This window comes from Pseudomonas sp. CAN1, from assembly GCF_030462585.1.
In the GTDB taxonomy this organism is placed as follows: domain Bacteria; phylum Pseudomonadota; class Gammaproteobacteria; order Pseudomonadales; family Pseudomonadaceae; genus Pseudomonas.
On the sequence record NZ_JASMRU010000025.1, the window covers coordinates 1 to 56,774 of the forward strand.

Consider the following 56,774-nt stretch of genomic DNA (forward strand, 5'->3'; position numbering starts at 1 on the left):
TAGAAGGCCGCCGTCATAAGCCCGGCGTAGGCCAGCAGGTAGCGCCGCCGCCCCGTCTCCAGCCAGTACAGCAGCGCCAGGGTCGCCGCCAGCAGCCAGCAGCCTAGCAGCGAGTACATGCGCACTTCCTGGCTGTAGCGCACCGCCGTGGGCAGCAGCGCCAGCAGCAACACGGCGATGAACGCGGCCCGCCGCGAAGCGAGGCGCCAGATCAGCCAGCCGCCGAGAAATACCGCGAGGGTGCCGAAGGTTGCACTGAACAGCCGCAGCGACAGCACCCCCTCGCCCAGTACCTGCACCCACAGATGCAGGAGGAAGAAGTACAGCGGCGGGTGCACGTCATGGGCGGCATGCTGCCAGAGTTGCGCAGGCGAATAGCGGGCGAGGAACAGGCTGGAAGTCTCGTCGCCCCACAGCGCCGAATCCGCCAGGCCGTAAAGACGCAGGCACAGGGCGAGGGCCAGCAGCGGCAGGAACCACCATTGGCGCAACAGGGCAGACAGGCTCGGCGATTCGCGGGACAGCATCAAACCCTCGCAGGACAGATTTTCGTGGCGCTGAGTGTAAGCCAAGCAGGGCCGCGATCAGCGACGGATCAGCAGCTCCCGCGCGCGGGCCTGATCTTCGGGCGCCAGTTCCGCCAGCAGTTCCACTTCCCCGGCGATCAGCGCCCCCACCGGCACGCCATCGCGGTAGAGCACACGGTTGCCGCTCAGCGCTGGCACCTTGCGCCCCGGCAGCAGCGTGCCAGCCAGGTTCAGCGGATCGACTGCCGAGACCACCAGCCATTCGCCGCTGGCCTCGCGGCGGCGCACTTCGCGCAGCAGGCCGACGGCTTCGGGCAGGGCGAACTGCTCGCCGGCCAGCCCAGCGACGAAGCGCCCGCCACGGATTTCCCCACGCGCTTCCAGGCGGTGGTAGACCCGCAACAGGTCGCGCCAGGGCGGCAGCCAGTCGGCCTCGCGGTCGAGCAGGCGCCAGCAGACCACGCCATAGCGGCGCAGCAGGGTCATGGCGACATGTTCGAGCACTTCCGCCGGCAACCGCGCGCCCGGCTCCTGCCCGGAACGGCGCAGCAACGCCCAGCGCCCGGCGTCGGCCATGCCGAGCAGCGGCGTGCGCGAACGGCGCTGCGGGTGCCGTTTCGCCGCCGGCATCAGCAGGGCGCGCAGGCCGGCGAAGCTGTCGGCATTCACTCGCCCGGCCGCCACCAGCTCGCCCAGCACGGTTTCCAGCTCGGTGCGCAGCAGGTGGCTATCGCTGGCCAGTTCCTCGAAGAACGATGCGCCGTGCTCCTTGAGCACCTCCAGCACCTTGCTCGCCTTGGCGCTCAGCTCGGCCTCCGCCTGCCCGGTGCTCAATGCGCTCCATTGCGCCATCTGCGCGCGTGGCAGCAGCACGATGGGCGTGCTCTTCAGCGGGCCGCCACGGCCTTTCGCCGCAACTCGGCCCGGCAAGCGCGCCCAGACGATGCGCCCGGCGCGACACAGGTCGTCCAGCCAGTTGATCCCGTAGTCGGCCACGCGGCTGGGCAGGATGTCGCTTTCCCAGGCACTGGCGGCGGCCTGGAAGCCCTCCAGCTGGCTGAGCACGCCGGCCAGCGACTCCGCACCACGCACTCGCGTCCCCGCAGAAACGCGCTGCCAGTCGAACAGGAAGCGCATGAAATCCGCCCGCGCCACCGGCTCGATCTCCCGGCGCAGGCGCTTGACGGTGTAGCGATGGATACGCGCCAGCAGGTGGCGCTCGCACCACTCCTCCTCGCTGGCACCCGGCATGAAGCGACCGCGCAGCACGTAGCCCTCGCGCTCCAGGCTGGCCAGGCCGAAGCCGGTATCGCCGGTGGAAATGCCCAGGTCCTGCGCCAGCTCACGCAGCAGGCGCGGGCCGAAACCGGTCAGGCGCGCGCGCACCAGTTCGACCTGCGCTTCGTCCACCGCGCAGGGCTCGCGCAGCGCCGCAGGCAGATCGAGCGAAGGCGCCATCAGCACCTGCGGGTGCAGCGCCAGCCATTGGCTGAGCCGCTCCGCCGCCACCCAGACAGTGCCAGACAGCAACTCCAGGCGCGTCGCCCTGCCCGCCTTGGCCAGCGACTTGAGCAGGAAGGGCCAGCCGTCATTGGCCTGCGCCTCGCTGTCGCGGATGCCGCCCAGACCGGTCAGCGCCTCGTGCATCTCGTCGGCGTCACGGGCTTCCGGCCAGGCTTCGGCGCGCACCGCGTCGATGGCTTCGGCATCCAGCGCGCCGAGGTCGTCGGCGCTTTCCGGGTCGGTCCAGCGGCGACTCTGCACGGCCTGGGTGCGACGCTCTTCTAGCGGCGCGTCGTCGAGGAAGGAATACGGGCTGGCGGACAACACCTCAGCCGCCAGCGGCGAAGGCGCCGGCAGGTCGCGCGCCAGCAGGCTCACCGTGCCACTCTCCATGCGCCGCAGCAGGTCGAGCCAGCCTTCGCAGTCCATGGCCTCGTGCAGGCAGTCGTCGAGGGTCTGCGCCACCAGCGGGTGATCGGGAATCTCGCGCTCGCCGACGATGTTCTCCAGGCACGCCACCTGGTCGGGGAACACCGAGGCCAGCAGGTCCTCACTGCGCATGCGCTGCAGTTGCGGCGCGACCTTGCGTCCGCCGCTGTAGCGCGGCAAGGCCAGCGCGGTGGTGGCGTTCCAGCGCCAGCGCACGCCGAACAGCGGCGCGTCGAGCAGCGCCTGGATCAGCACGTGCTCGGCGCTGTTGGAGTGCAGGTAGCGCCACACCTCGTCCAGCGGGAAGCTGTGGCTGGTGGACAGCGAAAGGATGATCGCGTCCTCGGTGGCGGCGGCCTGTAGCTCGAAGTTGAAGGTGCGGCAGAAGCGCTTGCGCAGCGCCAGGCCCCAGGCGCGGTTGATCCGGCTGCCGTAGGGCGAATGGATGACCAGCTGCATGCCGCCGGATTCGTCGAAGAAGCGTTCGAGGATCAGCGTCTGCTGCGTCGGCAGCGCGCCGAGAGCATGCCGTGCGCGGGCCAGGTATTCCACCAGTTGCCGCGCCGCCGCATCGTTCAGGCCGAGCAGCCCCTGCAGCCAGTCGATGGCCCGCGCCAGCGGTTCGGCGTCTTGCTCACCCTGGGTGAGCAGTTCGTCCAACTGGCCACGCAGGCGCGCCACGCTGATGGACAGCTCGTCGCTGCGCCCCGGCGCCTCGCCGAGCCAGAAGGGAATGTTCGGCGGCTGGCCCTGGGCGTCCTCGACGCGCACGCGGCCCGGCTCCACGCGCAGGATGCGGTAGGAGATATTGCCCAGCTGGAACACGTCGCCGGCCAGGCTCTCCACGGCGAAGTCCTCGTTCACCGTGCCCACGGTGAGACTCTGCGGCTCCAGCAGGACGGTGTAGTCGCCGGTGTCGGGGATGGTGCCGCCGGAGGTCACGGCGGTGAGCTTGGCGCCCCGTCGGCCACGCAGGCGCTGGTGCACAGCATCGCGGTGCAGGTAAGCGCCGCGCTGGCCGTTGCGGCTGGTGTAGCCGTCGGCGAGGGGACGCAGCATGGCGTCAAAGTGCTCACGGCTCAGCTCGGCGTAGGGCTGCGCGGCGGTGAACAGCTCGAACAGCGCATCCTCGCGCCACTCCTGGCAGGCCACTTCGGCGACTATCTGCTGCGCCAGCACGTCCAGCGGTGCGTGGGGGATGGTCAGCGCGTCCAGCTCGTTCTGCCGCACGCTGTCGAGCAGCGCCACGCATTCGATCAGGTCGTCCCGCGAGGTCGGGAACAGCCGCCCCTTGGGCGTGCCGCCGACGCTGTGGCCGGAGCGGCCAACACGTTGCAGGAAGGCGGCGATGGAGCGCGGCGAACCGATCTGGCAGACCAGTTCGACATCGCCGATATCGATACCCAGCTCCAGCGAGGCGGTGGCCACCAGCACCTTGAGCTGCCCGGCCTTGAGCCGCCGTTCGGCGCCCAGGCGCAGTTCCTTGGACAGGCTGCCGTGGTGCGCTGCCACCCAGCCGGCACCGATGCGCTCGGCCAGGTGCCGGGTGACCCGCTCGGACAGCCGCCGGGTGTTGACGAACACCAGCGTGGTGCGGTGTTCGCCGGCCAGTTCGGCGAGGCGGTCGTAGACCTTGTCCCAGACCTCGTGGGACATCACCGCCTCCAGCGGCGCCGCCGGTACTTCCAGGTTCAGATCGCGCTCGCGGCTGTAGCCGATGTCGACAATGCGGCAGACCTGATGGCGGCCGACGAGGAAAGCCGCCACCGCCTCGATGGGCTTCTGCGTGGCGGAAAGGCCGATGCGCACCAGCGGCGCTTCGCACAACGCCTGCAGGCGCTCCAGCGACAACGCCAGGTGACTACCGCGTTTGCTCGCGGCGAGGGCGTGGATTTCATCGACTATCACGCTGCGCGCGCCGGCCAGCATGGCGCGGCCGGAATCGGATCCGAGCAGCACGTAGAGCGATTCCGGCGTGGTGACGAGGATGTGCGGCACCTGCCGGCGCATGGCCTCGCGCTCGCTGGAGGTAGTGTCGCCGGTACGCACCGCAGTGCGGATATCCACCTCCGGCAGACCGCTCTCCAGCAGCGCCGCGCGGATGCCGGCCAGCGGCTCTTCGAGGTTGATGCGGATGTCGTTGGACAGCGCCTTGAGCGGCGAGATGTAGACCACCGTGGTGCGGTCCGGCAGCGTGCCGCCGTTCGCCAGCCCCTCGCGGACCAGGGCATCGATGGCCGAGAGGAAGGCCGTGAGCGTCTTGCCTGAACCGGTGGGCGCCGCCACCAGGGTCGATTCGCCGGCCTGGATCGCCGGCCAGGCCTGAACCTGCGCCTGCGTCGGTGCCGCGAAGTGCGCACGGAACCAGCCGGCCACCGCCGGATGGAAGGCGGACAGCACATCGGCTCGCTTGGCGCGGGAGGAGGTTCGGGAGGCAGTCATACCGACCAATATGGTGGTGCGCGAAGGCCGTCACAAGGACCGCTGATCGTGCCTCGCCGCAGGCCGCGCGAGCCGTTACTCTTGCGCCGATACTCTTGCGCCGAGCCAACCGGCGCCGTTCCCGAAGGAAGCCCATGAGCGACAGAGACCGCGACTACTACTGGCAGCAGGTCAGGCAGCAGAACCAGCAACAGCCGCCGGCAAAACCGCCCCGGCGCCGCTGGCAGATGCTGGTGAAGCCGCTGCTGTGGTTCCTCATTCCCTTGCTGCTGCTCGCTGCCGGCACCACGTTGTGGCGCAACCCGGCAAGCCACGCCTGGGTGCAGGAGCGCTGGGTGGTGCTGCAGGTTCGCCTGGGCCTCTCCCCTGCGGGGGTGCAATCGGCGCCCGTGGCCTCGCCCTACAGCGACAGCCCGCGCAAGCTTTCCGAGTGCATCAAGCCAGGCAACGTGATCGATGACGAGGTGCGGGCCTGCACCAAGGGGTACAGGCCGCGAACCTGGTGAGCGTGGTTAGAACTTGGCGAAGTTCAGTGCATCGACGACCACTGAACCACCGATGCCGGTCAGCGACAGCAGCAGCGCGCGCACCAGCGGCTCTTCCGAATAGCGAGAAAAGGCCCCGGTGTTCAGCGCCACTATGCGTTCGCGGATCAGCTTGAACTTCTCGTAGTGCGCCCCCTGGGACGGCTCCTCCAGCAGGTAGGCATCCAGCCGGCCAAGCGCAATGCCACGCGCCTTCTCTGCCGCGCGCCGTAGCCAGAGCGCGGAGATGAACAGGATCGCGGCTGTCAGCAGGATGATGAAGATCGTGCTGGGCGGCGTTGGCCAGGCGTCGAACAGGCTGCTGCGCGATGCGATCATGATCAGCAGCACCACCGTCGGCGCGTAGATCAGTCGGTTCACCGCCGAACTGCGCTGGGCGATCAGGACCATGTCCACCCAGTCATCGATGCAGATATGCCGATCGATGCCGAATATCTTCTGGTGGCGCGCACTCAACTCGGCCGGCCAGATTGCCTGGATGGGCACCAGGCGATTGATGAAGCGCACCAGCAGAAAATTCGCATCGACCACCCAGAACACCAGGAGGTAGAAGGCGAAATACGAGGCAACGATGATGCGCATGGCAAAATCCTCCGAGGAATGCCCCCGGATCGGCAGGATGTTCATTGGCCAGAAGGCATAGAGGACGCTGGTGCAGGTGACGAAGACCCAGGTCGCCAGCGCCGCTCGCAGCAGGCGGGCACCGAAGGACCCGCACAGGCAATGCTCGTCCCACAAGCGGGTTATCCAGATGGTCTTGTGCCCATCCTGCCCGTGGTCGGCCTGCATTTCCCTGTCGGACAACACCACCGGTGCCAGCGGCACGAATATCCGGAACAGGAAGAATCCGAACGAGCCCAGGCGCGTGCGCAGCAGCTCGCCACGCCCTCCACACCATTCAACGCGAAGCTGATGCCAGAGGCCGTAGCGATAAGGCGGCAGGCAGAAGTCCCGCTGGATTTCCCGCGCATTGATTCGCAGCCGCCGCCACCCCCAGGCCAATGCACTGAGCGATATGACGATCGCCAGGCACCGCAAGGCCACCGATGGCCAGACGCTGATTCCCTCGAAAAGAAACATTGGCTCGCCGGCGCCGTTGTCGGTCAGGCACCTGCGCATCTGGTAGCCCAGCAGCAGCGCCAGCACCAGGATCACGAAGGGGGGAAGAATGTAGTAGACCGGCGAATCCAGCAGCTCCGCCGTTTCGATCCCGGTGCTCTTGTCGTGCTGCCGACGCCGTTCGATATCGAGCAGGCGCGAAGCCAGCACGCCCAGCATGATCAACAGGAAGGTCATCCACAGGAAGGCCACTTCCCAGTGCCATTTGGCGGGCACCAGGCACAAGGCGGCCGCCACGTACAAACCGAATGGCACGCGACAGACCCAGGCTGGTGCGACCTTTTCCGCCGCCTGGCGCTCCGTCCACCAGAACCCCACGACCAGCGAAAGCCCCAGCAGCAGGCCGGCCAGCCACGGCGCACGCATGTAGTCGAGGATGCCATCCAGCACCGCACGCCCGGCGTCGGTCATTTCCGGGTAGACCGGTGGCGGCTGATCCTGCAGTTGGGGAAGACCGAGGATGTCGGGAGTGCTGCGGATCGCATCGGGATCCTCATGTTTGAGTTTGTCCGGCACCTCGCACGACAGGCTCCCGGCAACCGCCGGCCCGCGCCCCAACGGGATGAACCCGCTGATGCCGACCTCGTAGATGCCCGGTGAGAGCAAGCTCGATCCGGCGTCGAAGGCGGCCTTCTTGACGCCGAACTCACGCCCGGAAAGTGCAGTCAGCACGGCAACGAAGGTGGCGCTCTGGGCGCTATCGCGAAAAGGAGGAACGTCCTGCTGCAGCGCGCGGGTCAGGGTCAAACCGTAGGGGGCCGCCAGCACCAGGTTGCGGGTGATCTGCGCCTGCCCACGCTGGAGCATGCGGGCATCGAGATTGGTGGAGAAATACACCTTGTCCGGCAGGCGGCCCTTGAGTGCCTGGAGGGCAAGCAACTTGTCGTAGGCGTCGGTGCCCAGCACGCCGATGGCCTCGATGCCCGGCTCGCCGGCACGGCGATAGGCCTGGTCCTGGCTGGCAATGTGGTCGGCCAGACGGCGCAGATAATCCAGCTGGGAATTGCCATCGGGAGTTTCCAGCGGCGAAAGATCCAGCGGATCACCGCTCTTCTTGCTGTTGTCGGTCTTCTTGTCGTCGCTCTTCGCCTGATCGGAAAGCCGCCCGTCCAAGCCACGCAGGTAGCTGAAGCTGAGCACCCAATCATCGACCTTCTGCCGGGCCAGTGGAGCATTGTCGACCTTTTCCACGACAGCGGCCTTGAAAGTCTCGGTCAGCGCACGAGCGTAGAAGCTGTCCCATTCGCTGATCAGTGCGACGCGGCCGGTCAGCGGTGCGGAAGCATCGTCGCAGTTGTTCCCGACGGTCCTGGGCATGTCCTTCTCGCACGCCACCGCACGGACAACATCGACATTGCGCCGCGCCAGTTCGTCGAGCAGCAGCGCAGTGAGCACGCCGTCGTCACTGGTCGTGCGGACGATATTGCTCCTCTGCCCATCACGGTCTTGCGGGTTCGCCAACCGCCGCGACTCCACGGTAACCAGGGGCGAGTAGACCTCAACAGCCGCGTTGGGCGCCTCCTGGTACATCCGACTCAGCGTCGTACTGGTCGAGGGACCGATGACCTTCAGCGGCCCTTCGACCAGTTGCCCCGCCGCCTGGCCTGAAAGGTGGCTGCGCAACCCATCCAGAGCCTGCAGCGGTCTCTTGCCCAGCGCTTCCTCCTTGAGCCAGATCACCAGGGTGGGGATACGCGGATACGCCAACTGCTTACCAGCATCCGCATCGGCCAGCGGATCGGGCAGGAACAGCTCATAAGGCATTTCCTGAGGCTGCTCGCCAGCCACGACTTCGCGTTTGAGGCAATTGATGTGCTGGGAGTCGACCGGTTTCATCCGAGTACTCTGGAATCCCGCCAGCACTGCATAGCGAATGCGCCGACGCTGTTCCACCTCATCGGCATAAGGCCCGCCAGGCACCAGGACGACCATCAGCCCCACGACGCCAGGGACGCGAGGCCTGGCCTCGCCTACCGGCTGCGCTGACGCCAGCAAGAGGCTGCCGCTTTGCAGCAGCTTGAGTATTTCCGGGCTGCCTTCGTCCGAAGCATCTTCCACGCCATCACTGTGCATCGGAGCGAGCGTTTCGGAGCAGAGCTTTTCACCGCTACCCGACTCCTTGAGCTTCTTGCGGTAGCGCTCCAGGGCATCGAAGGGGTCCTGCCAGAGGCGTGCCTCGATGCGCTGCTCGGCCTGGAACTTCTCGCCCACCGGACGAGGTTCGAAGAAGGGCGCGCGATTGAGCGCGAATGCCGATACCACCAGGCTCAGGATGACTGCCGAGCCGGGTATCCAGAGGGCGAGATTGCTCCCTGAGTCCTTGTTGTCCATGGTCCCTCCCGAGGCGTCGGGTCGACCGTTAACAGTGCCTCAAGGCTCGCGGAGGGAGCGGCGCTACGCCTGCCGGAACCGGGTCCATTTCTCTGGGCGCCAACGAACTTCCGCGCAGGCTGGAGGTTACTTCCTTGCTTGCCGGCCCGAACGCGAGCGAAGAACCCGCGGCTGGCCGACCGACCGTCTGCAACGAGCTGTGCGTGACCGCCTACGCACGTCCCCCGGGGACTGCAGCCCTGTTCGGTCGCTGGAACCTCCAGCAGTCAACATAGACCAGCGTCAGAAAACTGTACAAAATTTGCTCAGCACCCGCGATTCGCCAAAGGCTTGGCAATTGCACCTTGCCGCGCCTGTAGGAGCGAGCTTGCTCGCGAACCGCACCCTGCCGTCCTTTCCGCCAAACACTGAGCAGGATGGCGTGGAGCGCAGCGATACCCATGCTGACGGCGCACGGGAATTGATGGGTATCGCTTCGCTCCACACCATCCTACGTTCGTGCTCCGCCTTGATCGGGAGCGGATCGTAGGGCGGATAACCCGGAACGGGTTATCCGCCGATACCACGCCGGCCTGGACGGCGCGGTGTAACTTCCCGTAGGAGCGGACCTTGTCCGCGAAATCCATCGCGGCGGAACGGGCAGTCGTCGGGATACTCCGCCGGAGATCGCCTGCCGGCGGTTCGCGGAGAAGCTCCGCTCCTACAGATCACCATCGGCACCGAGCGATTCGCGAGCAAGCTCGCTCCTACGAACAGCCTCAGGACTCCTCGCCCTGCCCCAGCCCATGCATCCGCAGCTTGTTGGCGATGGTGGTATGCGACACCCCCAGGCGCTTGCCCAGCTGCCGGCTGCTCGGGTGCTCCCGATACAGCCTTTCCAATACCGCCTTTTCGAAGCGCCCAACGATGGCGTCCAGGCCGCCGTCGAGGGAGAAGTCGCCCAGCGGATGCGGCGCACCGTAGTCCGGCAGGCGGATGTGTTCGGGGCGGATGGTGCCGCCTTCGCACAGCGAGACCGCCTGGAACAGCGCGTTCTCCAGCTGGCGCACGTTGCCCGGCCAGTGGTAGCGGCCGAGACGGTCCAGGGCCTGCGGCGAGAGTTTGGGCAGGGCGCAGCCGATCTGTCGGCTGGCCTGGTCGAGGAAGTGCTCTACCAGCGGTTCCAGGCCATCCAGGCACTCGCGCAACGGCGGGATGTGCAGCGACAGCACGTTGAGGCGGTGGTAGAGGTCCTGGCGGAACTCGCCCTTGGTGCACAGCTCGGACAGGTCCAGCTGGGTGGCGCAGATCACCCGCACGTCCAGATACACCTCCTCGTCGCTGCCGACGCGGCGGAAGCAGCCGTCCTGCAGGAAGCGCAGCAGCTTGGCCTGCAAGCGCGGGCTCATCTCGCCGACGCCATCGAGGAACAGTGTCCCGCCGGCGGTCAGCTCCAGCAGACCGAGCTTGCCTTCCGGGCGCGCGCCTTCGAAGGCGCCGGGACCGTAGCCGAACAGCTCGGTCTCGGCCATGGATTCGGGCAGGCCGGCGCAGTTCAGCGCCATGAACGGCGACTGCCCGCGCGGGCTGGCGAGGTGGCAGGCGCGGGCCAGCAGTTCCTTGCCGGTACCGGTCTCGCCTTCGATCAGTAGCGGCGCATCCAGCGGCGCCATGCGGCGTGCCTCGCGGACTACGGCGGCCATCACCCGCGAGCTCTGGAAGATACTGTCGAAGCCGCGCAGCTCCAGGCGGCGCACATTGTAGATGCGCTCGCCGACACGGTCGGCGCGGTGCAGGGTGAGCACGGCGCCGGCCAGCGCTTCGCTTTCGTCATGCTCGGATTGCAGCGGCGCGATATCGGCGAGGAACACGTCGCCCTTCACCTTCACCCGCAGGCCATTGATGCGCGCCTTGTTGGCCCGTACCAGCTCCGGCAGGTCGAGGTCTTCGGCGTAGCGCGACAGCGGGATGCCGGGGACTTCGTCAACGCGCACGCCCAGCAGCTGCGCGGCAGCGCGGTTGCCGGCGACTATCTGCCCGGCCATGTCGATGGACAGCACGGGGAACTCCAGCGCCGCCAGCAGCGCGTTCAGCTCCAGGTGGCGGCGCTCGCTGGGCATCAGGCCGACGCGCTTGACGCCGAATACGCCGGGCACCGCTTCGAGCTTGGGCTTGAGCGACTGGAACTGCAGGTTGATGAGGTTCGGGCAGAGCAGGTAGATGGCGTTGCCCTGCTCGCCACCGACTTCACCGCGGTTGACGTTGATGCCGTAGTCGACCAGCAGGTTGAGGATGTCGCGCAGGATGCCGACGCGGTTCTGGCAGTGCACTTTGATGCGCATGGCGGGCCCGTGGTTGTCGTTGTGGTGGGCGCTCCGGCGCGGTTTTTCGCTAGTCGGCCGGAAATTACCGTCAAGAATATGTGACAGATCAGCACACCTTCAAGCCAAGTCCGGATGCGCGCGCCGCCAAGCGTAATCATTTCTTTACGGGCCACCCCGTCTGGAACGTTCCAGCGCAGCGCCAGGGGGGCTGTTCGCCGGCACGCATCGCGCTACTTATGAGTCATCACAAGAACAGGCAGCTCGACGCCGGAGGCTCCATGAAGACAACGCAGTACGTGGCCCGCCAACCTGATGAAGACGGTTTCATCCACTACCCGGAAACCGAGCACCAGGTCTGGAATACCCTGATCACCCGTCAGTTGAAAGTGATCGAGGGCCGCGCTTGTCAGGAATACCTCGACGGCATCGAGCAGCTCGGCCTGCCCCACGAGCGCATCCCGCAACTGGGCGAAGTGAACAAGGTGCTTCAGGCCGCCACCGGCTGGCGCGTGGCGCGCGTGCCGGCGCTGATCCCGTTCCAGACCTTCTTCGAGCTGCTGGCCAGCCAGCAATTCCCCGTCGCCACCTTCATCCGCACCCCGGAAGAGCTGGACTACCTGCAGGAGCCGGACATCTTCCACGAGATCTTCGGCCACTGCCCGCTGCTCACCAACCCCTGGTTCGCCGAGTTCACCCACACCTACGGCAAGCTCGGCCTGGCGGCGAGCAAGGAAGAGCGCGTGTACCTCGCCCGCCTCTACTGGATGACCATCGAGTTCGGCCTGCTGGACACCTCCCAGGGCCTGCGCATCTATGGCGGCGGCATCCTTTCGTCGCCCAAGGAGACGGTCTACAGCCTCTCCGACGCGCCCGAGCACCAGGCCTTCAGCCCGCTGGAATGCATGCGCACGCCGTACCGCATCGACATCCTGCAGCCCCTGTATTTCGTGCTCCCCGAGCTCAAGCGGCTGTTCGAGCTGGCCCACGAGGACATCATGGCGCTGGTGCGCGAAGCCATGCGCCTGGGCCTGCATGCGCCGAAGTTTCCGCCGAAACAGGCCGCCTGATCCGCTGCAATCGAGCCCATCTGTGCCTAGGATGAGACGTGCTCGCGAGCCTAAGATGGTTCGCGAGCGCACTCCTATGCCACCCCACGACAAGGAGAACCTTTCATGACCGCACTCACCCAAGCCCATTGCGAAGCCTGCCGCGCCGACGCCCCGAAGGTGTCCGACGAAGAACTGGCGGTGCTGATCAAGCAGATTCCGGACTGGAACATCGAGGTCCGCGACGATCACATGGAACTGGAGCGGGTCTTCCTGTTCAAGAACTTCAGGCATGCCCTGGCCTTCACCAACGCGGTGGGCGCCATCGCCGAGGAAGAAGGCCACCACCCCGACCTGCTGACCCAGTGGGGCAAGGTCACCGTCACCTGGTGGAGCCACGAGCTGAAGGGCCTGCACCGCAACGACTTCATCATGGCCGCGCGCACCGACGAGCTGGCCGCGAAAGCAGAGGGACGCAAATGAGCCATTTCGCCAAGGTCACCCGCGTACCGGGCGACCCGATCCTGGGCCTGCTCGAAGCCTACCGGGCGGACCCCAATCCCGCGCGGCTCGACCTTGGCGTGGGCGTCTACAAGGACGCCCAGGGCCTCACCCCGATCCCGCACGCGGTGAAGCTCGCCGAGCAGCGCCTGGTCGACACCGAGACCACCAAGAGCTACGTCGGCAGCCACGGTGATGCGCTGTTCGCCGCACGCCTGTGCGAGCTGGTGCTGGGCGTCACCTCGCCGCTGCTGGCCGACTCCCGCGCCGACGCTACCCAGACGCCCGGCGGCACCGGTGCCCTGCGCCTGGCGGCGGAGTTCATCGCCCATTGCCTGCCGGGCAAGAATATCTGGCTGAGCGACCCGACCTGGCCGATCCACGAGACCCTGTTCGCCGCCGCTGGCGTGCCGATCAAGCACTACCCCTACGTCGGCGCGGACAACCGCCTCGACGCCGAAGCCATGTTCGCCATGCTGGAGAAAATCCCCCAGGGCGACGTGGTGTTGCTGCATGCCTGCTGCCACAACCCGACCGGCTTCGACCTGGACCACCAGCAGTGGCAGCGCGTGCTGGAAATCGTCCAGCGCCGCGAGCTGCTGCCGCTGCTGGACTTCGCCTACCAGGGCCTGGGTGACGGCCTGGAAGAGGACGCCTACTCGGTGCGCCTGCTGGCGCAGAACCTGCCGGAAGTGCTGATCACCAGCTCCTGCTCGAAGAACTTCGGCCTTTACCGGGATCGGGTCGGCGCGCTGATCGTCTGCGCCGAGAACGCCGACAAGCTCACCGACATCCGCAGCCAGCTGGCGCTGTTCGCCCGCAACCTCTGGTCCACCCCACCGGCCCACGGCGCGGAGGTGGTCGCCACCATTCTGGGCGACCCGGAGCTGAAGAACCTCTGGCTGGACGAACTGGACGGCATGCGCGGGCGTATCGCCGAGCTGCGTGTCGGCCTGGTGGAAGCCCTGCGCCCCCACGGGCTGGCGGAGCGCTTCGCGCACATCGCGATCCAGCGCGGCATGTTCTCCTACACCGGCCTGCAAGGTGAGCAGGTGCGCATCCTGCGCGAGGAGCACAGCATCTACCTGGTGAGCAGCGGCCGCGCGAACATCGCCGGGCTCGACAGCGAGCGCCTGGATCACCTGGCGGCGGCCATCGCCCGCGTCTGCCGCTGATAACGGTTTCTTCCCCCTGGACCGGCCTTTGCGCCGGTCTTTTTTTGCCTGGCTGGCGAGGCCAGGTTGCAGGATCGAGGGGGGCGGTTCGCGAGCAAGCTCGCTCCTACGAAAAGCGCTGGGTGATCATCCGCTCCTGCATGAAACTCCTGCGCGAAGGGCGGCCCTCTCCCCCGCCCTGGCTGCGCGCCCCGCTCCGAAGGGAAAGGGAGCTATCCGTGCCGGCTGACACTGAGGTTTCAGCCGGCACCGAACGAGTCCCCTCTCCCTTCAGGGAGAGGGTTAGGGAGAGGGAAAGCCCAGGCACTGACTCTCAGAAGAAGGCAGTTGGTCTACGAAAGGCGAGGCATCGACGCCGTCTAGCGCTCGCGCAACTCCATCACCTTCAGCTCCGGATCGGCCTTGATCTGTGCGTCGGTGAACGGCAGCTGGGGCCACTGCTGGCGGGCGAACAGCTCGGTCTGGTCGCGGTGGTGCGGCGAGCCGGGTTCGCTGGATTGGGAGAACGCCAGCAGCCCGCGCGCCTGCGGCCCATCGGCGGTGAAGTCGACCAGCTGGATATAGCTGCTGCCGCTGAGCACACGGTAGTGGTCGCCCTGCCATTCCGAGTGGATGGCGTTGTACACGCCCTCGTTGCCGGTGCCGCCGGGAATCCCCAGGGGATTGGCCGCATCGCCGGTCAGCTGCAGCTCGCCCCACTTCTCGTCTGCGCGGATGTTGCGCGCGTCGATCTCCTGCGCGGCCGCCACCAGGGCCTGCTGCGCCTGCTGGCGCACCTGCGGCTTGTCCAGGGCGATGCCCGAAGGCGTGGCCAGCGGCAGCTTGGGATCGAAGGGCAGGCGCCAGCCACCGTCGATCTTCAGGAAGCGCGCGACGAAGGCCTGGAAGTAGGCGAAGCCGGGGTTGCTGTCGAGGTTGACGTGGCGGTCCCAGGCACCCAGCGCAGCACAGGCTGCCGCCGCGCCTTCGGGCGCCGGCTTGCACAGCTGCAGCAGGTCGTCGAGGAGCATGTCGGCCACGTAGACGCGGTTGTCGGTGACCATCTTCTGCAGGTCGTCGGGGCTGATCTTGTCGTCGCCTTTCAGGCGTTCCAGGGCGAAGCGCGTGCGCGCACTGACCGGCACCGAGTCGCGGCTCACCAGCGGCGAGAAGCCGGTCAGCGGCTGCGCCGGGTTGCTCAGCCAGGCGCTGTCGTTGGAGTTCTGCACGAAGTCCTCGCGCTCCAGCGCCGGCATCTGCTCCGGCGGCGTCAGCCCGGCGTGGCGGGTGCCCGGCGCGCTCGACCAGCTACAGGCGCGGCGCCCGCCCTGCAGCACCGGCAGGCCCTGCTTGCGGTACTCGTCGATGGCGCAGTCGGCCAGTTGCTGCTGGCTCAGGTGCGGCACCACCGACTGGTTGAGGTAGAGCACCTTGCCCTCGGCGTTGGTCGCCAGGGTGTTGACCCAGGGAATGCCCTGTACGTGCTCGATGCTGTCGCGCAGCTCGTCGAGACTGCGGGCGTGATCGATGGCGTACCACTGCTGCAGGACGCGGTCGTTGCCCAGGTTGGCGTCGCGCACGGCGAAGGCCTGGCTGCCGTTCCACGGCAGCTTGCCGGGTACGCTGAGCAGCGGGCCGTATTCGGATTCGTACAGCGTATGGCTGCGCGTGCCGACGCGACCATTGGGTTCCAGCACGCGCACACGCAGGGTGACTTCCCTGAGCGGCCGCGACTGGCCATCGACGCGGTAGCTGCGCGGGTCCTGCGGATCGAGGTCGAGGCGGTACAGGGTGAAGTGGCTGGAGGTGTCCACCGTGTGGCTCCAGGCCACGTCCTTGCTGAAGCCGATATTCACCAGCGGCATGCCCGGTAGCGATGCGCCCATCACATCGAGCTGGCCGGGGATGGTCAGGTGCATCTGGTAGAAACGCAGTGCGCCGAACCAGGGGAAGTGCGGGTTGGCCAGCAGCAGGCCGTTGCCGTCCGCCGAGCGTTCGCTACCCACGGCGATGGCGTTGCTGCCGTGGTCCTGGTGGAAGCTCTGGCGGCGCTCCATCGCCGCCAGCACCTCGCCATCGCTGACCACCGAAGTGGTCGCCTGCCCCGGCGGCGTGGCCGCCATCATCGCCTCGGCGAACTGTCCGGCGCCGGCCTGCACCAGCAGGCGGCGGGTCAGGCGCAGCAGGTCGTCGGCCTCCAGCGGGCGCAGCCAGGCTTTGCCCGCGCACTGCGTGCCGGCGGCCTGGGTGTCCCACAGCCAGCGGTTGAAGCCGGCAGCGTAGCCATCGAGCAGGTCGCGGATCGGTCGCGGCTGGGCGCTGCGCATGCGGCCCAGGGATTCATTGTCGTTGAGCCAGGTGTAGAAGAAGTCCGAAGGCAGGTTGCCAATACCGGCGGAAGTCTTGCCGGCCTCGCCGAAATAGCGCGAGCGCTCGCCTCGCGCGGTGAGGACTTCCTCGGCGAGCAGGCAGGCGTTGTCGCGGGCGTAGGCGTAGCCGATGCCGTAGCCCAGGCCGAGTTCGTCCTTGGCCTGGATGTGCGGGATGCCGTAGCGGGTCCAGCGGATCTGCGCCTCAAGCTCGGCGCCATAGGCCAGCGCGGGCAGTCCGGCAGCCAGCAGGCTGCCGGCCACGGCGGCCAGTCGGAAGGTCTTGCTCATCGATTCCCTCAATGCTCGGGTAGCGGCCGGAAGCCCGGCCAGGGGCACGCGGTCGCGCCGCTTGCGCGGTGCCGGTGCAGGGGGTGGATGGCGGCTCAAGCCGGCCAATGCAGTGCGCTGGAGCTCATCGCGGCGGGCCTTCCGAGGCACGCACGCAGGCAGGTTGCTGAGGACATGGATTCTCCTTTTCTTGTTGGACGCCTCACGAAAAATTGCGCGGCGCCTCTTCAGGGCAACGGATGGGAGGCGCGCGAAATTAGCCCGCGACCGATGGCAATCGGCCACACCAGAAGGCTCTATCTCGCGGCTTTCGTCCGTCCCAGAGGCGTCGCGGGCGGTTCGACTTCAGGGCGCCGGCAGGGTTCCGGACTGGCGCTTCCAACGTCCGGGCGACTGCCCCGTCCAGCGCTGGAAAGCGCGGGAGAAACTTGCTGCTTCGGCATAGCCCAGGCACTGGGCGATGCCGTGCAGGTCCATCCGCGATTCGCGCAGCAGGCGTTCGGCGAGGCGCTGCTTGATGCCGTCGTTGAGCACTTGGAGGCTCTGCCCTTCCTGCGCCAGACGCCGTTGCAGCGTGCGCTCGGTCAGGCCCAGCCGCTCGGCGACCACTGTCGCGCCGAGCAGGCTGGCGGAGTCGCGCAACAGCAGTTGCTGCACCTGCCGCGCGGTAGGTGTGGTCGCCAGGGTCAGCGCCAGTTCGCCACAGAGGCGTTCGCAGAGTTCCTCACCGCTGTCGCGGGCGCTGATCTGTGCCTGAGTCAAAGGCGCCTGCAAATCTTCCAAAGCGAAGAGCATGGCGTTGCGTGGCGCCGAGAATATCGGCTCGATGCCGAAGGTCTCGCGGAACGCGCTGGCATCCCCGGGGGCCGGGCAGCGCAGTTCGATGGCCAGCGGTTGCAGCGGGCGCTGCAACAGTTCGCCGGAAAGCTGCCAGCAACCGGCGATACCGCGTTCCACCACAAAGGCGCGGGCATCCTCGGGCAGCACGCGGTCATCGAACACCAGCCACAACCCGCGCGCCTCCGCCTCGCTGCTCACCGGGCAGAGGGTCAGCGCCAGGCTCTGGAAACGCCCGAAGGTCTCGAACGCCTCCTGCAGCGTGCGGCTGGCAAGCATGGTGAAACCCAGCAGCCCCAGCGAGGTGAGGTGGTAGCGCCGCCCCGTCGCCAGCCCCAGGCCGGGCCGCTCGACGTGCTGCAGCAGGTTGCGGATCACCGCCAGCTCCTGCCAGGCCTGGATGCGCCCGGCACGCGCGTGCAGGTCGGCCGGCGAGATGGCGCTGCCCACCAGGCAATCGTCCGCGCCCAGGCCCTCGTCGCGGGCGCTGTCGAGCAGATAACGCACTCCGGTGATCTCGCGGGTCTGGCGCCAGTCCATCGCGGGCTCCTGCGGGCGGGAAGAACAACGTGGCGGAAAAAGTCATTTTTTGGCGGACTTCATCATGGAAGAAAGCGCCCGCGCTGACCATGCTGAAGGTGCCAATAACACTCACAAGAGGCTTCCCCATGTTCGAGTTCTTCTACGCGCTGCCGAGCCAGAACCGTGCGGCCGACTACCGCCACTTCCGCATCGTCCCCGCCACCGGCGCGATCGGTGCGGACGTCAGCGACCTCGACCTCACCACCCTGGGCGAGGCAGGCTACGCCGAGCTGCGCCAGGCGCTGCTGGCGCACAAGGTGTTGTTCATCCGCGGGCAGAACCTCAGCGTGGAAAACCTCGAAGCCGTGACCCTGCGCTTCGGCGAATTCGGCCGCGAGCCCTATGTGGTCGGCATGGACGACCACCCGCACGTGGTGCGGGTGGTGAAGGAGGCCAACGAGAAGACTCCTGTAGTGTTCGGCGGCGCCTGGCACAGCGACTGGTCCTTCCAGGAGCGCCCGCCGGCCTTCACCCTGCTCTACGGCCACGACATTCCGCCATTCGGCGGCGACACCCTCTACGCCAACCTGGCGCTGGCCTACGAATGGCTGTCGCCGAAGCTGCGCGCGCAGCTGGAGACCCTCGACGCCATCCACAGCCCCGAGCGCGCCTATGGCGCCGAGGCCAAGCACAACGACCTGATGGAGAACATGGCGGTGCGCTATGGCAGCCACGAGGGCGAGGTGCGCTCGCATCCGCTGGTGACGAAGCACCCGGAAACCGGCAAGAAGATCCTCTACATCAATCCGGCCTACACCAGCGGCATCAAGGGCATGCGCCCGGCGGAGTCGCAGCCGCTGCTGGACTACCTGTTCAGCATCGCCACGCAGCCGGCGTTCACCTGCCGGATGCGCTGGAGCGCTGGCACGCTGGCGATCTGGGATAACCGCAGTGCCTGGCATTATCCGGTGTCGGATTACCACGGGATGCGGCGGGAGATGTATCGCACGACGGTGGTGGGTGAAGTCCCAAGCCGCTGAGCAGGCGGAGTGATCGTAGGGCGCATAACCTGGAACAGGTTATCCGCCGGCTGCATCACGGCGGATAACGCTGGCGCGTTATTCGCCCTACGGAGATGCTTCGGCTTGGGTGTTTTCTGCGCCGCATCGGCGTGCGCACGGGCTCCTTGTTTCGCCCCCTCGGGCGACCTTCTTTGGCAAACGACCCAAAGAAGGCAAAGGTCTTGCCCCGGACATCCGGTTTTTCGCTTGGGGCGAAAAATCCCCTCGTTGAATCGCAGTTTCAGGGGCACGCGTCGAAGGGCCGTCCCTGCCCCATCGACGCTCTCGCGACATCCATGTCGCTCACCCCCTGAAACTCCAATTCAACGAGGCCTCCTGAACGGGGCGTTCGGCGCGTGCGGATGTTTCGCTGGAAGTCTTCAAGAGCCAAACCAAACCAAACCAAACCAAATACGGTGCGCTGGTTTTTGGCGCTCGTGTAGGAGCGGAGCTTCTCCGCGAATCGCCGGCAGGCGATGTGCGACGGAGTCCCCCTGTGACTGCAGGGTCCGCCGCGAAAGATTTCGCGGACAAGGTCCGCTCCTACCGTCGGCGCCAGTGCTTTTCGTAGGAGCGAGCTTGCTCGCGAACCGTCCAACGCAGGAGCTGCCGGGAACACCGTTCGCGAGCAAGCTCGCTCCTACAAAAGACCTAAAGCTCCGAGCCGTAGCGTTGTGCGTGCTCGCGCAGCATGCCCCGCAGCAATTGTGCGGCGGGAGACAGGTAGGCGCCCTCGCGCACCGCCAGGCCGATGGTGCGCGTCAACGTCGTTTCACCCAGCTCCACCTCACGCAGCTGGTCCATGCCGTGGCCGCCGGCCAGGGCTTCGCGGGCGATGAAGCTGAGCAGGCGAGTACGAGCAATCAGGTTGGGAAGCATGGGGATCGCGTTGGTCTCGATCTGCACCTGCGGCATCGGCAACTGGTGGGCCTGGAAGGTGGAGTCCATCCAGCGCCGCGAGGACACGCCGGTGGCCGGCAGCACCCAGCGATACCGACACAGGTCGGCCATGGTGACGGGGCCGTCGAAGATCGGATGGTCGCGGCTGGCAACCACCACCACCTGGTCCTGCAACAGCGGCTCGCTGCTCAGCTGCGGGTCGTCGACGATCCGCGAGCAGATCGCCATGTCCAGCCGCCCGCTGCGCAACGCCTCACGCAGTACGTCGTCCTGGCCCAGCACCAGGCTCATGGTGATTTCCGGCGCCCGCGCCAGCAGGTCCTCGGTCAGGCGCGGCAACAGGTACTCGGCCATGGTCGCGGCACAGCCGAGGCGGATATTGCCCACCACGCCGCTGGCGAAATCGCGTACCTCACGGCGGGTTTCCTCGATGTCCTGACGCAATTGCCGGGCGCGTTGCAGCATCAGTTCGCCGGCCGGCGTCAGGCGGATGCGGCGGCCATCGCGCTGGAACAACCGCGCGCCGAGGGATTCCTCCAGGCGCTGGATGCTCTTGGTCAGCGCCGGCTGGCTGCGCCCCAGGCGTTCGGCTGCGCGGCCCAGGTGGCCAAGTTCGGCGATGGTTTCGAAGTAGGCGAGATCACGCAGGTCCATGGCGAGCAACCGATAAATTTCAGGAATGGATTCATGACTATTAGAAAATAGACTTGATCGATTCCGCTACCGATAATTCCTGCGTCTTCCCCGCCCGGAGCCGTCCGTGTCCAGCCGCCCTGCCCTGTCCGTCGCCCGTATTCCCGTCAGCCTGCAATGGCTGGCCCTGGCGCTCGGAGCCGGCGGCGCCGGGCAACTGCTGACCTGGCTCGGCATCCCCGCCGCGTTGTTCCTCGGCCCCATGCTGGTGGCCATCGCCTTCGGCGTCAGCGGCGCGGAAATCCGCTTGCCGCGCCAGGCCTTCCGCCTGAGCCAGGGCTGCATCGGCCTACTGGTCGCCCACGCCATGAGCTGGTCGGTGCTGCAGGCGATGGTCGCTTCCTGGCCGCTGATGCTCAGCGCTACCCTGCTCACCCTGTTGCTCTCGGCCGTGGTCAGCTACGCCATGGTGCGCTTCGGCGGCATCCCCGGCAGCACCGCCGCCTGGGGCACCGCACCGGGCGGCGCGGCGGCCATGGTGTCGATGGCCGAAGCCAACGGCGCCGACCCGCGCGTGGTCGCCACCATGCAGTACGTGCGGGTGGTCTGCGTGGTCATGGCCGGCGCCCTGGTCGGCCGCCTGCTGGGCATCGAAGGTGGCGGCTCGGCGGCGCACAGCACGCCGATCGTCGATACCGCCACCCTGCCCGACCTGATCAACTGCCTGCTGCTGATCTTCGTCTGCACCACCGCCGGCGCCAAGCTGCCGGCCGGCCCGCTGCTGGTGCCGCTGGTGGTCGGTGCGGTGCTGCAGCTCACCGGCGTACTGCACATCATCCTGCCGCACTGGTTGCTGGCCAGCGCCTACGGCGTGATCGGCTGCTATATCGGCCTGCGCTTCGACCGCGAAAGCCTCGCTTACGTCGGCCGCCACCTGCCGGCCATGCTGGTCAGCGCATTGGCGCTGATCGCCAGCTGCGCGCTGTTCGCCTGGGCGCTGGCGGCCATCACCGGGATGGACTTCCTCTCCCTCTACCTCGCCACCAGCCCCGGTGGCCTCGACGCCATGGCGATCATCGCGGTGGACACCCACTCCGACGTCGGCCTGGTGCTGGCGATGCAGACGCTGCGGCTGTTCGTGGTGCTGTTCACCGGGGTCTCCGTCGCGCGGACGGTGATCCGCCTGAGTCGCGCCTGACGCCGAGCAGAAACCTGTAGGAGCGAGCTTGCTCGCGAACGGAGTTAACCGGCAGCACTGATGCTGAGCTTTTCGCGAGCAAGCTCGCTCCTACAGAAAAGCCTCCTCTTGAATCGCAGCTCGATCCACCTCTAAGGTCACCGCTCTTCCACCGAGCGAGCACGACATGGACAGCCTTCGCCACCGCCCCACCGCCTTCCACGTTACCCACTGGAGCGACGACCCGTTCAGCCGTGGCGCCTATAGCACCCTGCTGCCCGTTGCCACGCCAGAACATCGACGCCGGCTGGGCGAGGTAATGGGAGGCAAGCTGGTGCTGGCTGGCGAGGCCTGCAACCCCGACGCACCGGCCATGACCCACGGCGCCTGGAACGATGGCCTGCGCGCCGCCGAAGTCGCCATTGAAAATGGCGCCCGCCGGGTGCTGGTGATTGGCGCAGGCTTCGCCGGACTCGCCGCCGCACGCCGTCTGCGCGAAGCCGGAATCGATTGTGTGGTGCAGGAAGCCCGCGACCGTATCGGCGGTCGCGTCCACAGCATTTCCCTCGGGCCGGTACGAGTGGACGAAGGCGCCGCCTGGCTGCAGCACTTCGACGAAAATCCCCTGGCCGCCCACGCCCAGAACCTCGGCCTGCCGTTGCGGGAAACCGATTTCGGGCAGCCCCTGGCCGCCGCGGCGGATGGCTCGGTTCCGGACATCGACTCAGCCTGGGAAGCCCTGCGCGCGGAGATCGACCGCAGCCTGCCGCTGGCCGAAGGTGTCGCGCGCTATCTCGAAGATCGCGATGAGCAAACCCGCCGCGCCACCCGCTTTGCCCTGGACGCCAACCTGATCCTGGAAGCCTGCCTGCCGCTGGAATTGCTGTCGGTCGACGCGCTCGACGAAGAAGGCGTCGGCGCCGGTGACCGCTTCCTGCCGCAGGGTTATTCACAGCTGGCCACGCACCTTGCCGACGGGCTGGATATCCGCCTGAACCAGCCAGTGACGGCCATTGACTGGTCCGGCGAGCAGGTGCGAGCGGGAGCCGAAAGCGCCGACTTCTGCATCTGCACCGTGCCCATCGGCGTGCTGCGCGATATCCGCTTCACCCCGCCGCTGCCGGAAGCGCAGCAGGACGCGCTGGCGCACCTGGGCATGGGCCAGCTGGAAAAGGTCGTGCTGCAGTTCGACGAGCGCTGGTGGCCGGTGTCGCCGTCGGGTTACCTGCGCTGGTACGACACGCCGGCCAGCTTCGGCGAGTGGCTGGATCTCACCGATGCGGTGGGTACGCCGACGGTTGCCGGGCTGATTGCGGCGGATGCATTGGAGCGGGTGTTTGCCGGGCGCAGCGATGAGGAGATTGCGTTGGCGGCTTGCGAGGCGCTTCAGGCCTGGGCGGATGCGGTTCAGGGAAAACAAGGCCTGTAGGAGCGAGCTTGCTCGCGAATCGAGTCAGCCGACAGCGCTAATGCTGGGCGGTTCGCGAGCAATAACGATGGCGTCCCCCTCGCTCCTGCAGGTAATCCAACCGAGGGTTACAACCCCTCCAGCGTCAGATCGACCAGCCGCTCGACATACGCCACTTCCAGCTCCTCGCCGGAAAACAGGATGCGGTACACCAGCGGCGCCATCAGCCGGTCGACGATGCGGTCCAGCTCCGGCAGCTTCTCACCGCGCTCTCTGGCCCGCAGCAGGATGATGTCGAACTGGCCGCAGGCAATCGCCATGCAGCGCCCCGAGGAGCCACCGCCGGCCGCCAGCAAGTCGAGCACCACGGCGCGGCCCGGCACCGAGGCGGTTTCCTCCATGTACTGCTCGCCCCAGGCCAGCAGGTCGCCGCGCAGGCTGCCGGTGTCCGCCGGCTCGGCGTCCGGGCGGATGCGCTGCAGGGCGACGTCGCCGAGCAGTTCGCTGAGGTCGCCCCAGCGCCGATAGATGGTCGACGGGGTGACACCAGAGCGCGCTGCGATCATCGGGACCGTCAGTTCCGAGCGATCACACTCATCCAGCAGCTCTGCCACGGCCTTGTGCACCGAAGCCTGCACCCGCGCACTGCGCCCGCCCGGTCGAACACCCTGATTGATTGCCATAAGCACCTTAACGCAAAGAATTTGCTTTTATCCGAAGACGGGTCCAGCATCTCGCAAAAGCAAAATCTTAGCCTTTGCGAGCTGAATCATGGCACACACCCAATCGAAAAGCGCGTCCGGCTTCTCCCCCAGAGTTTCCGCCTGGCTGCTGACGGCCATCCTCATGGCCTTCCTCGCCGCCGCTGCCGCGCCCACGCCGCTGTATGCGCTGTACCGCGAGTCCTGGCACTTCTCCCCGGCCCTGCTGACCCTGGTGTTCAGCATCTACGCGGGCGGCCTGATGCTGGCGCTGCTGGTGTTCGGCTCGCTGTCGGATCACCTTGGCCGGCGCCCGGTGATCCGCGTGGCACTGATCCTCGAACTGCTGGCGATGGCGGTGTTCCTCTACGCCAACTCGGTGGAGCTGCTGATCATCGCGCGACTGCTGCAGGGCTTTGCCACCGGCATCGCCACCAGCGTGCTGGGCGCGGCGATGCTGGATATCGACCGCGAGCGCGGCCCGCTGATCAACAGCGTGGCGCCCATGCTCGGCATGGCCATGGGCGCGCTGGGCAGCAGCACGCTGGTGCAGTTCGGCGCCGATCCGCTGCATGAGGTGTATGTCTGGCTGCTGGCGGTGTTCGCCCTGGGCATCGTGCTGCTGCGCTGGCTGCCGGAAAGCATCAGCCGGCAACCCGGCGCGCTGGCCTCGCTGAAGCCGCGCATTCGCATTCCGCCGCAGGCGCGCCGCGCGTTCTGGAGCGTGGCGCCGCTGAATGCCAGCCTCTGGGCGCTGGGCGGTTTCTACCTGTCGCTGGGGCCGACGCTGGTGCGCCAGGTCACCGGCCTGCAGGTGCCGATGATCGGCGGCGGGCTGGTGTCGCTGCTGTGCCTGTGCGGTGCGCTGGCGATCTTCGCCCTGCGCAACCAGCCGGCGGCGGTGATCCTGCGCCGGRGCGGCCTGGCACTGGTCATCGGCCTGCTGATCACCCTGCTTGGCGTGGACAGTGGCAACCTCTGGCTGTTCTTCCTCGGCACCGCGGTGGCCGGGCTCGGCTTCGGCGGCGCCTTCCTCGGTGCGTTGCGCTCGGTGGTGCCGCTGGCCCATGCCCACGAGCGCGGGGCGCTGATGGCGAGCTTCTACGTGCTCAGCTACCTGGCCTTCAGCGTGCCGGCGATCCTCGCCGGGCTGGCGATCCAGCGCTACGGCCTGATCGCCACCACCAACGGCTACGCCAGCCTGCAGATTCTCGCAGCCTCGCTGGTTCTGTTGCTGTCCCTGCGTGCGCCCGCCGCACAGAAGGCCCAGGCCTGAGTCAGGCCGCCTCGCGGGCTCGCAGAAAGTCGTAGAGCCCGCGCACTGCCGGGTGCTCCAGCGCCTGCGCGGAATGGCAGAGGCCGATGCGGCGGATCGGCAGCGGCAGGTTCAGCGTGCCGCTGCGCACCGTTGGCGCGCCGGCCAGCAGCGATGTCGGCAGGATCGCCGCGCCGACACCTGCACTGACCAGCCGCAGCGCCAGGTCCAGGGTGCTGGCCTGCGCGACTACCGGTGCGCTGCCATAGGCCGTCATCAGCCGCTGATGAGACGGGTGCGTCGGGCAGGTAATCCAGCCGCAGCCCTGCGCATCCGCCACGCCCGGCGGCAAGGCCAGCACGTAGGGATCTTCCCAGACCGGCACGAAGAGTTCGTCCTCGCAGCAGAACTCCTCCACCGCCAGTCGCGCGTCACCCACGCAGCCCTCCTCCAGATGCAGCAGCAGATTGGGCACGGCCTGCTGCACCAGGCTGACGAAGCCTTCGACCTGTTCGGCGCTGACGTCGCCTTCTACCCCCAGGTGCAACGGCTGGCGCGCCGAGGCCTGGCGGAACATGTTGCGCAGGCCGTCAGCTTCGGCCAGCAGGGCGCGGGCACGCGGATACAAGGCACGCGCCGCTTCGCTGACTTCCACCCCGCGCGCCTGGCGCTGGAACAGTTCGGCGCCCAGGGCCTCCTCAAGTTGGCGAATGGTCACCGACAGCGTCGGCTGGCTGACGAACAGGCGCTGGGCGGCGGCGGTGATGTTGCGTTCTTCGAAGACCGCGACGAAGGCGGCCAACTGTCGGATATCCATAGGCAAACCCGATACCAGGCACAGGAATAAGCCATTTTTCAGGCGGAATACCGCTCAATATACTTCACTGCATCGTTCAGTCATCCAGATTTCCGATAGCAGGAGAATCCCCATGAGTAAGCCCCTGATCATCGTCACCGGCGCCAGTTCCGGTATCGGCGAAGCCACCGCCCGCCTCTTCTCCCAGCAGGGCCACCCGCTGCTGCTGCTCGCGCGCCGCATCGAGCGCCTGGAGGCGCTGCAACTGCCCAACGCACTGTGCCGTGCAGTGGACGTGACCGACCGCGAGGCACTGCTGGCCGCAGTGGCAGAAGCCGAGAAACGCTTCGGGCCGGCCGATGCGCTGGTGAACAACGCCGGTGTGATGCTGCTGGGCAACATGGTCGAGCAGGCCCCGGCCGAGTGGGAGCGCATGCTCGACGTTAACGTGAAGGGCCTGCTCAACGGCGTGCACGCCGTGCTCAAGGGCATGGTGGAGCGCAACCAGGGCACGCTGATCAACGTCAGCTCGGTGGCCGGACGCAAGACCTTCCCCAACCACGTGGCCTATGTCGGCACCAAGTTCGCCGTGCACGCGATCTCCGAGAACCTGCGCGAGGAAGTCGCGGCGCACAACGTCCGCGTCGTCACCATCGCCCCCGGTGCAGTGGAAACCGAACTGCTCAGCCACACCACCGACGAGGCGATCAAGAGCGGCTACCAGGACTGGAAGCGCGAGATGGGCGGCAAGGTGCTGAGCGCCGAGGACGTGGCCAACGCGATTCGCTATGCCTACGACCAGCCGCAGGGCGTCTGCATCCGCGAGATCGTACTGGCAGCGACCCGGCAGCAGGCGTGATCGACGCCAGCCCTTCCTGTTGAAGGGAAGGCTTCCCGTAGGAGCGGACTCTGTCCGCGATCGGCTGATCCCATCGCAAGGATCATCATCGGAGCAGCCGACCAGACATCGCGGACGGAGTCCGCTCCTACGCCGGACCGTAGGATGGGTGGAGCCTAGGCGATACCCATGCTGCTAATGCGACAGGAATCGATGGGTATCGCTTCGCTCCACGCCATCCTACGCAGAGCATTGAAGCGGCTCAGCCCGCCTGCCGCGCCGCCCAGCGGCGGTACTGCTTGGCCCGGCGCAGCGTGCGCCACTGCTCCATCACCAGTGTGCGCCACGGCGAAGCTTGGGGATTGGGCGCACGGTGGGCGCCAATGCGGTGCAGCTGCAGCTTGACCAGCGCCATGTAGGCCAGCGCCGCCAGCGGCTTGGAGCGCCAGCGGATGGCCGGCAGCTCCGGCTGAGTCTGGCTGCCGCGCTGCCAGTGCAGCACCAGCTGCGGCTCCAGCGCCAGGGCGGTGCCGATGCCGACCATCTCCAGCCCGCTGTCCAGCACCTGTTCCGCCACCGGCAGGCGACGGATGCCACCGGTCACCATCAGCGGCATGCGCGCCGCCTCGCGCATCTCACGGGCGAATTCGAGGAAGTAGGCCTCCCGCGCCAGGGTCCGGCCGTCGCGGGCATCGCCCTGCATAGCCGGCGCCTCGTAGCTGCCGCCGGAGAGTTCGACCAGGTCGACCTGCTCGTCATTCAGCCATTCGATCACCTGCCGCGCGTCGCTGGCGTCGAAGCCGCCGCGCTGGAAGTCGGCGGAGTTGATCTTCACTCCCACGCAGAACTCCGGCGACACCTCGGCGCGCACCGCGCGGACGACTTCCAGCAACAGCCGCGCACGGTTTTCCAGCGAGCCGCCCCAGCGGTCCTGACGCTTGTTGGCCAGCGGCGAGAGGAACTGACTGAGCAAGTAGCCATGCGCCGCGTGGATCTGCACGCCGGTGAAGCCGGCCTGTTCGGCGAGCCTGGCGGCGCGAACGAAGCGCTGGATCACTTCGGCGATATCGCCTTCGGTCATCTCGCGGGCGACGGCGAACAGCTTGGAGAACTTGCCCATCTCCAGCGGCACCACCGACGGCGCGATGGCGCCCTGGCCGAGGTTGGTCTGCACCTGGCGGCCTGGGTGATTCAGCTGCAGCCAGAACTGCGCGCCGCGGGAACGGCCGATGCGTGCCCATTCGCGGAAGCGATCCAGATGGCGGTCGTTCTCCAGCACCACGCCACCGGGGCCGGTCATGGCGCGGCCGTCGATCATCACGTTGCCGCTGAGGATCAGGCCGACGCCGCCGTCTGCCCAGGCCTGGTAAAGGCGCAGCAGCGCGGCCGAGGGTGCCTGGTCGGCGTCGGCCATGTTTTCTTCCATGGCGGCCTTGGCGATGCGGTTGGGGACTTCGCCGCCGTTGGGCAGGCGCAGGGGCTGGAAAGGCGACATGGCGGGGCTCCGTGATTGTTCGGGTGGTTGTGGCTGCGGCGAGGTTAAGTTTAAAGTTCACTTCAAGGTCAAGCCCCTTTCGGAGCCCAGCATGAAAATCGGTGAACTGGCCAGCCTCAGCGGCCTCGCCCCCTCGCGCATCCGTTTCTACGAAGCTAGCGGGCTGATCGCCCCGGCGCGCCGCCTGGCCAATGGCTACCGCGCGTACCCGGCGGAAACACTCGACCTTCTGGAGATCATCCGCAGCGCCCAGCAGACCGGTTTCAGCCTGGAAGAAATTCGCAGCCTGCTGCCGCATTCCAACCCCATCGAGAATGGCCACGGCGAACTGGTCGCCGGCCTGCGCCGCAAGGTCGCGGAGATCGAGGTGATGGAGCAGCAGTTGCGGCAGAACCGCGAGCGCCTGCTGGCGGTGATAGATGGCATCGAGAACAAGCCCGAAGGCATGGGCTGCCAGGCCAATGCCGAGCGCATGCTGGCGGAGATGCGCGAGCGCAAGGCCAAACCTGCAGGAGCGAGCCACGCCCGCGAGCGGCGGACGAAGTCCGCCACTGCAGCCAAACGCTCCGTCCCGACGGAATCCTGATTTCGCGCTCCGGTTGCGGGCATAGCCCGCTCCTACACCGGCAAGCCCAACCTGCGTAGGAGCGGACTCCGTCCGCGATGTCCACGCCCAAGCTCGGAGCTGCCGGAAATCGATCGCGGACAAAGTCCGCTCCTACGTAAAGCCCTGCCCCTTTCCCGCTCCGGAAGGAAAGGCTGGATCGTAGGGCGCATAACCTGGAACAGGTTATCCGCCTCCAGCCCGCGGGATGGCGAATAACGCTAGCGCGTTATTCGCCCTACGGTTGCACCAACCTCCCCTGCGTTATTTCCACCCTTCCAACCGCAAGGTCGCCCGCACCAACCGCTGCTCTTCCTGCTCGATCTCCCGCAGGTTGTCGCGCACGCTGTGGATATGTTCGCGGGCGGCGCGCTGGGCCTGTTCCGGCTGGCGCTCGCTGATGGCGCGGTGCAACCGCGCATGCTGGCGGTCGATCTGGCGCTTCTGCGGCGGGCGGTTGTAGAGATTGTTCACCGAGGCGAACACGGTGCTGAGCATCAGTTCGTTGAGCGACTGCAGCGTGTGCACCAGCACCGGGTTGTGAGAAGCCTCGCTGATCGCCTGGTGGAAGGCATGGTCGCGCCGCGCGTGCTCGCGCGGGTCCAGCGGCTGCGGTTCGTCGTAGGCGGCGTGCATCTCCTCGAAGCGCCGGCCGATCAGCACCAGGTCGGCCTCGGTGGCGCGCAACGCGGCCAGCCGCGCGGACTCCCCTTCCAGCAGCGCGCGAACTTCCAGCAGGTCATAGAGCGTGCGCGGCTGCGAGCGGAAAAGATGCAACAACGGCGACACGTCCTCCGCACCGGTCAGGTCGGCAACGAACGAACCGCGCCCCTGCTCGGTATCGACGATGCCGCGCCCCCGCAGTGCGCGCAGCCCTTCACGTAACGCCGAGCGCGAGCAGCCGAGTTTCTCCACCAACCGCCGTTCTGAAGGCAGCGCCTGGCCGACCTTGAGCACGCCATCAACGATCAGCCGCTCGATCTTCTCGGCCACCTGGTCGGCGACGCGCTGCTTGCCCTGTGCATAAGTCGTCATCACGGCTCTCCACAACTGGTAGGACCAGCAGGCCGATACCTGCATGGCTGCGAAGAACCCTAGCCGCCAGGACAGGGCCTTTCCAGTGGACGCCCGTACAAGAACTGGTAGGACCAGTGCCAATGCCGGTGGACGCCGCCTGACCGGCGGTCGCATTTTCACGGTGCCGTGGCTCCACGCGACCGCCTGGCGGGCGCGAACCAACAAGAACAAGATCAGAGCACCGTCAGCCTATGAATATCCTCTACGACGAGCGCGTCGATGGCGCGTTGCCTGCCGTCGACAAGTCCGCCCTGCTGGCCGAACTGCGCGCGGCCCTGCCCGACCTCGAACTGCTGCACCGCGCCGAAGACCTCAAACCCTACGAATGCGACGGTCTCTCCGCCTACCGCACGGTGCCCATGCTGGTGGCGCTGCCCGAGCGCATCGAGCAGGTGCAGGCACTGCTGCGCCTCTGCCATGCGCGCGAGGTGCCGGTGGTGGCGCGCGGCGCGGGCACCGGGCTCTCCGGCGGCGCGCTGCCGCTGGAGAAAGGCATCCTGCTGGTGATGGCGCGCTTCAACCGGATTCTCGAAGTGAACCCGCAGGGCCGCTTCGCCCGCGTGCAGCCCGGCGTACGCAACCTGGCGATCTCCCAGGCCGCCGCGCCCCACGGCCTGTACTACGCGCCGGACCCGTCCTCGCAGATCGCCTGCTCCATCGGTGGCAACGTCGCCGAGAACGCCGGCGGCGTGCATTGCCTGAAGTACGGCCTGACCGTGCACAACCTGCTCAAGGTGGACATCCTCACCGTCGAGGGCGAGCACCTCACGCTGGGCAGCGACGCCCTGGACAGCCCCGGCCTCGACCTGCTGGCGCTGTTCACCGGCTCCGAGGGCATGCTCGGCATCGTCACCGAAGTCACCGTCAAGCTGCTGCCGCGTCCGCAGGTGGCGCGGGTGCTACTGGCCAGTTTCGATTCGGTGGAAAAGGCCGGCCACGCGGTGGCCGATATCATCGCCGCCGGCATCATCCCCGGCGGGCTGGAGATGATGGACAACCTGTCGATCCGCGCCGCCGAGGACTTCATCCACGCCGGCTACCCGGTGGACGCCGCGGCCATCCTGCTGTGCGAACTGGACGGCGTGGAAGCCGACGTGCAGGACGACTGCGAGCGCGTCGACGGCGTGCTGCGCGCGGCCGGCGCCACCGACGTGCGCCTGGCCTGCGACGAGGCCGAGCGCGTGCGTTTCTGGGCCGGACGCAAGAACGCCTTCCCGGCAGTCGGGCGCATCTCGCCGGACTACTACTGCATGGACGGCACCATTCCGCGCCGCGAACTACCACGGGTGCTGCACGGCATCGCCGAGCTGTCGGAGGAATTCGGCCTGCGCGTGGCCAACGTGTTCCATGCCGGCGACGGCAACATGCACCCGCTGATCCTCTTCGACGCCAACGTGCCCGGTGAACTGGAACGTGCCGAGGCCATCGGCGGCAAGATCCTCGAACTCTGCGTGGCGGTGGGCGGCAGCATCACCGGCGAACACGGCGTGGGGCGCGAGAAGATCAACCAGATGTGCGCGCAGTTCAACAGCGACGAGCTGACCCTGTTCCACGCGGTGAAGGCGGCGTTCGACCCGGACCGCCTGCTCAACCCCGGCAAGAACATCCCGACCCTGCACCGCTGCGCCGAGTTCGGCGCAATGCACGTGCACCACGGGCAATTGCCCTTCCCCGACCTGGAGCGCTTCTGATGCCCGATGCCAGCAGCGAACTGCTCGACCAGGTGAACCAGGCGCTTGCCGCGCGCACGCCGCTGCGCATTCGCGGCGGCGACAGCAAGGCCTTCCTCGGCCGCCCGGTGGAAGGGGTGGAACTGGACACCCGCCGGCACAGCGGCATCGTCAGCTACGACCCGACCGAACTGGTGCTTACCGCCCGTGCCGGCACATCGCTGGCGGAGATCGAAGCGGCACTCGAAGCCGCCGGGCAGATGTTGCCGTGCGAGCCACCCAATCTCTCGGGGGCGACCTTCGGCGGTGTGGTCGCTGCCGGGCTTTCCGGCCCGCGCCGGCCCTGGTCCGGCTCGGTACGCGACTATGTGCTGGGCACGCGGCTGATCACCGGCCACGGCAAGCTGCTGCGCTTCGGCGGCGAGGTGATGAAGAACGTCGCCGGCTACGACCTGTCGCGCCTGCTGGCAGGCAGTTTCGGCTGCCTGGGAGTGATCACCGAAGTGTCGATGAAGGTGCTGCCCAAGCCGCGCCTATGCGCCAGCCTGCGCCTGGAAATGGGCGTCCAGCAGGCACTGGGTGAACTCGCCGAATGGGGCGCGCAACCGATCCCGATCACCGCCGCCTGCTACGACGGCAGCGCGCTGCACCTGCGCCTGGAGGGCGGCGAAGGTTCGGTGTGTTCCGCACGTTTGCGCCTGGGTGGCGAGGAGATCGACAGCGGCTACTGGCAGGACCTGCGCGAACAGCGCCTGGACTTCTTCACCGGCCCCGGCACGCTCTGGCGACTGTCGTTGCCCAATGCCACGCCGGCGCTGTCCCTGCCGGGCGAACAGCTGATCGACTGGGGCGGTGCACAGCGCTGGCTGAAGTCCGAGGCGGACGCCGAGCTGATCCGCCACAGCGTCGCCGAAGTCGGCGGCCATGCGCTGCGCTACACGCCGGGCGACGACGGCTTCCACCCGCTGCCCGCCGCCTTGCTGCGCTACCACCGTAGCCTCAAGCAGCAGCTCGATCCGCAGGGCATCTTCAACCCCGGCCGGATGTACAGGGAGCTCTGATGCAAACCAACCTGAGCGAACAGGCCAGACACCTGCCGCGCGCCGAGGAAGCCGAGCGCATCCTGCGCTCCTGCGTGCACTGCGGCTTCTGCACCGCCACCTGCCCGACCTACCAGTTGCTGGGCGACGAACTGGACGGCCCGCGCGGGCGCATCTACCTGATCAAGCAGGTGCTCGAAGGCGCAGAGCCCAGCGCCAGCACCCGCGAGCACCTGGACCGCTGCCTGAGCTGCCGCAACTGCGAAACCACCTGCCCTTCCGGCGTGGACTATCACAACCTGCTGGACATCGGCCGCGCGGTGGTCGAGCAGCAGGTGCCGCGCACCTTCGGCGAACGCGTGATCCGCCAGGGCCTGCGCGCCGTGGTGCCGAATGCCACACTGTTCGGCGCGCTGGCCAAGGCCGGGCGCACTTTCTACCCGCTGCTGCCGGAGGGTTTGCAGAGCAAGCTGCCGCGCCATCCGCCCCCCCCCGTGGAGCGCCCGAAACCGCGACACGCGCGGCGCATGCTGATGCTCGAAGGCTGCGTGCAACCGACCCTTTCACCCAACACCAATGCCGCCGCCGCGCGGGTGCTGGATCGCCTCGGCATCAGCGTGATCCCGGCGGCGGATGCCGGTTGCTGCGGCGCCGTGGACTATCACCTGAACGCCCAGGAACAGGGACTGGAGCGGGCGCGCAGGAACATCGACGCCTGGTGGCCGTCGATCCAGGCCGGCGCCGAAGCCATCGTGCAGACGGCCAGCGGCTGCGGCGCCTTCGTCCGCGACTACGGCCATCTTCTGGAGCGCGACGCACAGTACGCAGACAAGGCCCGGCGGGTCAGCGAGCTGTCCCGCGACCTGTCCGAAGTCCTGCGCGATGAACCGCTGGAAGAACTGCATCTGCACGGAGATCGCAGACTGGCCTTCCACTGCCCGTGCACGCTGCAGCACGCGTTGAAGCTCGGTGGCGCGGTGGAAGGCGTGCTCACCCGCCTGGGCTTCAGCCTCACCGCCGTGCCCGACAGCCACCTGTGCTGCGGCTCTGCCGGAACCTATTCGCTGACCCAGCCGGAGCTGTCCCGGCGCCTGCGCGACAACCGCCTGAAGGCGCTGGAGAGCGGCGCTCCGGAAGTCATAGTCACCGCCAACATCGGTTGCCAGACGCACCTGGGCGGCGCGGGTCGCACGTCAGTGCGGCACTGGATCGAACTGGTGGAACAGGCGCTCGCCGATGCGCCCTCACAATCCCTTCAAGGCGAGGTGCAAGCATGCTCAGCAAAGCCGTTCTGACCCAGCAGGAAGTCGGCCGCATTCTCGCCGCCGCACGCACCGAAGCGCAGCGCAACCACTGGGCGGTGTCCATCGTGGTGGTCGATGACGGCGGTCACCCGCTGGCCCTGGAGCGCCTCGACGGCTGTGCCCCGGCCAGCGCCTACATCGCCACCGAGAAGGCCCGCAGCGCGGCATTGGGCCGGCGCGAAACCAAGGGCTACGAAGACATGGTCAACGGCGGCCGCACCGCCTTCGTCACCGCACCGCTGATCACCTCGCTGGAAGGCGGTGTCCCAGTCGTGCTGGACGGTCAGGTGATTGGCGCGGTGGGCGTTTCCGGAGTGAAGGCCGGCGAGGATGCACAGGTCGCCAGCGCCGGAGTGGCAGCGCTTTGAAAGCGTTCACGCGGCCCTGGCGACAGACAGCCACTGGCCGAGTTGTGGTCGTCGCCGGCCTCAAGCGAGCCGGCGGCGACACCCCGAAAGGCTTGCCTGAATCAGCCCTCGAAAGCCCCGCTACGCGCCGCGTTGCGGGGCTTTTTCAATACCTGCCGGCGCGTGCGCCACCGGCACATGATCCACCTGGAAGACCCATCCACCGCTGACGCTTTGCCACCGACAACAACAAGGGACAATCCCCATGCAAACCTGGCAGCAGCTCTACACCCCGCTCGGCAGCCTCGGCCTCTCGGCCCTGGCCGCCCTCGTGCCGATCATCTTCTTCTTCCTCGCCCTGGCGGTGTTCCGCCTCAAGGGCCACGTCGCCGGCGCCATCACCCTGGTGCTGTCGCTGCTGATCGCCATCACCGTCTACCACATGCCGGTGGACAAGGCGCTGGCCTCGGCGGTCTACGGCTTCTTCTACGGGCTCTGGCCGATCGCCTGGATCATCGTGGCGGCGGTGTTCCTCTACAAGCTGACGGTGAAGAGCGGGCAGTTCGAGATCATCCGCAGCTCGGTGCTGTCGATCACCATCGACCAGCGCCTGCAGGTGGTGCTGATCGGCTTCTCCTTCGGTGCCTTCCTCGAAGGCGCGGCGGGCTTCGGTGCGCCGGTGGCGATCACCGCGGCGCTGTTGGTCGGCCTGGGCTTCAACCCGCTGTACGCGGCGGGGCTGTGCCTGATCGCCAACACCGCGCCGGTAGCCTTCGGCGCGCTGGGCATCCCGATCATCGTCGCCGGGCAGGTATCGGGCGTGGATGCCTTCAAGATCGGCGCCATGGCCGGGCGGCAATTGCCGATCCTGTCGGTGATCGTGCCCTTCTGGCTGGTGGCGATGATGGACGGCTGGCGCGGTATCCGCGAGACCTGGCCAGCGCTGCTGGTGGCCGGCGGCACCTTCGCCATCAGCCAGTTCCTCACCTCCAACTTCATCGGCCCGGAGCTGCCGGACATCACCTCGGCGCTGCTGAGCATGGTCTGCCTGACCCTGTTCCTGCGCGTGTGGCAGCCGGCGAACGTGCGTGAGACGGAGTTCTCCAGCCTCAACGCCGACGGCACGGCAACGCTGGGCGCGGTCGGTGGTGGTGGCGGGCAGCGCCGGGAATCGCAGTACAGCTTCGGGCAGATTTTCAAGGCATGGTCGCCGTTCCTGATCCTCACCGTGCTGGTGACCATCTGGACCATGAAGCCCTTCAAGGCGATGTTCCTGCCCGGCGGCGCACTGGAGAGCTGGGTGGCGGTAATCGCCGTGCCCTACCTCGACCAGCTGGTCCTGAAGGCTGCGCCTATTGTGGCCAACCCGACGCCGATGCCGGCGATCTACAAGTTCGACCTGGTGTCGGCCAGCGGCACGGCGATCTTCTTCGCGGCGCTGATCTCCATGGCCATCCTGCGCATCGGCGTGAAGAGCGGCGCGGCCACCTTTGGCGAGACGCTCAAGGAACTGAAGTGGCCGGTGCTGACCATCGGCATGGTGCTGGCCTTCGCCTTCGTCACCAACTACTCGGGGATGTCCACCACCCTGGCGCTGGTGCTGGCGGGAACCGGCGCGGCCTTCCCGTTCTTCTCGCCGTTCCTCGGCTGGCTGGGGGTGTTCCTGACCGGGTCGGACACCTCGTCCAACGCCCTGTTCGGCTCACTGCAGGCGACCACCGCACACCAGCTCGGAGTCAGCGATACGCTACTGGTGGCGGCCAACACCACCGGCGGGGTGACCGGCAAGATGATCTCGCCGCAATCTATTGCCGTGGCCTGCGCCGCTACCGGAATGGTCGGGCGCGAGTCGGACCTGTTCCGCTTCACGGTCAAGCACAGCCTGATCTTCGCCGCGTTCATCGGCTTGATCACACTGGCGCAGGCCTATGTGTTCACGGGGATGCTGGTGCACTGACGAAGTGAGCTGACGCTGGAGTTGAACCTGTAGGAGCGAGCTTGCTCGCGAACCGATTCCGCTGCGGGGTCCGTTCGCGAGCAAGCTCGCTCCTACAGAGAAACAGAGCCTCTCTCCCTAACCCTCTTTCTGAAGGAAGAGGGCTGGGAAAAGGGAACCACCCGAGCGCCAATATCCACCTGAACCAACGGATCAGAAATCCACCTTCCCCCGCCCCGCCTTGATCGCCCCGCGCTTGCTCTTGCCTTCCAGCCGGCGCGTCTTCGAACCCAGCGTCGGCCGGGTCGGGCGGCGCTTCTTCTCCACTTTCGACACGCTGCGGATCAGCTCTGCCAGGCGGTTCAGCGCGTCCTCGCGGTTCTGCTCCTGGGTGCGGTACTGCTGCGCCTTGATCACCACCACGCCGTCGCTGGTGATGCGCTGGTCGCTCAGGGCCAGCAGGCGTTCCTTGTAGAACTCCGGCAGGGATGAGGCGCGCACGTCGAAGCGCAGGTGCATGGCGCTGGACACCTTGTTGACGTTCTGCCCGCCGGCGCCCTGGGCGCGGATGGCGTTCAGCTCGATCTCGGCGTCGGGTATCTGCACGGTGTTGGAAATCTGCAGCATGGAAAGGATTCGGCAGGGAAATGATGGTCAGCATACAGCGCACCGCCGCGCCTGTCCCGAAGCCATCTGGCTCGCCCCGCAGCGCCCGTTCCTGACTTTTGCGTCAATTTTTGTATACGAATTTGTGTACAAGTTTTTCTTGCAATGTCGGCAATTCACCATTAGAACCCAGCCTGTCACCGACCGCAGTTCACCCTGCGGGACGCCGGCCCCGAAGCCACGAAAAAATAAGAACAACACAGAGGTGCAACATGGTTTCTTCCGCGATGACGGCCCTTGGCGCCGCCCGCCCCCAACCGCGTTCCAGCCGCCGCCTGAGCAACGGCCGCCGGTTCGCCCTCGGTACCGCGCTGGTGCTCGCCCCGCTGGGCATGGCGCAGGCCGATGATGACGATCGCTTCTTCGAGTGGACCAGCAACACGCTGGGCTTCCGCTACGGCAAGGGCTTCACCAACCCGAACAACCCGCACGACATCAGCAAGCGCATCTTCAGCTTCAGCCACGCCGATGGTTACCGCTACGGCAGCAACTTCTTCCATCTCGACGTGCTGCAGTCCGACAGCGATGACCCGCGCAAGGGCACCGACAAAGGCAGCAGCGAGGTCTATGGGGTGTTCCGCAGCCAGCTGTACGCCTCGCGGGTGTTCGATCTGCCGCAAGGCAAGGGCCTGGTGAAGGACCACGCGTTCACCTTCGGCTTCGACGCCAGCCGCAACAACAACCTCGGCTCGGCGAAGAAACGCGCGCTGGTGTTCGGCCCCACCATCAAGTTCAACGGGCCCGGCGTGCTCGATCTTTCGCTGTTCTACTACCGCGAGAAGAACCACTCCGGCATCCCCAACGTGAAACACCCGGACCACACCTTCGACACCACCTACATGGTCAACCTGACCTGGCTGCGGCCCTTCCAGCTGGGCGACCACGGGGCGAAGTTCCAGGGCTTCGTGAACTACACCGGGGAAAAGGGCGAGGACTACAACGACAACGACACCGCGCCGGAAACCCTGGTGCGCACCTCGCTGATGTTCGCCACCCTGCCCGGCGCCAAGCGCCAGCCAAACCTGTGGCTGGGCGTGGGCTACGAGTACTGGCACAACAAGTTCGGCGTGGACGGCGGACGCGGCACGCGCACCTCGACGCCGACGGTGAACCTGGAGTTCACCTTCTAGCGGCAGATGTGGCGGTGGTTCGCGAGCAAGCTCGCTCCTACGAAGAGCATGCCCGCGCCGACGGCACAGCCTGTAGGAGCGGGGGTACGCCATCGTTATTGCTCGCGAACCCACCCAGTCGCAGAGGGAGTCGCCACCGTAGGGCGCATAACCTGGAACAGGTTATCCGCCGGTGCCACGCGACGGATAACGCTGGCGCGTTATTCGCCCTACAAAAGCTCATCCGCCCATTGGCGCTGACATGAAAAAGCCCGGCATCTGCCGGGCTTTTTCATGCGGGTGCCACAAGACGAATCAGTTCTCCTTGCAAGCAACGCCGTCGGCGGGTTCACCGCCTTTCCAGTCCTTGTAAAGGGTCGCGTCTTCGCCCTTGGTCCACCACACGTACTGGCCCGCCGCATAGCGCGCGCCGGAGGCGGAGATGACGTTGGCGAAGACCAGGCTGGAGGCGTCGGTCACCGGCACCACGGCCAGGCTGTTGTCGCCCTTGTTCAGGTACTGCACGCTGATCTTGCGGCCGTCCTCGCACTTGTACGAGACGCTGCGCGAATCCAGCTTGGCGTCGCCGGGCAGGACCAGCGCGTCGACCTGGGGTGCTTTCTTTTCTTCGCCGCCGCAGGCGACGAGGAGGACCGGCACGGCGGCCGCGAGCAGCCAAAGTGCTTTTTTCATGAGTATCCCTCTGACGAAAAATGGCCCGGTCACTCTAGGAAAGCTCGGGCCGCGCGGTCAATCGCGGGCGGCCCGCCTCAAAGTCGGGCAGTGGCGCTGTGATCTCGACTGGCAATTTCACTGGGCGTCAGGCTGCACCTCCGGGGCGGCCTGCTGGAAGGCTTCGAGGGATTCGCAGCGCCCGGCGATGGCGAGCAGGCGCGGGCAAACGGAGAGGTCGCAGTCGAAGCGGCGGGCGTTGTACAGCTGGGGAATCAGGCAGGCCTCGAAGTAGCCGGGGCGCTCGCCCAGGGAGAGCGGACCGGTCCAGTGGGCGACACCCTCCTCCACCGCGCGCAGGCCGGTCTCGACCCAGTGGCGAATCCAGGCGTTTTTCGCCTCGTCTACCACCGCCAGCGGGCCGCTTAGGTACTGCAGCACGCGCAGGTTGTTCAACGGATGGATGTCGCAGGCGATGTGCAGGGACAGCGCGCGAACCTGCGCCCGTTGCAGCGCATCGCGCGGCAGCAGCAGACCGGGTTGCGGATGGGTTTCGTCGAGGTACTCGAGGATGGCCAGGGACTGGGCGATGCGCGCGTCACCGTCCACCAGCAGCGGCACCAGCTCCTGCGGGTTGAGCGCCTGGTAGTCGGCTGCGTGCTGCTGGCCGCCGTCCTTCACCAGGTGCACCGGTACCTGGCGGTAGGCCAGGCCCTTGAGGCCGAGGGCGATGCGCACGCGGTAGGCGGCACTGGAGCGCCAGTAGGAATACAAGGTGAGCATGGCGGTTCTCCACGGGCGGCCGCGCAAGCTGCGCGGCCACCCGGCAAGCGCGTTACTGGTCGGAGATCACGCCACGGCGAATCTGGTCTTCCTCGATGGATTCGAACAGGGCCTTGAAGTTGCCCTCGCCGAAGCCCTGGTTGCCCTTGCGCTGGATGATCTCGAAGAAGATCGGGCCGATCACCGTGTTGGTGAAGATCTGCAGCAGGATGCCATCGTCACCCGGCGCACCGTCGATGAGGATGCTCAGCTCGCGCAGTTGCTCCAGTGGCTCGCCGTGGCCGGCGACGCGGGTGTCGACCTTGGCGTAATAGGTATCCGGGGTGCTCATGAAGTCCACGCCATTAGCGCGCAGCTGGCGCACGGTGGCGTAGATGTCCTCGGTGGTCAGGGCAATGTGCTGGATGCCTTCGCCGTGGTACTCGCGGATGAATTCCTCGATCTGCGACTTGTCGTCCGCCGACTCGTTGATCGGGATGCGGATCTTGCCGCAGGGCGCGGTCATGGCGCGGGACAGCAGGCCGGTGAGCTTGCCTTCGATGTCGAAGTAGCGGATCTCGCGGAAGTTGGCGATGCGCTCGTAGAAGCCGGACCAGACGTCCATCTGGCCGCGCTTGACGTTGTGGGTCAGGTGGTCGATGCACAGCAGGCCGACAGCGTTGTCGTTGGCGGTGCGGCCTTCGATGAACTCGAAGTCGACGTCATAGATGCTCTTGTCGCCATAACGGTCGACGAGATACAGCAGCGAGCCGCCGATGCCTTCGACGCAAGGGATGTTCAGCTCGCCGAAGTTGGCGTGGCTGCCCACCAGCTTCGCGCCCTGGGATTCGACGTAAGCGGCGGCCTGCGCGGCGTTCTTCACCCGGAAGGCCATGGCGCAGGCGCTCGGGCCGTGCTTCTTGGCGAACTCGTGGACGTGGCCGGTGGGGCTGCCGTTGAGCACGATGTTGATGTCGTTCTGCTGGAACAGGAAGACTTCCTTGGAACGGTGCTTTGCGGTCTCGGTGAAGCCCATGCCGGTGAACAGCTGGCGCAGTTGCTGGATGCCCTGGGCGTCAGGGGCGGTGAATTCGACGAACTCGAAGCCGTCGGTGCCGATGGGGTTGTGTTGTTCGATCTTGGTCACGGCGTTCATCCGGCCTCCTCGTTGTCGTTATCGGCTGGCTCGGCGCGAGGCCGTCCAGGCGTCTGGAATGCCTTCATCACAACCGCCGCGGGCCTTGGGAACAAGCCGGGTACGGGGTGCTCGCCGCCTGATTGCGCAATGAGCCCGGCAAGAAATCCTTACACCGGCCAAAGCCCCATGCGGCATGCCGCCGCACCGTAAAGAAATCGTGACAAGGTGGTGCGCCAGCCTGCCAGTGCGAGTGCCACGCTCTCGTCAGCGCGCCGTGCGGCGGCTACCATGCGGCCCATATCCCCTGCCCGAATCGGACTTTGGCCCGCACTATGGCCCGCGCCGCTCCCCCTGATTTCGAAGCCACTCCGGCGACCCTGCGTGCCCTGGCCCGCAGCTACCCGCGCGGTCTGCACATCGAACCGCACTCCCACGACTGGGGGCAGGTGCTCTATGCCATGTCCGGGGTGATGTGGCTGGAGACGCCTTCCGAAGCGCTGCTGGTGCCGCCCAACCGCGCCGTCTGGCTGCCGCCGCAGGTGCCCCACGGCATCCGCGTGGTCAGCGAGCTGCAGATGCGCAACATCTACCTGCGGCCAGGGACGGCGGATGCCCTTGGTGAGCGGGTGCAGGCGTTCGAAGTGGCTGGGCTGCTGCGCGAGCTGATCGTCAGGCTGGTGGAGCACGAGCGCGAACCCGACACCGATTACTACCAGGCGCTGTCGCAACTGGCCGTGCTGGAGTTGCAGCGCGCGCGCAGCCTGCTGTTGCGCGTGCCACTGCCGGACGACTCCGACCGCCGCCTGCTGAACCTGTGCCTGGCGGTGATGGCCGAGCCGAGCCAGGAGATTTCCTTCGAGCAGCACGCCGCCGACGCCGGGGCCAGCGTGCGTACCCTGGCCCGCCTGTTCCAGCGCAGCCTGGGCATGGGCTTCGCCCAGTGGCGCCGGCAGGTGCAGTTGGCCACGGCGGTGGCGCAGCTCAACGAAGGCATGGCGGTGAGCCAGATCGCCCATGGGTTGGGGTATCAGCCGGGGAGCTTCAGCGAGATGTTCCGCCGCGAACTGGGGGTGGTGCCTTCGGAGTATTGCGCCAGGTGACGGTCGGCGGTGGGAGGTTCGCGAGCGAGCTCGCTCCTACGAAGAGCCCGCGCCCCCACCTGTAGGAGCGGACCTTGTCCGCGAAGTCTTTCCGGCGGAAACGGTGTGCACAGGGTATTTCTCCAGGCATCGCCTGCCGGCGATTCGCGGAGAAGCTCCGCTCCTACAGGCGGCACTGCCTGTCGGCACCTGAGACAGTCATCCAATACTCCCCACCACATCTGTCCGATATTCCGAAGCCTATGACCGGCGGCGCCCCGGCGCGGCTCCTAGACTGGCCCCATTCCCGCCAGCCGCCGGAACAATCTGCGGAGGACAAGATGAACTACCTGATTTCCCTGGCCATCGGCATCACCGTCGGCCTCGCCTACTACTTCCTCGATTTCCGCTCGCCGGCGCCGCCGTTGGTGGCGCTGGTCGGCCTGCTCGGCATGCAGATCGGCGAGAACGCCCTGCCGCTGCTCAGTCGCTGGTTGCACTGATTGCTCTCCTCCCTGATTGCCCTCTTCCTTGATTGCCCTCTCCCTTGAGAACAGGACCCGTGCCATGAAAGCCCTGCAATTTGACCGCACCGGCGACCTCGCCGCCCTGAGCTTCACCGAGATCGCCGACCCGGTTGCGGCCGCCGATGAAGTGCTGGTGGAAATCCACGCCGCCGGCCTGAACCCCAGCGACGTGAAGAACGTCCTCGGCCGCTTCCCCTACACCACCCTGCCCCGCGTGCCCGGTCGCGATTTCGCCGGTACCGTGGTGAAAGGTCCGGCCGAGCTGCTGGGCAAATCCGTCTGGGGCACCGGCCGCGGCCTGGGCTTCAGCCGCGACGGTAGCCACGCGCAACTGATGAGCGTGCCGCTTGGTGGCGTGGCGCTGATGCCCGAGCGCATGAGCTTCGCTCAGGCCGCCAGCTGTGGCGTGCCCTTCACCACCGCCTGGGACGCTCTGGAGCGCAGCCAGGTCGGCGCCGGCACCCGCCTGCTGGTGATCGGTTCCGGCGCCGTCGGCGCGGCGGCCATCTCCCTGGCCAAGGCCCGTGGCGCACAGGTGCTAGGTGCGGTACGTCGCGCCGAGTCGCAGGCCGAGCTGCAGGCCCAGGGCGTGCCGAGCATCCTGCTGGGTTCGGCGGAGACCCTGGCGGCGCAGGTGGAGGAACACTTCCCCGGCGGCGCCGAGGTGATCTTCGATACCACCGGTTTCTGGTTGCCGGCGGCGGTCGCGGCGCTGGCCACCTTCGGTCGCATCGCCATCATCGCCGCGCCAGTGGACGGCCACGTGCAATTGCCAGCCCTGGCCTTGTATCGCCGTGGCGGCTCGGTGGTGGGGGTGAATTCGCTGCTCTACGACACGGTGGCCTGCGCCGCGATGCTGCGCCAGTTCGGCCAGTGGTTCGACGATGGGCGCCTGCCGCTGCCCGGCGGCCTGCGCGAAGTGCCGCTGAGCGAGGGTGTGCAGCGGTACCACGAGGTCAACGAGGGGAGCAGCGAGAAGATCATTCTCGTGCCTTGAGGCGGATCACCGAGCGCTGGAAGAGCCCCCTCACCCCAGCCCTCTCCCGAGGGAGAGGGGGCCGTCCGGCGTCGGCCGGTGAAGACATCGTCTTCCTGAAAGTATGAATCGAGCGGCCCGGCGAGCGCCGAAGTGAGCTAGCGCACTGAACGGCTCCCTCTCCCTTCGGAGCGGGGCGCGCAGCCAGGGTTGGGGAGAGGGCAATCCCCGCGCCGATACACCCGCAATACCTCGACCAGCCCTACCCCGCCGCCTTCATCGAAGAAGTAGCCCTGCGCGCCCCGCCCTGCGCCTGCTCCAGCGCCATACAGTGGTCGAGGAACATGCGCATGTAGCCGTAGCTCTTGCAGATCGCCTCGCGCAGCGCCAGGCAGCGCGGCATGGCGAGCTGCGTGCCGCAGAGGGTGCAGATGATCTCCAGGGCTTCCCAGGGGTGATCGTCGTCGTAGCGGGCGTGCATCTTCAGCCAGCGCATGGCGTCCTTGCGGGCACCGGCCGGCAGCGTGCGTTCGTAGGTGTCGGTGGAGCAGACCAGCGCCGACCAGTCCCCGGTGGCGCCCTCGATGGCATAGTTGGTCGCCGCCATCGCCAGCGCCAGCTCCTCGGTGGCGCAGCTGTGCCAGCACCAATGGCCCAGCGCATGCAGCTCGGCGGGCACCAGCTGGGCCTTGAGCTCGGCCAGGGTCACACCATACGCCTCGGCCCAGCGCACCCAGTAGTCGGCGTGGTTGAGTTCGACGCGGATATTGCGCATCAGCCAGCGCCGCGCCATGTCTTCGCCGGGGCTGCGGCCGAAGCGCGTCTTGAGCAGGTTGTGGGACATGTACAGGGGGAACTGCTCGACTACCTGCCAGCCGCCGATGAGGAAGGCGCGCATGGTCTGGCGGCTCAGTTGGCCGTCGCGCATTCGCCCGTAGAGGGGATGCCCGACCACTGCCAGGCGGCTGGTTTCACACTCCTGCACCAGGCGTTGCGCCCAGTGCGGGTAACTGGAAAGTTCCTTGAGCGGCCCACTGCGAACAAAGGTGTCGTTCATCCAAGGCTCCGTTGCTGATCGTTCCATGCAAGCACCGGTAAATCTGGCCTCAGGTTAGACCCGTCTGGCCCCGTCGTCACCGTCCGGAGGTTGTGTTCGACTCAACGGTCACCCGCGCCGCCGTGCGCAGGAAGTTCCGGTTGAACGGCTGCGGCCGCGCCAGGCCGTAGCCCTGGGCGTAGTCGATGCCGATCTCGCGCAGCACTTCGAGGATTTCCTGGGTCTCGACGAACTCTGCCACGGTGCGCTTGCCCATCACATGGCCGATCTGGTTGATCACCTGGACCATGGCGCGGTCGATGGGGTCTTCGAGCATGTCCTTGATGAAGCTGCCGTCGATCTTCAGGTAGTCCACCGGCAGGTGCTTGAGGTAGACGAAGGAGGACATGCCAGCGCAGAAGTCGTCCAGCGAGAAGCGGTAGCCCAGCGCCTTGAGTTCCTGGATGAAGCGCGTGGCGTTGACCAGGTTTGCGATGGCGCTGGTCTCGGTGATTTCGAAGCACACGCTGGACGGCTCGATGCCATAGCGCGGCTGCACTTCGCGGAGGAAGTCGAGGAAAGTGTCGTCACCGATGGTGGCGCCGGAGAGGTTGATGGCGCAGGTGTGAATCGGTTCGTATCCGCCATCGGCGATGCGCATGGCCAGGGTCTCGAAGGCGTGGCTGACCACCCAGCGGTCGATGTCCGGCATCAGCCCGTAGCGCTCAGCGGCGGGGATGAAGTTGATCGGCGCCACCAGCCGCCCGCACTCGTCGTTCAGGCGCAGCAGCAGTTCGACGTGGGCGCCTTCCATGACACGGTCGTCGACCGGGAAGATCGACTGTGCGTAGAGGCAGAAACGCTGCTCCTCCAGGGCCAGGCGGATGCGCTGGACCCAGGCCATCTCGCCGACCCGGTTGGACAGTTCGGTGTCGTCCGGGCGGAACACCTGGGCGCGGTTGCGGCCTTTTTCCTTGGCCATGTAGCAGGCCATGTCGGCGCAGCGCAGGGCCTCCTCCACCGACACCAGCAGCGCCGAGATATGCACCACGCCGATGCTCACCGTGATGTTGAAGCCGCGGCCTTCCCACATGAAGTGCAGCGCCTGCACGGTCAGGCGGATGCGCTCGGCGATCTGCACGGCCAGGTCCGGCGGGCAGTTTTCCAGGAGGATGCCGAATTCGTCGCCACCGAGGCGCGCCAGGGTGTCGCCTTCGCGCAGGCACTGCTGCAGCACGGAGCAGACCTGGCGCAGCAGTTCGTCGCCGGCGGCGTGGCCGCAGGTGTCGTTGACCAGCTTGAACTGGTCGAGGTCCAGGTACATCAGCGAGTGCTGGCCGTGGGTATCCGCCGAGCTTTCCAGCGCATGCTTGAGGCGGTATTCGAACTCGCGGCGGTTGGTCAGGCCGGTGAGCGCGTCGTGGGTCGCCTGCCAGGACAAGCTGGCCATGTACTGGCGCTCGCGGGTCATGTCGTGGAGCACCAGCACCACGCCGGCAACCCGCCCTTCGGCGTGGATCGGCGTGGCCACCAGGGTCACCGCCACGCTGGTGCCATCCAGGCGCTGGATCAGCTTGCTGGTTTCGCTGCCGCCCTCCACGTCGCCACGGAGGATCTGCCCCACCAGCGGCAGGCCTTCCTCCTGCGAGCTCTCGTCGAGCACCCGCAGCAGCGAGCGCAACGGCAGGCCGACGGCCATGGAGTTGTCCCAGCCGATCATGCGTTCGGCGGCCGGGTTGAAGTAGGCGATGCACTCGTATTCGTCGAGGGTGACCACGCCGTCGCCGATGGCCGCCAGGGTGGTCTGTGCGCGCTCCTTCTCGGTGTCCAGGGCGCTTTCGAAGGCGCGCTGCTGGCGCAGCAGCTTGCGCGTGCGCCAGACCGCCAGGAGGATCAGCGACAGGCCGATCAGCCCGTTGGCCACCAGCAGCACCCACATGAGCATCCGCGAGCCCTGCCCGAGGGCGGCGGAGAAGGCCATGGCCGCCGGGGTGACGCCATCGTTGATGGCCTGGATGCGGCTGTCCCAGTAGCTCACGTCGCCGGCGCTGACGTCGTTGGCGCGAATCTTCGCGTGCATCTCGTCGCCCAGCTGCTCCAGCTGGTCGAGGTAGGCGTCGCCGACTATCCACTTCTTCACCGCCTCGTCGAAGTAGCTGTATTCATGGAAGTAGCGATACAGCCAGATCAGCGCGCCGACGTCGTCGGGATGGTTACCGCCCTGCAGGGCGCCGACGCGGGCCAGCTCCAGGTCGGGAACGTCGAGGTCGAGGGCGGCGCGGAAGGTGCGATCGCCCTGGGGAATGGCCATGGCGGTGCGATAGCGTTCGTAGTCCGCCGAGTCGCGGCTCTGGCTGTAGATCTGCAGGTAGTGAATGGCGTCCTTCTGGCCCTTGGACCAGAGGCTTTCGCCGCCGACATAAGCGCGCACGCCGGACAGGATGTAGAGGCTGCCGCCGCCGATCAGCGCCTGCAGCAGCACCACGACCATGAACGGCCAGACCAGTTTCAGCAGGCGCGTGGTACGCCGGGTCGGCAACAGTCCCATAGCATCCATAACCAGTATCGAAATCCTTCTATTTGTCCCTGGCAGTCGTTCCACGGAGGGGACTTCATCTGTCAGGCCGCCCCTTCTTAACTTCTAGCCGATCGCTGGAAATCCTCAAACTGCCGAGCATGACGCTTGGTCGGCTGGCGCTCCGCCGTCCGGCGGAAAAATGCTGGCGAAACGCCGCACCGCCTTTCGTCGGCATCCCCCTCGCCCCCTGCATCGCCGGCGATTAGTGGCCTTGCGACAGCAAGGGCCATGTGCCATACCTGAGGACGTCGTGCAAATTGCAATCGAACAAGAATCAGACCGAACAACGCCGCACTGCCGGCGAATTCGGCCATTCAGGTAAACGGCCATGGATGATCGTCCTCCACAGAATCCGCAATCCATCAGCGAAGCCATCGAGCAGCTCGAACGGCAATTGCAACGGCTCAAGGAGGGGGACGACAGCCCGCCTGCGCCGGAAGCGCCGCGCGTGCTGCCCTTTCCCCGACGACGCGATCGGCCCATGGGTGAAGGCGCCGGCAATGCAGTACTGATGGATTACCTCTACGGTATCGACAGCACCCTGCGCTCGCTACTGCCTGACGGCCCCACCGACCAGCTGTTCCGCTACGCCAGTTCCGCGCCGGCTTCGCGGGCGCTGCGCTCGCGGCGCCAGTTGCTCGCCCGCGAGATCGACCGCAGCTGCGAGATGCTCAGCGGCCACGCGCGCATCCTCTGCCTGGGCAGCGGCCACCTGCGCGAGGCCGAACTGGCGCGCTCGCTGCGCCACGGCCATTACCGCGACTTCATCGCCCTCGATGCCCAGGAGCAATCCCTGCGCACGGTGGAGTCGTGCTACGCGGCGATGGGCATCCGCACCGAGCTGTGCAGCCTGGACGAACTGTTCTACGGCCGCCCCGACCTCTGCCATTTCGACTTGATCTATTCCGCCGGCCTGTTCGAAGTGCTGGACGATCACGACGCCCGCGACCTGACCCGCAACCTGTTCGCCCGCCTGCTGCCAGGCGGGCGCCTGCTGATGGGCAACTTCCTGCCCAACGTGCCGGAGATCAGCTACCTCGAAGGCCTGCTCGACTGGCGCCCGCACTACCGCAGCGACGCGGCGCTGCTCGACCTGCTGCTGGGGATTCCCTACAACGACATCGGCGGCGCGCGGGTCTTCCACGACCTGGGGGATTGCGTGGGCTTCCTCGAAGTCACCCGCTACGGCTGATCAGCCCTGCTGCAGGTGGCCGTAGAGGCGCGCGTAGAGACCGCCTTCGGCGATCAGCTGCTGGTGGTCGCCGTCCTCGGCGATGCGCCCGCCGTCGAACACCAGCACGCGGTCGGCCTGTTTCACCGCGGACAAGCGGTGGGCGATGATCAGCGTGGTGCGGCCTTCGAGGAAGCGCTCCAGGGCCTGATGCAGGGCGTATTCGGTGGCGGCGTCAAGCGCCGAAGTGGCCTCGTCGAGGATCACCACCTTGGGTTCGGCGAGCACCATGCGCGCTATCGCCAGGCGCTGCCGCTGGCCACCGGAGAGGCGCACGCCGGAGCGCCCGACCACGCTGTCCAGCCCCTGCGGTAGTGCGCGGATGGTGTCCGCCAGCTGCGCCACTTCCAGGGCGCGCCAGCAGGCTTCGTCAGCGCGCTCGCGGCCCATGGTCAGGTTGGCGCGCACCGTATCGTTGAACAGCGCCGGATGCTGCAGCACCACGGCGACATGCTCGCGCACGCAGTCCAGGCCAATTTCCTCCAGCGCCGCGCCGCCATAACGGATGCTGCCGGACTGCGGCTGGTAGAGGCCCAGCAGCAGCTGCACCAGGGTGCTCTTGCCGCCGCCGCTGGCACCGACAATGGCGACCTTCTCGCCGGGGGCGATGTCCAGGTCGAGGTCGTCCAGCACGCGCTCATCACGGTAGGCGAAGCTCAGGCCGCGCACCTGGATACCGACGCTGGTGTGCCCGGCGAACGGATCGCGGCGGTGCTCGTAATGCGGCTCGTCGGCACGCGCCAGCAGCTCGTTGATACGGGTCAGCGCACCACCGGCGGCGTAGTAGGCGTATTGCAGGCTGAGCAGTTGTTCCACCGGGCCGATCATGAACCACAGGTAGCTGAACACCGCGAGCATCTGGCCAATGGACAGGTCGGAGAACAGCACGGTGAGCATGGCCGCGGCGCGGAACAGGTCGATACCGAACTGGAACAGCAGGCCGCTGGCACGCCCGGCAGCGTCGCTCTTCCACTGCGAGGCGACGGCGTAATCGCGAACTTCGCGAGCGCGCACTCCGAGGCGGCCGAGGAAGAAACCCTGGCGGTTGCCGGCACGCACTTCCTGGATGGCTTCGAGGGTTTCCGTCAGCGCCTGGGTGAAGCGCGAGGTGCTGTCGTTCTCCAGCTTCTTCAGGTGCTTCACGCGTTTGCCCAGCTGCACCGTGGCGAAGATCACCAGCGGGTTGAACAGCAGGATCAGCAGTGCCAGTTTCCAGTGCATCCAGATCAGGATGCCGGCGGTGCCGCAGAGGGTCAGCAGCGCCACCAGGAAGCGGCTCAAGGTGTCGCCGACGAACTTGTCGAGCGTGTCGAGATCGGTCACCAGGTGCGCGCTGACCGAGCCGCCGCCGAGGGTTTCGTACTCGCCCAGGGCGATGCGCTTCAGGCGTTCGATCAGGCGCAGGCGGATGCGGTACACCACGTCCTTGGACAGCCGCGCGAACAGCTTGGCCTGCAGCACATTGAACACCAGCGCGCAGCTGCGCAGCACCAGGGTCACCAGCAGCATCAGGCCGATGTAGCCGATGGGCTTGTGCAGGCCTTCAGGCAGCCAGTGGTTCATCACTTGCAGCGCCGCGTCGCCCTTGCCCAGCAGCACTTCGTCCACCAGCAGCGGCAGCAGCAGTGGGATCGGCACGCTGCAGGCGGTGGCCAGCACGGCGACCAGGTTGGCGAGGAGCAGGGCCTTGCGGTGGCGGAAGGCGAGCCGGCGAATCTCCGCCCAGCTCAGGCGGTCTGCGGCCAGCTCAGGCATGCCGCCCGCGCTCCAGCCAGCGCTCCAGCAGCGGGGCGAGTTCGCCCAGCGGCTGGTAACCGTTGGTCAGCAGGGCCAGTTGGCCGTCACGCTCGGCCAGCAGCGTGGGGAAGCCGGCGATGCCCAGGTCGCGGGCCCAGGAAAAGTCGGCCAGGGTCGCTGTCTGGTTGTCCTGGCTGTCGAAAGCTTCGGCGAACTCGATGCGCGGCAGGCCGACACGTTCGGCCAGTTCGCTGAGCACGCTGGCCTGGGTAACGTCGCGGCCTTCGGCGTAGAAGGCGCGCTGGATTTCGCTCACCAGAGCCCAGGCGCAGTCCTCATCCAGGCGACGCGCGGTGACCACCGCGCGGCAGGCCGGCTCGGTGTCGTAGACGAAGCCGTCAGGCAGGGCATCCTCGAAGCGGAACGGCTGGCCGGTGGCTTCATGCACCGCATGCCAGTGTTCGAGGATGTAGCGCTTGGTGGTCGGCTCCAGCGCGGCGCCCTGCCCCGTGCGCAGCCCGCCCATTACCAGCGCCAGCGGCACGCCCGCGGCGCGCGCCTGCTCTACCAGCTGCCCGGCGACCGGGGCGAAGCCCCAGCACCAGGAGCACATCGGGTCCATCACGTAGAGCAGGCGGCTGGTCATGGATCAGTTCTCCGCGCGGGGATCACGGCCAATGGGGTGCGGCTGGTTGCGCTGGCGCGCCAGTTCGATCTGTTTCTGCCGCTCGCGGGCGCTGGCGCGGGTCTTCTCCGACAGCGTGTCCCAGCAGTTCGGGCAGCTGATGCCCGGCGCGTAGTGCTCGGAAGCGCGATCCTCGACCGAGATCGGGTTGCGGCAGGCATGGCACTGATCGTAATCGCCCTCGGTCAGGTCATGGCGCACGGTCACGCGGTTGTCGAAGACGAAGCAGTCGCCGCGCCAGAGGGTTTCGGCCTCGGGCACTTGCTCCAGGTACTTGAGAATGCCGCCCTTGAGATGGAAGACCTCTTCGAAGCCTTCATTGAGCATGTAGCTCGAAGCCTTCTCGCAGCGGATGCCGCCGGTGCAGAACATCGCGACCTTCTTGTGCTTGGCCGGGTCGTAGTGCTCGCGGATGTAGTCGGGGAATTCGCGGAACGACCTGGTCTTCGGGTCGATGGCGCCCTCGAAGGTGCCGATGGCCACTTCGTAGTCGTTGCGGGTGTCGATCAGCAGCACTTCCGGGTCGGAGATCAGCGCGTTCCAGTCCTCGGGTTCGACGTAGGTGCCGACCTTGGCGTTCGGGTCCACGCCCGGTACGCCGAGGGTGACGATTTCCTTCTTCAGCTTGACCTTGGTGCGGTAGAACGGCTGCTCGTCGCAGTAGGACTCCTTGTGGTCGACATCGGCCAGGCGCGCATCGCTGCGCAGCCAGGCCAGCAGGCCGTCGATGCCGGCGCGGGTGCCGGAGACGGTGCCGTTGATGCCTTCCTCGGCGAGCAGCAGGGTACCCTTCACGCCGTTGTCCAGCAGGGTCTGCAGCAGCGGTTCGCGCAGGGCGACGTAGTCGAGCAGGGAGACGAACTTGTACAACGCCGCGACGACGATTCTTTCGGTGGTCATGCATCACTCCAGTGGTCGCCCGCGTAAAGGGCGGACCGGGCTTCTTTGGAAACGAAAGTTTGGAAAAGAAAGCTGATCGACAGCTGAAAATGACAGCGCCGGCCAAAGGCCGGCGCTGGGAGTCGCATTCTACACGGAACGGGACCAGGCCCGCACGCGCTTGGTCAGCTCGCCGATCAGTGCATCAGGCTCTCAATGCAGATCATGCTTGCTGCCACCGCGGCAGGTCGGCGAATCCGGTGCCGCGCCCTGCTGCGCCCACTCCTCGGGGGTGTAGGTATGCATGGCCAGGGCGTGGAACTGGCTCATCAGATCGCCGAGCGCGCCGTAGACCTTCTGATGCCGCTTCACCGCATTCAACCCGGCGAACACCGGGCTGACGATCACGGCCTTGTAGTGCGTTTCCTGTCCGCGGCTGTGCATGTGGCTCTCGTCGAGCACCTCGAGGTGTTGCGGTTCGAGGGCGCCCAGGGCGGATTGGATACGGTCACGCATGCTCATGTCGGGTCTCGCTGGCAGTCAGTACGGTTCAGGCAATGATACCGCGTCTGGATCAGGGCTTCTTGGCCGGAGCGGCCGGGGCCTTCACGCCCAGTTCCTTGTCCATGTCGGCCATCAGCTTGTTCACCGGCTCCACCGCGGTCTGCAGTTTGGCCTGGGTCAGCTGGGCGGATTCGGCGGTCAGGCGCGGCATCTTTTCCAGCACCTTGCGACCCAGCGGAGAAGCGTAGAAGTCGTTCAGTTGCTTGAGCTCGGATTCGCTGAAGTTGCTGGTGTAGAGCTTGACCAGTTCAGGCTTGAGCTTGTCCCAACCCACAGCGCGATCCAGTTCGGCATTGGCCTTGGCCTGGTAGCGGTCGAGCACGGCCTTCTTGCTGTCGGGCGCCTTCGCCTGGGCGAAACGCTGGGCGAGCATCTGCTGGACTTGCGCATAGACCGGCACGGTCAGCTTGTCGGCATGGACCTGCTTGAGGAATTTCTCCGCCTCGGCATTGGCGTCGGCCAGAGCCACGGAGCTGAAGCCGACCAGAAGAGCGGCAGTGCAGAGGGAACGAAGAACGGTCATGGGGCAGTCCTGTGAGTCTGAAGGGTGTCCGGGTGGGACCCGCCATTCTGCGCCTAAGTTCGGAAATCGCTCAAGAGAATGCCAATTGCCGGGCAAGTGACGCGCTTCTCTTGTCGGACAGTTCCTGAAACGGCATGCTGCGGCGCGTTGCCACATGGATGTGTCCGATGAACAGCCTCTCCCACCCGCCGACGCCCGTCGCCGCGCCGCCCCTGTGCGATGCGCGCGGCCGCCTGAACGCCGCGGCCGTGGGCTGGTCCTCCCGCCCGCAGACGCTCTGCCGGCTCTCCGGCAACGCCGGCCGGCGCAAGCGCTGGAACCACTGGTGCATCAACGCGCCGGGCTGGATGCTGTCGATCACCATCGCCGACCTCGACTACCTGGGCTACGGCGCCGTGTACTTCCTCGACCTGGAAACCGGACAGTCGGTGCACCGCACCCAGTTCAGCCCCTTCGGCCTGGGCTGCCAGCTGCCGGACATGCCGAACCAGAGCCATCGCTTCGACCACGGCCAACTGAGCCTGGGCTTCGACGAGCAGCCCGGCCAGCTGCGCATCACCGCCTGCGCGCCGAACCTGGGCGGCCAGCCGCTGAACCTGTCGCTGGAGGTGCAGCGCCCGGCGCACCTGGAATCGGTCAACCTGGTGGTGCCCATGACCGGCAAGTGCTTCCACGCCTGCAGCCGGCAGATGGGCCTGCCGATCAGCGGTAGCCTCACCCTTGGCCGCAAGACCTACCGCTGCACCGAAGGCCAGAGCTTCGCCGCGCTGGATTTCGGTCGCGGCGTCTGGCCATTCAATACCCAATGGACCCGCGCCGCCTTCGCCGCGCCCGGCGGCATCGCCGGCAACTTCGGCGCCGGCTGGACGGAAAACAGCCACCTGAGCGAGAACGCCCTGTGGTTCGGCGGCGAACTGCAGCCGCTGGACGGCCCTGTGGATATCCGCCAGGTGCCGCACGATCCGCTGTCGCCCTGGCAGCTACGCTGTGCCGACGAGCGCGTCGACCTCACCTTCACCCCGCGCAAGCTGCATCGAGCCCATCCGCGCCTGGGCCCGCTGTTCGCCGAGACCAGCCAGTGGTTCGGCCGCTTCGACGGCTCGCTGCGCAGCGCCGAGGGCGACCTGGTGCCGGTCAGCGGTGCGCTCGGCTGGGTCGGCGCCACGCACGCCAGGTGGTGATCGCCCGCGGGTGACCTGAGGCACAGCGAAACCGCTCTATCACGGCCATTGAGCCAGAGTGGAACCCGGAAGCTTCGTAGCGGCCTAAACTGGCCGAGACCCTTTTCCGGAGACAGCACCATGAGCCGCACCGAAACCGACAGCCTCGGTCCCATCGAGGTCCCCGAGGACGCTTACTGGGGCGCCCAGACCCAGCGCTCGCTGGAGAATTTCGCCATCGGCGGGCAGCGCATGCCGCTGGCCGTGGTGCATGCCCTGGCGCTGATCAAGAAGGCCGCCGCGCGGGTCAACGCGCAGTTGGGTGAGCTGCCGGAGAACATCACCAGCCTGATCGAGGAAGCCGCCGACGAAGTGCTGGCGGGCGAGCACGACGAGCAGTTCCCGCTGGTGGTCTGGCAGACCGGCAGCGGCACCCAGAGCAACATGAACGTCAACGAGGTGATCGCCGGGCGCGCCAACGAGATCGCCGGCAACGGCCGCGGCGGCAAGAAGCCGGTGCACCCCAACGACCACGTGAACCGCGCGCAGAGCTCCAACGACAGCTTCCCCACGGCCATGCACATCGCCGCCGCGCAGGCCGTGCAGAACGACCTGCTGCCGGCCATCGCCGAGCTCTCCGGCGGCCTCGCCCAGCAGGCCGCGCGTCACGCCAACCTGGTGAAAACCGGGCGCACCCACCTGATGGACGCCACGCCCGTCACCTTCGGCCAGGAGCTTTCCGCCTTCGTCGCCCAGCTCGACTACGCCGAGCGTGCCCTACGCGCGGCGCTGCCGGCGGTCTACGAACTGGCCCAGGGCGGCACCGCCGTCGGCACCGGGCTGAATGCGCCGAAGGAGTTCGCCGAGGCCATCGCCGCCGAGCTGGCCGACCTCTCCGGCCTGCCCTTCGTCTCCGCACCGAACAAGTTCGCCGCCCTCGCCGGCCACGAGCCGCTGGTGACCCTGGCCGGCGCCATGAAGACCCTCGCCGTGGCGCTGATGAAGATCGCCAACGACCTGCGCCTGCTCGGTTCAGGCCCGCGCGCGGGCTTCGCCGAAGTGAAGCTGCCAGCCAACGAGCCGGGCTCCTCGATCATGCCCGGCAAGGTCAACCCGACCCAGTGCGAGGCGCTATCGATGCTCGCCTGCCAGGTGTTCGGCAACGACGCCGCCATCACCTTCGCCGCCAGCCAGGGCCACCTGCAGCTCAACGTCTACAAGCCGGTGATCATCCACAACCTGCTGAAGTCCGCGCGCCTGCTGGCCGACGGCTGCCGCAACTTCAACACCCACTGCATCGCCGGCATGGAGCCGGACGCAGCGAAGATGCGCGAGCACCTCGACCGCGGCCTGATGCTGGTGACCGCGCTGAACCCGCACATCGGCTACGACAAGGCCGCCGAGATCGCCAAGAAGGCCTACGCCGAGGGCAAGACCCTGCGCGAAGCCGCGCTGGAACTGGGCTACCTGACCGATGCCGAGTTCGACCAGTGGGTGCGCCCGGAAACCATGCTGGAGGCCGGGCAGAATGGTTGAACCGACCCGCTCCGGCGCCACCCCGATCGAGGGCGACGGCAAGCGCGTACTGCTGGTGCTGGGCTCGCCCAAACCCGGCGGTTTCTGCCATGCGCTGGCCGAGTCATACGCCCAGGGCGCCCGTGCCAAGGGCCACGTGGTGCACACGCTGAAACTCGGCGAGCTGAACTTCGACCCGGTGTTGCGCGGCGGTTACGAACAGAGCCAGAGCCTGGAGCCGGATGTGCTCGACGCCCAGCGGCAGATCCACTGGGCGCAGCACCTGGTGTTCGTCTACCCGATCTGGTGGGGCGGCCTGCCGGCGCTGCTGCAGGGCTTCTTCGACCGCGTGCTGCAGCCCGGCTTCGCCTTCCGCTACCGCTCGGTGGAATCCCGCGAGTTCGAACCGCTGCTGGGCGGGCGCAGCGCCGACCTGCTGGTCAGCCACGACCAGACCCACTGGCACTACCGCCTGCGCCAGGGCGCCCCGGCCCATCGGCAGATGACCCGCTGCATCCTCGCGCCCTGCGGCATCGCCCTGCACCACCTGGAGGAATTCAGCCCGGTGCGCGGCTCCGGCGAGGAGCAGCGCCAGGGCTGGCTGCGCCGGGCGGAGCAGCTCGGCACGCAAGTTTGAAAACAGGCTGGATAGCGCCCTAGGCGCTGCCCAGCCTGGTTTCGACACCCGTTCAGAAGGCAGCCCCAATATCTTGGGAAATCACCTACGCCGCATCCACTCTCGATTTTCCTAGCATGCCCTCGCCCCGATCCGGGGTTCCTCTCGCCTCTGGAGGCAGCATGCTTCGCAAACTCTCCGCCGAAATGATCGGCACGTTCTGGCTGGTGTTCGGTGGTTGCGGCAGCGCCATCTTCGCCGCCCACGCCATTGGCGTACTGGGTGTTGCCCTGGCCTTCGGCCTGACCGTGGTGACCATGGCCTATGCCATCGGCCCGATCTCCGGTTGCCACCTGAACCCGGCCGTAAGTCTCGGCCTTTGGGCTGGTGGCCGCTTCCGCACCGCTGAGCTGGTGCCGTACATCATTGCCCAGTGCATCGGCGGCGTGCTCGCCGGCGGCGCCCTGTACCTGATCGCCTCCGGCAAGGCCGGCTTCGACCCGCTGGCCGGCTTCGCCGCCAACGGTTATGCCGAAGGCTCGCCGAGCGGCTACAGCCTGCAGTCCGCGCTGATGATCGAAGTGCTGCTGACCGCGTTCTTCCTGTTCGTGATCATGGGCGCCACCGACCAGAAGGCTCCGGCAGGCTTCGCCCCGCTGGCCATCGGCCTGACCCTGGCGCTGATCCACCTGATCAGCATCCCGGTCACCAACACCTCGGTGAACCCGGCACGTAGCCTGGGTGTGGCTATCTTCGCCGATCCGCTGTTCATGAAGCAGCTGTGGCTGTTCTGGGTTGCCCCGCTGGCGGGCGGCGTGATCGGTGCGCTGGTCTATCGCCTGGTTCGTCCGTCCAACGACTGAGCCATGTGGTGAAAAGAAAACGGGCGCCTTCGGGCGCCCGTTTTCGTTGGTGCTTGGCCCTTCCTTTTGTGGGCCGCCCAGCTCCAGTGTCGTAGGGCGAATAACGCTTCAAGCGTTATCCGCCGCTGGCCGTTTCTCCCCTGCGCCACGGCGGATAAAGCGTTCCGCTTTATCCGCCCTACCAGAGCAGGTCGGTGCGTGCCGTAGCGCGAATAACGCCTCGGGCGTTATCCGCCGTTGGCGCCGGCGTCGGATCAGAAGTACTGAGTCAGGCTGAACTTGGCGTTGCGGCCCTGG

47 protein-coding genes (1 of these 47 running past the window's edge) are annotated in these 56,774 nt (G+C 67.0%); 24 read left to right on the plus strand and 23 right to left on the minus strand.

Going from position 1 to position 56,774, the window contains the following annotated elements:
- Together QO207_RS24320 and QO207_RS24325 are read right to left on the minus strand one after the other, a co-directional pair.
- Positions 1–527: glycosyltransferase family 39 protein (locus QO207_RS24320; RefSeq protein WP_301534832.1), on the minus strand; the 527-nt coding region annotated here is incomplete at its 3' end.
- 57 nt (positions 528–584) lie between these two features.
- A complete protein-coding gene (locus tag QO207_RS24325) occupies positions 585–4,901 on the minus strand; it encodes a DEAD/DEAH box helicase (protein WP_301534833.1) in 4,317 nt (1,438 codons plus the stop codon).
- 134 nt (positions 4,902–5,035) lie between these two features.
- On the opposite strand from QO207_RS24325, the gene QO207_RS24330 reads away from it, so the two are divergent.
- Complete coding sequence (locus tag QO207_RS24330) at positions 5,036–5,407, plus strand: hypothetical protein (RefSeq protein ID WP_301534834.1); 372 nt, start codon at positions 5,036–5,038, stop codon at positions 5,405–5,407.
- A gap of 6 nt (positions 5,408–5,413) precedes the next feature.
- Here QO207_RS24330 and QO207_RS24335 read toward each other — a convergent pair whose 3' ends face one another.
- Together QO207_RS24335 and QO207_RS24340 are read right to left on the minus strand one after the other, a co-directional pair.
- A complete protein-coding gene (locus tag QO207_RS24335; protein WP_301534835.1) occupies positions 5,414–8,896 on the minus strand; it encodes a hypothetical protein in 3,483 nt (1,160 codons plus the stop codon).
- Between the two features lie 758 nt (positions 8,897–9,654).
- On the minus strand, positions 9,655–11,217 hold the full coding sequence (locus QO207_RS24340; protein WP_301534836.1) for a sigma-54-dependent transcriptional regulator: 1,563 nt from the start codon (positions 11,215–11,217) through the stop codon (positions 9,655–9,657).
- A gap of 260 nt (positions 11,218–11,477) precedes the next feature.
- Here QO207_RS24340 and phhA point away from each other — a divergent pair, with 260 nt between their 5' ends.
- The 3 genes from phhA to QO207_RS24355 all read left to right on the plus strand — a co-directional run bounded on the left by phhA (position 11,478) and on the right by QO207_RS24355 (position 13,921).
- A complete protein-coding gene (gene phhA / locus QO207_RS24345; RefSeq protein WP_301534837.1) occupies positions 11,478–12,266 on the plus strand; it encodes a phenylalanine 4-monooxygenase in 789 nt (262 codons plus the stop codon).
- A gap of 105 nt (positions 12,267–12,371) precedes the next feature.
- On the plus strand, positions 12,372–12,728 hold the full coding sequence (locus QO207_RS24350) for a 4a-hydroxytetrahydrobiopterin dehydratase (protein ID WP_024764391.1): 357 nt from the start codon (positions 12,372–12,374) through the stop codon (positions 12,726–12,728).
- Positions 12,725–13,921: an amino acid aminotransferase gene (locus QO207_RS24355; RefSeq protein WP_301534838.1), complete on the plus strand. Its 1,197-nt coding sequence runs from the start codon at positions 12,725–12,727 to the stop codon at positions 13,919–13,921. Before QO207_RS24350 ends, QO207_RS24355 begins: the two co-directional genes overlap by 4 nt.
- A 359-nt stretch (positions 13,922–14,280) precedes the next feature.
- On the opposite strand, the gene QO207_RS24360 is transcribed toward QO207_RS24355, so the two are convergent.
- Both QO207_RS24360 and QO207_RS24365 read right to left on the minus strand, forming a co-directional pair.
- Positions 14,281–16,560 (minus strand): acylase, encoded by a 2,280-nt coding sequence (locus tag QO207_RS24360; RefSeq protein WP_301534839.1) that lies wholly within the window; start codon positions 16,558–16,560, stop codon positions 14,281–14,283.
- A 345-nt stretch (positions 16,561–16,905) separates the two neighbouring features.
- A complete protein-coding gene (locus QO207_RS24365) occupies positions 16,906–17,937 on the minus strand; it encodes an AraC family transcriptional regulator (protein ID WP_301534840.1) in 1,032 nt (343 codons plus the stop codon).
- Between the two features lie 128 nt (positions 17,938–18,065).
- Here QO207_RS24365 and QO207_RS24370 point away from each other — a divergent pair, with 128 nt between their 5' ends.
- Positions 18,066–18,959 carry a TauD/TfdA family dioxygenase gene (locus QO207_RS24370; RefSeq protein ID WP_301534841.1) on the plus strand — a complete coding sequence of 298 codons (894 nt, stop codon included), beginning with the start codon at positions 18,066–18,068 and terminating at the stop codon, positions 18,957–18,959.
- A 672-nt stretch (positions 18,960–19,631) separates the two neighbouring features.
- On the opposite strand, the gene QO207_RS24375 is transcribed toward QO207_RS24370, so the two are convergent.
- A complete protein-coding gene (locus QO207_RS24375; RefSeq protein WP_301534842.1) occupies positions 19,632–20,534 on the minus strand; it encodes a LysR family transcriptional regulator in 903 nt (300 codons plus the stop codon).
- A gap of 106 nt (positions 20,535–20,640) precedes the next feature.
- Here QO207_RS24375 and QO207_RS24380 point away from each other — a divergent pair, with 106 nt between their 5' ends.
- Positions 20,641–21,711, plus strand: coding sequence for an AbrB family transcriptional regulator (locus QO207_RS24380; RefSeq protein ID WP_301534843.1), 1,071 nt, complete (start codon positions 20,641–20,643; stop codon positions 21,709–21,711).
- Positions 21,712–21,877: 166 nt separating this feature from the next.
- Complete coding sequence (locus QO207_RS24385) at positions 21,878–23,119, plus strand: flavin monoamine oxidase family protein (protein WP_301534844.1); 1,242 nt, start codon at positions 21,878–21,880, stop codon at positions 23,117–23,119.
- Positions 23,120–23,226: 107 nt separating this feature from the next.
- Here QO207_RS24385 and QO207_RS24390 read toward each other — a convergent pair whose 3' ends face one another.
- On the minus strand, positions 23,227–23,781 hold the full coding sequence (locus tag QO207_RS24390; protein WP_301534845.1) for a TetR/AcrR family transcriptional regulator: 555 nt from the start codon (positions 23,779–23,781) through the stop codon (positions 23,227–23,229).
- 88 nt (positions 23,782–23,869) lie between these two features.
- Here QO207_RS24390 and QO207_RS24395 point away from each other — a divergent pair, with 88 nt between their 5' ends.
- Positions 23,870–25,075: an MFS transporter gene (locus QO207_RS24395; RefSeq protein ID WP_301534846.1), complete on the plus strand. Its 1,206-nt coding sequence runs from the start codon at positions 23,870–23,872 to the stop codon at positions 25,073–25,075.
- A gap of 1 nt (position 25,076) precedes the next feature.
- Here the strand turns inward: QO207_RS24395 and QO207_RS24400 are convergent, their stop codons facing one another.
- A complete protein-coding gene (locus QO207_RS24400; RefSeq protein WP_301534847.1) occupies positions 25,077–25,871 on the minus strand; it encodes a LysR family transcriptional regulator in 795 nt (264 codons plus the stop codon).
- Positions 25,872–25,983: 112 nt separating this feature from the next.
- Here QO207_RS24400 and QO207_RS24405 point away from each other — a divergent pair, with 112 nt between their 5' ends.
- Positions 25,984–26,709 carry an SDR family oxidoreductase gene (locus tag QO207_RS24405; RefSeq protein ID WP_301534848.1) on the plus strand — a complete coding sequence of 242 codons (726 nt, stop codon included), beginning with the start codon at positions 25,984–25,986 and terminating at the stop codon, positions 26,707–26,709.
- 241 nt (positions 26,710–26,950) lie between these two features.
- Here the strand turns inward: QO207_RS24405 and QO207_RS24410 are convergent, their stop codons facing one another.
- A complete protein-coding gene (locus QO207_RS24410; RefSeq protein ID WP_301534849.1) occupies positions 26,951–28,183 on the minus strand; it encodes an NADH:flavin oxidoreductase/NADH oxidase family protein in 1,233 nt (410 codons plus the stop codon).
- Between the two features lie 91 nt (positions 28,184–28,274).
- Here QO207_RS24410 and QO207_RS24415 point away from each other — a divergent pair, with 91 nt between their 5' ends.
- Positions 28,275–28,769 carry a MerR family transcriptional regulator gene (locus QO207_RS24415; RefSeq protein WP_301534850.1) on the plus strand — a complete coding sequence of 165 codons (495 nt, stop codon included), beginning with the start codon at positions 28,275–28,277 and terminating at the stop codon, positions 28,767–28,769.
- Between the two features lie 282 nt (positions 28,770–29,051).
- Here the strand turns inward: QO207_RS24415 and glcC are convergent, their stop codons facing one another.
- Positions 29,052–29,822 carry a transcriptional regulator GlcC gene (gene glcC / locus QO207_RS24420; RefSeq protein ID WP_192209730.1) on the minus strand — a complete coding sequence of 257 codons (771 nt, stop codon included), beginning with the start codon at positions 29,820–29,822 and terminating at the stop codon, positions 29,052–29,054.
- Between the two features lie 233 nt (positions 29,823–30,055).
- Here glcC and glcD point away from each other — a divergent pair, with 233 nt between their 5' ends.
- The 5 genes from glcD to QO207_RS24445 all read left to right on the plus strand — a co-directional run bounded on the left by glcD (position 30,056) and on the right by QO207_RS24445 (position 36,182).
- The gene (gene glcD, locus QO207_RS24425; RefSeq protein ID WP_301534851.1) at positions 30,056–31,555 is read left to right on the plus strand and encodes a glycolate oxidase subunit GlcD; all 1,500 of its coding nucleotides are present in this window, start codon (positions 30,056–30,058) and stop codon (positions 31,553–31,555) included.
- Complete coding sequence (gene glcE, locus QO207_RS24430; RefSeq protein WP_301534852.1) at positions 31,555–32,595, plus strand: glycolate oxidase subunit GlcE; 1,041 nt, start codon at positions 31,555–31,557, stop codon at positions 32,593–32,595. The genes glcD and glcE overlap by 1 nt, the downstream gene beginning before the upstream one ends.
- Entirely contained in the window at positions 32,595–33,869 is a 1,275-nt protein-coding gene (gene glcF, locus QO207_RS24435; protein ID WP_301534853.1) for a glycolate oxidase subunit GlcF, read from the plus strand. Before glcE ends, glcF begins: the two co-directional genes overlap by 1 nt.
- Complete coding sequence (locus tag QO207_RS24440) at positions 33,848–34,246, plus strand: heme-binding protein (protein WP_045212216.1); 399 nt, start codon at positions 33,848–33,850, stop codon at positions 34,244–34,246. The genes glcF and QO207_RS24440 overlap by 22 nt, the downstream gene beginning before the upstream one ends.
- A 244-nt stretch (positions 34,247–34,490) precedes the next feature.
- Complete coding sequence (locus QO207_RS24445; protein WP_301534854.1) at positions 34,491–36,182, plus strand: lactate permease LctP family transporter; 1,692 nt, start codon at positions 34,491–34,493, stop codon at positions 36,180–36,182.
- A gap of 192 nt (positions 36,183–36,374) precedes the next feature.
- Here the strand turns inward: QO207_RS24445 and arfB are convergent, their stop codons facing one another.
- Positions 36,375–36,788, minus strand: coding sequence for an alternative ribosome rescue aminoacyl-tRNA hydrolase ArfB (arfB, locus tag QO207_RS24450; RefSeq protein ID WP_301534855.1), 414 nt, complete (start codon positions 36,786–36,788; stop codon positions 36,375–36,377).
- Positions 36,789–37,159: 371 nt separating this feature from the next.
- On the opposite strand from arfB, the gene QO207_RS24455 reads away from it, so the two are divergent.
- Complete coding sequence (locus QO207_RS24455) at positions 37,160–37,957, plus strand: nucleoside-binding protein (protein WP_301534885.1); 798 nt, start codon at positions 37,160–37,162, stop codon at positions 37,955–37,957.
- Positions 37,958–38,251: 294 nt separating this feature from the next.
- On the opposite strand, the gene QO207_RS24460 is transcribed toward QO207_RS24455, so the two are convergent.
- The 3 genes from QO207_RS24460 to hppD all read right to left on the minus strand — a co-directional run bounded on the left by QO207_RS24460 (position 38,252) and on the right by hppD (position 40,526).
- A complete protein-coding gene (locus tag QO207_RS24460) occupies positions 38,252–38,629 on the minus strand; it encodes an MliC family protein (RefSeq protein WP_301534856.1) in 378 nt (125 codons plus the stop codon).
- A gap of 117 nt (positions 38,630–38,746) precedes the next feature.
- Positions 38,747–39,391: a maleylacetoacetate isomerase gene (gene maiA, locus QO207_RS24465; RefSeq protein ID WP_301534857.1), complete on the minus strand. Its 645-nt coding sequence runs from the start codon at positions 39,389–39,391 to the stop codon at positions 38,747–38,749.
- A gap of 52 nt (positions 39,392–39,443) precedes the next feature.
- Entirely contained in the window at positions 39,444–40,526 is a 1,083-nt protein-coding gene (gene hppD / locus QO207_RS24470) for a 4-hydroxyphenylpyruvate dioxygenase (protein WP_301534858.1), read from the minus strand.
- A 314-nt stretch (positions 40,527–40,840) separates the two neighbouring features.
- Here hppD and QO207_RS24475 point away from each other — a divergent pair, with 314 nt between their 5' ends.
- The 3 genes from QO207_RS24475 (at position 40,841) to QO207_RS24485 (ending at position 43,111) form a co-directional block, all read left to right on the plus strand.
- Positions 40,841–41,608 carry a helix-turn-helix domain-containing protein gene (locus QO207_RS24475; protein ID WP_301534886.1) on the plus strand — a complete coding sequence of 256 codons (768 nt, stop codon included), beginning with the start codon at positions 40,841–40,843 and terminating at the stop codon, positions 41,606–41,608.
- A gap of 320 nt (positions 41,609–41,928) precedes the next feature.
- A complete protein-coding gene (locus tag QO207_RS24480) occupies positions 41,929–42,090 on the plus strand; it encodes a DUF1427 family protein (RefSeq protein ID WP_301534859.1) in 162 nt (53 codons plus the stop codon).
- Between the two features lie 64 nt (positions 42,091–42,154).
- Positions 42,155–43,111 (plus strand): zinc-binding alcohol dehydrogenase family protein, encoded by a 957-nt coding sequence (locus QO207_RS24485; RefSeq protein WP_301534860.1) that lies wholly within the window; start codon positions 42,155–42,157, stop codon positions 43,109–43,111.
- A gap of 241 nt (positions 43,112–43,352) precedes the next feature.
- Here QO207_RS24485 and QO207_RS24490 read toward each other — a convergent pair whose 3' ends face one another.
- Positions 43,353–44,147 carry a TenA family transcriptional regulator gene (locus QO207_RS24490; RefSeq protein WP_301534861.1) on the minus strand — a complete coding sequence of 265 codons (795 nt, stop codon included), beginning with the start codon at positions 44,145–44,147 and terminating at the stop codon, positions 43,353–43,355.
- Positions 44,148–44,223: 76 nt separating this feature from the next.
- Positions 44,224–46,674, minus strand: a complete 2,451-nt coding sequence (locus QO207_RS24495) for an EAL domain-containing protein (RefSeq protein WP_301534862.1) — start codon at positions 46,672–46,674, stop codon at positions 44,224–44,226.
- 358 nt (positions 46,675–47,032) lie between these two features.
- On the opposite strand from QO207_RS24495, the gene QO207_RS24500 reads away from it, so the two are divergent.
- Positions 47,033–47,896, plus strand: a complete 864-nt coding sequence (locus tag QO207_RS24500; protein WP_301534863.1) for a cyclopropane-fatty-acyl-phospholipid synthase family protein — start codon at positions 47,033–47,035, stop codon at positions 47,894–47,896.
- Here QO207_RS24500 and QO207_RS24505 read toward each other — a convergent pair whose 3' ends face one another.
- From QO207_RS24505 to QO207_RS24525, 5 genes are all read right to left on the minus strand, one after another.
- Positions 47,897–49,690, minus strand: coding sequence for an ABC transporter ATP-binding protein (locus QO207_RS24505; protein ID WP_301534864.1), 1,794 nt, complete (start codon positions 49,688–49,690; stop codon positions 47,897–47,899).
- Complete coding sequence (locus tag QO207_RS24510; RefSeq protein WP_301534887.1) at positions 49,683–50,285, minus strand: DsbA family protein; 603 nt, start codon at positions 50,283–50,285, stop codon at positions 49,683–49,685. Before QO207_RS24510 ends, QO207_RS24505 begins: the two co-directional genes overlap by 8 nt.
- A gap of 36 nt (positions 50,286–50,321) precedes the next feature.
- Positions 50,322–51,257: a rhodanese-related sulfurtransferase gene (locus QO207_RS24515; protein ID WP_301534865.1), complete on the minus strand. Its 936-nt coding sequence runs from the start codon at positions 51,255–51,257 to the stop codon at positions 50,322–50,324.
- A gap of 192 nt (positions 51,258–51,449) precedes the next feature.
- On the minus strand, positions 51,450–51,758 hold the full coding sequence (locus QO207_RS24520) for a BolA family transcriptional regulator (protein WP_301534866.1): 309 nt from the start codon (positions 51,756–51,758) through the stop codon (positions 51,450–51,452).
- A 52-nt stretch (positions 51,759–51,810) separates the two neighbouring features.
- On the minus strand, positions 51,811–52,323 hold the full coding sequence (locus QO207_RS24525; protein WP_017517659.1) for a DUF2059 domain-containing protein: 513 nt from the start codon (positions 52,321–52,323) through the stop codon (positions 51,811–51,813).
- A 167-nt stretch (positions 52,324–52,490) separates the two neighbouring features.
- On the opposite strand from QO207_RS24525, the gene QO207_RS24530 reads away from it, so the two are divergent.
- From QO207_RS24530 to aqpZ, 4 genes are all read left to right on the plus strand, one after another.
- A complete protein-coding gene (locus QO207_RS24530; RefSeq protein ID WP_301534867.1) occupies positions 52,491–53,504 on the plus strand; it encodes a DUF2804 domain-containing protein in 1,014 nt (337 codons plus the stop codon).
- Between the two features lie 120 nt (positions 53,505–53,624).
- Positions 53,625–55,019, plus strand: a complete 1,395-nt coding sequence (locus QO207_RS24535) for a class II fumarate hydratase (RefSeq protein ID WP_301534868.1) — start codon at positions 53,625–53,627, stop codon at positions 55,017–55,019.
- Positions 55,012–55,635, plus strand: coding sequence for an NAD(P)H-dependent oxidoreductase (locus QO207_RS24540; protein WP_301534869.1), 624 nt, complete (start codon positions 55,012–55,014; stop codon positions 55,633–55,635). The genes QO207_RS24535 and QO207_RS24540 overlap by 8 nt, the downstream gene beginning before the upstream one ends.
- Before the next feature lie 161 nt (positions 55,636–55,796).
- Complete coding sequence (gene aqpZ / locus QO207_RS24545) at positions 55,797–56,477, plus strand: aquaporin Z (protein WP_301534870.1); 681 nt, start codon at positions 55,797–55,799, stop codon at positions 56,475–56,477.
- A 254-nt stretch (positions 56,478–56,731) separates the two neighbouring features.
- Here aqpZ and QO207_RS24550 read toward each other — a convergent pair whose 3' ends face one another.
- Positions 56,732–56,774, minus strand: the 3' portion of a protein-coding gene (locus QO207_RS24550) for a TonB-dependent receptor (RefSeq protein ID WP_301534888.1). 2,450 nt of this gene lie beyond the right edge of the window; only the last 43 of its 2,493 coding nucleotides appear in the window; the start codon falls outside the window, past its right edge; its stop codon occupies positions 56,732–56,734.

Excerpts from the sequence above, each read along its gene's own strand:
- QO207_RS24385 (WP_301534844.1), top strand. The coding sequence starts at position 21,878 with ATGGACAGCCTTCGCCACCGCCCCACCGCCTTCCACGTTACCCACTGG.
- QO207_RS24405 (WP_301534848.1), top strand. The coding sequence starts at position 25,984 with ATGAGTAAGCCCCTGATCATCGTCACCGGCGCCAGTTCCGGTATCGGC.
- QO207_RS24480 (WP_301534859.1), top strand. The coding sequence starts at position 41,929 with ATGAACTACCTGATTTCCCTGGCCATCGGCATCACCGTCGGCCTCGCC.
- QO207_RS24350 (WP_024764391.1), top strand. The coding sequence starts at position 12,372 with ATGACCGCACTCACCCAAGCCCATTGCGAAGCCTGCCGCGCCGACGCC.
- QO207_RS24325 (WP_301534833.1), bottom strand. The coding sequence starts at position 4,901 with ATGACTGCCTCCCGAACCTCCTCCCGCGCCAAGCGAGCCGATGTGCTG.
- glcC (WP_192209730.1), bottom strand. The coding sequence starts at position 29,822 with ATGACGACTTATGCACAGGGCAAGCAGCGCGTCGCCGACCAGGTGGCC.
- QO207_RS24515 (WP_301534865.1), bottom strand. The coding sequence starts at position 51,257 with ATGACCACCGAAAGAATCGTCGTCGCGGCGTTGTACAAGTTCGTCTCC.
- phhA (WP_301534837.1), top strand. The coding sequence starts at position 11,478 with ATGAAGACAACGCAGTACGTGGCCCGCCAACCTGATGAAGACGGTTTC.
- arfB (WP_301534855.1), bottom strand. The coding sequence starts at position 36,788 with ATGCTGCAGATTTCCAACACCGTGCAGATACCCGACGCCGAGATCGAG.
- QO207_RS24330 (WP_301534834.1), top strand. The coding sequence starts at position 5,036 with ATGAGCGACAGAGACCGCGACTACTACTGGCAGCAGGTCAGGCAGCAG.
- QO207_RS24505 (WP_301534864.1), bottom strand. The coding sequence starts at position 49,690 with ATGCCTGAGCTGGCCGCAGACCGCCTGAGCTGGGCGGAGATTCGCCGG.
- QO207_RS24525 (WP_017517659.1), bottom strand. The coding sequence starts at position 52,323 with ATGACCGTTCTTCGTTCCCTCTGCACTGCCGCTCTTCTGGTCGGCTTC.
- QO207_RS24415 (WP_301534850.1), top strand. The coding sequence starts at position 28,275 with ATGAAAATCGGTGAACTGGCCAGCCTCAGCGGCCTCGCCCCCTCGCGC.
- QO207_RS24520 (WP_301534866.1), bottom strand. The coding sequence starts at position 51,758 with ATGAGCATGCGTGACCGTATCCAATCCGCCCTGGGCGCCCTCGAACCG.
- QO207_RS24365 (WP_301534840.1), bottom strand. The coding sequence starts at position 17,937 with ATGGACTGGCGCCAGACCCGCGAGATCACCGGAGTGCGTTATCTGCTC.
- QO207_RS24460 (WP_301534856.1), bottom strand. The coding sequence starts at position 38,629 with ATGAAAAAAGCACTTTGGCTGCTCGCGGCCGCCGTGCCGGTCCTCCTC.
- glcF (WP_301534853.1), top strand. The coding sequence starts at position 32,595 with ATGCAAACCAACCTGAGCGAACAGGCCAGACACCTGCCGCGCGCCGAG.
- QO207_RS24390 (WP_301534845.1), bottom strand. The coding sequence starts at position 23,781 with ATGGCAATCAATCAGGGTGTTCGACCGGGCGGGCGCAGTGCGCGGGTG.
- QO207_RS24455 (WP_301534885.1), top strand. The coding sequence starts at position 37,160 with ATGGCGCAGGCCGATGATGACGATCGCTTCTTCGAGTGGACCAGCAAC.
- maiA (WP_301534857.1), bottom strand. The coding sequence starts at position 39,391 with ATGCTCACCTTGTATTCCTACTGGCGCTCCAGTGCCGCCTACCGCGTG.
- QO207_RS24510 (WP_301534887.1), bottom strand. The coding sequence starts at position 50,285 with ATGTGCTCCTGGTGCTGGGGCTTCGCCCCGGTCGCCGGGCAGCTGGTA.
- hppD (WP_301534858.1), bottom strand. The coding sequence starts at position 40,526 with ATGAACGCCGTGACCAAGATCGAACAACACAACCCCATCGGCACCGAC.
- QO207_RS24490 (WP_301534861.1), bottom strand. The coding sequence starts at position 44,147 with ATGAACGACACCTTTGTTCGCAGTGGGCCGCTCAAGGAACTTTCCAGT.
- QO207_RS24355 (WP_301534838.1), top strand. The coding sequence starts at position 12,725 with ATGAGCCATTTCGCCAAGGTCACCCGCGTACCGGGCGACCCGATCCTG.
- aqpZ (WP_301534870.1), top strand. The coding sequence starts at position 55,797 with ATGCTTCGCAAACTCTCCGCCGAAATGATCGGCACGTTCTGGCTGGTG.
- glcE (WP_301534852.1), top strand. The coding sequence starts at position 31,555 with ATGCCCGATGCCAGCAGCGAACTGCTCGACCAGGTGAACCAGGCGCTT.
- QO207_RS24375 (WP_301534842.1), bottom strand. The coding sequence starts at position 20,534 with ATGGACCTGCGTGATCTCGCCTACTTCGAAACCATCGCCGAACTTGGC.
- QO207_RS24540 (WP_301534869.1), top strand. The coding sequence starts at position 55,012 with ATGGTTGAACCGACCCGCTCCGGCGCCACCCCGATCGAGGGCGACGGC.
- QO207_RS24475 (WP_301534886.1), top strand. The coding sequence starts at position 40,841 with ATGGCCCGCGCCGCTCCCCCTGATTTCGAAGCCACTCCGGCGACCCTG.
- QO207_RS24500 (WP_301534863.1), top strand. The coding sequence starts at position 47,033 with ATGGATGATCGTCCTCCACAGAATCCGCAATCCATCAGCGAAGCCATC.
- QO207_RS24340 (WP_301534836.1), bottom strand. The coding sequence starts at position 11,217 with ATGCGCATCAAAGTGCACTGCCAGAACCGCGTCGGCATCCTGCGCGAC.
- QO207_RS24535 (WP_301534868.1), top strand. The coding sequence starts at position 53,625 with ATGAGCCGCACCGAAACCGACAGCCTCGGTCCCATCGAGGTCCCCGAG.
- QO207_RS24370 (WP_301534841.1), top strand. The coding sequence starts at position 18,066 with ATGTTCGAGTTCTTCTACGCGCTGCCGAGCCAGAACCGTGCGGCCGAC.
- QO207_RS24410 (WP_301534849.1), bottom strand. The coding sequence starts at position 28,183 with ATGTCGCCTTTCCAGCCCCTGCGCCTGCCCAACGGCGGCGAAGTCCCC.
- QO207_RS24360 (WP_301534839.1), bottom strand. The coding sequence starts at position 16,560 with ATGAGCAAGACCTTCCGACTGGCCGCCGTGGCCGGCAGCCTGCTGGCT.
- QO207_RS24485 (WP_301534860.1), top strand. The coding sequence starts at position 42,155 with ATGAAAGCCCTGCAATTTGACCGCACCGGCGACCTCGCCGCCCTGAGC.
- QO207_RS24530 (WP_301534867.1), top strand. The coding sequence starts at position 52,491 with ATGAACAGCCTCTCCCACCCGCCGACGCCCGTCGCCGCGCCGCCCCTG.
- QO207_RS24495 (WP_301534862.1), bottom strand. The coding sequence starts at position 46,674 with ATGGGACTGTTGCCGACCCGGCGTACCACGCGCCTGCTGAAACTGGTC.
- QO207_RS24445 (WP_301534854.1), top strand. The coding sequence starts at position 34,491 with ATGCAAACCTGGCAGCAGCTCTACACCCCGCTCGGCAGCCTCGGCCTC.
- QO207_RS24335 (WP_301534835.1), bottom strand. The coding sequence starts at position 8,896 with ATGGACAACAAGGACTCAGGGAGCAATCTCGCCCTCTGGATACCCGGC.
- QO207_RS24440 (WP_045212216.1), top strand. The coding sequence starts at position 33,848 with ATGCTCAGCAAAGCCGTTCTGACCCAGCAGGAAGTCGGCCGCATTCTC.
- QO207_RS24400 (WP_301534847.1), bottom strand. The coding sequence starts at position 25,871 with ATGGATATCCGACAGTTGGCCGCCTTCGTCGCGGTCTTCGAAGAACGC.
- glcD (WP_301534851.1), top strand. The coding sequence starts at position 30,056 with ATGAATATCCTCTACGACGAGCGCGTCGATGGCGCGTTGCCTGCCGTC.